At 72.6% G+C, this 56,227-nt stretch carries 52 protein-coding genes and 1 tRNA gene (2 of these 53 cut by a window edge); 20 read left to right on the plus strand and 33 right to left on the minus strand.

Translation table 11 applies throughout. The features are described from left to right. The 8 genes from ccmB to Z164_RS0111100 all read left to right on the plus strand — a co-directional run. A protein-coding gene (gene ccmB / locus Z164_RS0111065) for a heme exporter protein CcmB (protein WP_024890762.1) crosses the window boundary here: on the plus strand, positions 1–357 show its 3' portion. It extends 327 nt beyond the left edge of the window; 357 of the gene's 684 nt are visible here — the last part of the coding sequence; the start codon falls outside the window, past its left edge; it ends in the stop codon at positions 355–357. A 57-nt stretch (positions 358–414) separates the two neighbouring features. Beyond that, complete coding sequence (locus Z164_RS0111070) at positions 415–1,164, plus strand: heme ABC transporter permease (RefSeq protein WP_024890763.1); 750 nt, start codon at positions 415–417, stop codon at positions 1,162–1,164. After that, complete coding sequence (ccmD, locus tag Z164_RS0111075; RefSeq protein ID WP_024890764.1) at positions 1,161–1,331, plus strand: heme exporter protein CcmD; 171 nt, start codon at positions 1,161–1,163, stop codon at positions 1,329–1,331. Before Z164_RS0111070 ends, ccmD begins: the two co-directional genes overlap by 4 nt. After that, positions 1,328–1,816 (plus strand): cytochrome c maturation protein CcmE, encoded by a 489-nt coding sequence (gene ccmE, locus Z164_RS0111080; RefSeq protein ID WP_024890765.1) that lies wholly within the window; start codon positions 1,328–1,330, stop codon positions 1,814–1,816. Before ccmD ends, ccmE begins: the two co-directional genes overlap by 4 nt. A gap of 213 nt (positions 1,817–2,029) precedes the next feature. Further along, positions 2,030–3,976, plus strand: a complete 1,947-nt coding sequence (locus Z164_RS0111085) for a heme lyase CcmF/NrfE family subunit (RefSeq protein WP_024890766.1) — start codon at positions 2,030–2,032, stop codon at positions 3,974–3,976. Continuing rightward, positions 3,973–4,512: a DsbE family thiol:disulfide interchange protein gene (locus tag Z164_RS0111090; protein ID WP_024890767.1), complete on the plus strand. Its 540-nt coding sequence runs from the start codon at positions 3,973–3,975 to the stop codon at positions 4,510–4,512. Before Z164_RS0111085 ends, Z164_RS0111090 begins: the two co-directional genes overlap by 4 nt. Then, positions 4,509–4,946, plus strand: coding sequence for a cytochrome c-type biogenesis protein (locus Z164_RS0111095; protein WP_024890768.1), 438 nt, complete (start codon positions 4,509–4,511; stop codon positions 4,944–4,946). The genes Z164_RS0111090 and Z164_RS0111095 overlap by 4 nt, the downstream gene beginning before the upstream one ends. Then, entirely contained in the window at positions 4,946–5,947 is a 1,002-nt protein-coding gene (locus tag Z164_RS0111100; RefSeq protein ID WP_024890769.1) for a tetratricopeptide repeat protein, read from the plus strand. Before Z164_RS0111095 ends, Z164_RS0111100 begins: the two co-directional genes overlap by 1 nt. Positions 5,948–5,977: 30 nt before the next feature. Here the strand turns inward: Z164_RS0111100 and Z164_RS0111105 are convergent, their stop codons facing one another. The 8 genes from Z164_RS0111105 to Z164_RS0111140 form a co-directional block, all read right to left on the minus strand. Then, entirely contained in the window at positions 5,978–6,439 is a 462-nt protein-coding gene (locus Z164_RS0111105; protein ID WP_024890770.1) for a DMT family transporter, read from the minus strand. Between the two features lie 151 nt (positions 6,440–6,590). Beyond that, positions 6,591–7,565 carry a glutathione S-transferase family protein gene (locus Z164_RS0111110; RefSeq protein ID WP_024890771.1) on the minus strand — a complete coding sequence of 325 codons (975 nt, stop codon included), beginning with the start codon at positions 7,563–7,565 and terminating at the stop codon, positions 6,591–6,593. A gap of 86 nt (positions 7,566–7,651) precedes the next feature. Continuing rightward, positions 7,652–8,131, minus strand: coding sequence for a hypothetical protein (locus Z164_RS0111115; protein ID WP_024890772.1), 480 nt, complete (start codon positions 8,129–8,131; stop codon positions 7,652–7,654). A gap of 3 nt (positions 8,132–8,134) precedes the next feature. Further along, positions 8,135–8,332 carry a PspC domain-containing protein gene (locus tag Z164_RS0111120; protein WP_024890773.1) on the minus strand — a complete coding sequence of 66 codons (198 nt, stop codon included), beginning with the start codon at positions 8,330–8,332 and terminating at the stop codon, positions 8,135–8,137. A gap of 98 nt (positions 8,333–8,430) precedes the next feature. Next, complete coding sequence (locus Z164_RS0111125; RefSeq protein ID WP_024890774.1) at positions 8,431–9,501, minus strand: class III poly(R)-hydroxyalkanoic acid synthase subunit PhaC; 1,071 nt, start codon at positions 9,499–9,501, stop codon at positions 8,431–8,433. Position 9,502: 1 nt separating this feature from the next. Beyond that, the gene (locus tag Z164_RS0111130; RefSeq protein ID WP_024890775.1) at positions 9,503–10,681 is read right to left on the minus strand and encodes a poly(R)-hydroxyalkanoic acid synthase subunit PhaE; all 1,179 of its coding nucleotides are present in this window, start codon (positions 10,679–10,681) and stop codon (positions 9,503–9,505) included. 61 nt (positions 10,682–10,742) lie between these two features. Then, positions 10,743–11,363, minus strand: a complete 621-nt coding sequence (locus Z164_RS0111135; RefSeq protein WP_024890776.1) for a CDP-alcohol phosphatidyltransferase family protein — start codon at positions 11,361–11,363, stop codon at positions 10,743–10,745. Between the two features lie 131 nt (positions 11,364–11,494). Further along, positions 11,495–13,315 carry a 3-hydroxybutyrate oligomer hydrolase family protein gene (locus Z164_RS0111140; RefSeq protein ID WP_024890777.1) on the minus strand — a complete coding sequence of 607 codons (1,821 nt, stop codon included), beginning with the start codon at positions 13,313–13,315 and terminating at the stop codon, positions 11,495–11,497. A gap of 86 nt (positions 13,316–13,401) precedes the next feature. Between Z164_RS0111140 and Z164_RS0111145 the strand changes: the two genes are divergently transcribed. From Z164_RS0111145 to Z164_RS0111155, 3 genes are all read left to right on the plus strand, one after another. Next, positions 13,402–14,067 carry a response regulator transcription factor gene (locus tag Z164_RS0111145; protein WP_024890778.1) on the plus strand — a complete coding sequence of 222 codons (666 nt, stop codon included), beginning with the start codon at positions 13,402–13,404 and terminating at the stop codon, positions 14,065–14,067. Positions 14,068–14,181: 114 nt separating this feature from the next. Beyond that, a complete protein-coding gene (locus Z164_RS0111150) occupies positions 14,182–14,976 on the plus strand; it encodes a hypothetical protein (RefSeq protein ID WP_024890779.1) in 795 nt (264 codons plus the stop codon). After that, positions 14,973–16,367, plus strand: a complete 1,395-nt coding sequence (locus Z164_RS0111155; protein ID WP_152540925.1) for an alpha/beta hydrolase family protein — start codon at positions 14,973–14,975, stop codon at positions 16,365–16,367. Before Z164_RS0111150 ends, Z164_RS0111155 begins: the two co-directional genes overlap by 4 nt. A gap of 184 nt (positions 16,368–16,551) precedes the next feature. Here the strand turns inward: Z164_RS0111155 and Z164_RS0111160 are convergent, their stop codons facing one another. Beyond that, positions 16,552–17,040, minus strand: a complete 489-nt coding sequence (locus Z164_RS0111160) for an NUDIX hydrolase (RefSeq protein WP_024890781.1) — start codon at positions 17,038–17,040, stop codon at positions 16,552–16,554. Between the two features lie 71 nt (positions 17,041–17,111). Continuing rightward, a complete protein-coding gene (locus Z164_RS0111165) occupies positions 17,112–20,417 on the minus strand; it encodes a hybrid sensor histidine kinase/response regulator (RefSeq protein ID WP_024890782.1) in 3,306 nt (1,101 codons plus the stop codon). Positions 20,418–20,776: 359 nt separating this feature from the next. On the opposite strand from Z164_RS0111165, the gene Z164_RS0111170 reads away from it, so the two are divergent. Both Z164_RS0111170 and Z164_RS20425 read left to right on the plus strand, forming a co-directional pair. Continuing rightward, positions 20,777–21,067: a type II toxin-antitoxin system RelE/ParE family toxin gene (locus tag Z164_RS0111170; RefSeq protein ID WP_024890783.1), complete on the plus strand. Its 291-nt coding sequence runs from the start codon at positions 20,777–20,779 to the stop codon at positions 21,065–21,067. Between the two features lie 46 nt (positions 21,068–21,113). Then, entirely contained in the window at positions 21,114–21,509 is a 396-nt protein-coding gene (locus tag Z164_RS20425) for an addiction module antidote protein (RefSeq protein ID WP_024890784.1), read from the plus strand. Positions 21,510–21,779: 270 nt separating this feature from the next. On the opposite strand, the gene Z164_RS0111180 is transcribed toward Z164_RS20425, so the two are convergent. Beyond that, positions 21,780–24,020, minus strand: a complete 2,241-nt coding sequence (locus tag Z164_RS0111180) for a TonB-dependent receptor (RefSeq protein ID WP_024890785.1) — start codon at positions 24,018–24,020, stop codon at positions 21,780–21,782. Positions 24,021–24,244: 224 nt separating this feature from the next. On the opposite strand from Z164_RS0111180, the gene Z164_RS0111185 reads away from it, so the two are divergent. The 7 genes from Z164_RS0111185 (at position 24,245) to Z164_RS0111215 (ending at position 31,577) form a co-directional block, all read left to right on the plus strand. Next, positions 24,245–25,648 carry a GntP family permease gene (locus tag Z164_RS0111185; protein WP_024890786.1) on the plus strand — a complete coding sequence of 468 codons (1,404 nt, stop codon included), beginning with the start codon at positions 24,245–24,247 and terminating at the stop codon, positions 25,646–25,648. A gap of 116 nt (positions 25,649–25,764) precedes the next feature. Then, positions 25,765–26,787, plus strand: a complete 1,023-nt coding sequence (locus Z164_RS0111190; RefSeq protein ID WP_236621792.1) for a 3-oxoacyl-[acyl-carrier-protein] synthase III C-terminal domain-containing protein — start codon at positions 25,765–25,767, stop codon at positions 26,785–26,787. Between the two features lies 1 nt (position 26,788). Continuing rightward, positions 26,789–27,640, plus strand: coding sequence for an MBL fold metallo-hydrolase (locus Z164_RS0111195; protein ID WP_024890788.1), 852 nt, complete (start codon positions 26,789–26,791; stop codon positions 27,638–27,640). Beyond that, positions 27,637–28,596 (plus strand): NAD-dependent epimerase/dehydratase family protein, encoded by a 960-nt coding sequence (locus tag Z164_RS0111200; RefSeq protein WP_024890789.1) that lies wholly within the window; start codon positions 27,637–27,639, stop codon positions 28,594–28,596. The genes Z164_RS0111195 and Z164_RS0111200 overlap by 4 nt, the downstream gene beginning before the upstream one ends. Then, complete coding sequence (locus tag Z164_RS0111205) at positions 28,584–29,741, plus strand: glycosyltransferase (protein ID WP_024890790.1); 1,158 nt, start codon at positions 28,584–28,586, stop codon at positions 29,739–29,741. The genes Z164_RS0111200 and Z164_RS0111205 overlap by 13 nt, the downstream gene beginning before the upstream one ends. Then, positions 29,731–30,330, plus strand: coding sequence for a hypothetical protein (locus tag Z164_RS0111210; protein ID WP_024890791.1), 600 nt, complete (start codon positions 29,731–29,733; stop codon positions 30,328–30,330). The genes Z164_RS0111205 and Z164_RS0111210 overlap by 11 nt, the downstream gene beginning before the upstream one ends. Before the next feature lie 41 nt (positions 30,331–30,371). Beyond that, positions 30,372–31,577, plus strand: a complete 1,206-nt coding sequence (locus Z164_RS0111215; protein WP_201769596.1) for a glycosyltransferase — start codon at positions 30,372–30,374, stop codon at positions 31,575–31,577. A gap of 149 nt (positions 31,578–31,726) precedes the next feature. Here Z164_RS0111215 and pnp read toward each other — a convergent pair whose 3' ends face one another. The 22 genes from pnp to nuoG all read right to left on the minus strand — a co-directional run. After that, positions 31,727–33,835, minus strand: coding sequence for a polyribonucleotide nucleotidyltransferase (gene pnp, locus Z164_RS0111220; RefSeq protein ID WP_024890793.1), 2,109 nt, complete (start codon positions 33,833–33,835; stop codon positions 31,727–31,729). A gap of 220 nt (positions 33,836–34,055) precedes the next feature. Next, positions 34,056–34,316, minus strand: a complete 261-nt coding sequence (gene rpsO / locus Z164_RS0111225; RefSeq protein ID WP_024890794.1) for a 30S ribosomal protein S15 — start codon at positions 34,314–34,316, stop codon at positions 34,056–34,058. Positions 34,317–34,489: 173 nt separating this feature from the next. Continuing rightward, a complete protein-coding gene (gene truB, locus Z164_RS0111230; RefSeq protein WP_024890795.1) occupies positions 34,490–35,470 on the minus strand; it encodes a tRNA pseudouridine(55) synthase TruB in 981 nt (326 codons plus the stop codon). 56 nt (positions 35,471–35,526) lie between these two features. Then, entirely contained in the window at positions 35,527–35,916 is a 390-nt protein-coding gene (rbfA, locus tag Z164_RS0111235; protein ID WP_024890796.1) for a 30S ribosome-binding factor RbfA, read from the minus strand. A gap of 168 nt (positions 35,917–36,084) precedes the next feature. After that, positions 36,085–38,691: a translation initiation factor IF-2 gene (gene infB / locus Z164_RS0111240; protein ID WP_024890797.1), complete on the minus strand. Its 2,607-nt coding sequence runs from the start codon at positions 38,689–38,691 to the stop codon at positions 36,085–36,087. Positions 38,692–38,813: 122 nt separating this feature from the next. Next, entirely contained in the window at positions 38,814–40,325 is a 1,512-nt protein-coding gene (gene nusA, locus Z164_RS0111245; RefSeq protein ID WP_024890798.1) for a transcription termination factor NusA, read from the minus strand. 81 nt (positions 40,326–40,406) lie between these two features. Then, positions 40,407–41,000, minus strand: coding sequence for a ribosome maturation factor RimP (rimP, locus tag Z164_RS0111250; RefSeq protein WP_024890799.1), 594 nt, complete (start codon positions 40,998–41,000; stop codon positions 40,407–40,409). A 517-nt stretch (positions 41,001–41,517) separates the two neighbouring features. After that, positions 41,518–41,594 (minus strand) — tRNA-Met (locus Z164_RS0111255). A gap of 94 nt (positions 41,595–41,688) precedes the next feature. Next, entirely contained in the window at positions 41,689–42,909 is a 1,221-nt protein-coding gene (locus tag Z164_RS0111260; protein WP_024890800.1) for a JmjC domain-containing protein, read from the minus strand. After that, positions 42,906–45,371, minus strand: coding sequence for a DUF4135 domain-containing protein (locus Z164_RS0111265; protein ID WP_024890801.1), 2,466 nt, complete (start codon positions 45,369–45,371; stop codon positions 42,906–42,908). The genes Z164_RS0111260 and Z164_RS0111265 overlap by 4 nt, the downstream gene beginning before the upstream one ends. 7 nt (positions 45,372–45,378) lie before the next feature. Continuing rightward, positions 45,379–46,617, minus strand: a complete 1,239-nt coding sequence (locus Z164_RS0111270; RefSeq protein WP_152540926.1) for a hypothetical protein — start codon at positions 46,615–46,617, stop codon at positions 45,379–45,381. 73 nt (positions 46,618–46,690) lie between these two features. Further along, positions 46,691–46,873 (minus strand): hypothetical protein, encoded by a 183-nt coding sequence (locus Z164_RS0111275; RefSeq protein WP_024890803.1) that lies wholly within the window; start codon positions 46,871–46,873, stop codon positions 46,691–46,693. A gap of 69 nt (positions 46,874–46,942) precedes the next feature. Beyond that, positions 46,943–47,128 carry a hypothetical protein gene (locus Z164_RS0111280; RefSeq protein WP_024890804.1) on the minus strand — a complete coding sequence of 62 codons (186 nt, stop codon included), beginning with the start codon at positions 47,126–47,128 and terminating at the stop codon, positions 46,943–46,945. Positions 47,129–47,202: 74 nt separating this feature from the next. Next, on the minus strand, positions 47,203–47,382 hold the full coding sequence (locus Z164_RS0111285) for a hypothetical protein (RefSeq protein WP_024890805.1): 180 nt from the start codon (positions 47,380–47,382) through the stop codon (positions 47,203–47,205). Positions 47,383–47,723: 341 nt separating this feature from the next. Beyond that, positions 47,724–49,187, minus strand: a complete 1,464-nt coding sequence (gene nuoN, locus Z164_RS0111290) for an NADH-quinone oxidoreductase subunit NuoN (RefSeq protein ID WP_024890806.1) — start codon at positions 49,185–49,187, stop codon at positions 47,724–47,726. A 41-nt stretch (positions 49,188–49,228) separates the two neighbouring features. Next, entirely contained in the window at positions 49,229–50,737 is a 1,509-nt protein-coding gene (locus Z164_RS0111295) for an NADH-quinone oxidoreductase subunit M (RefSeq protein WP_024890807.1), read from the minus strand. Between the two features lie 22 nt (positions 50,738–50,759). After that, positions 50,760–52,868, minus strand: a complete 2,109-nt coding sequence (gene nuoL / locus Z164_RS0111300; protein ID WP_024890808.1) for an NADH-quinone oxidoreductase subunit L — start codon at positions 52,866–52,868, stop codon at positions 50,760–50,762. A 239-nt stretch (positions 52,869–53,107) separates the two neighbouring features. Beyond that, positions 53,108–53,425: an NADH-quinone oxidoreductase subunit NuoK gene (nuoK, locus tag Z164_RS0111305; RefSeq protein WP_043689916.1), complete on the minus strand. Its 318-nt coding sequence runs from the start codon at positions 53,423–53,425 to the stop codon at positions 53,108–53,110. A 2-nt stretch (positions 53,426–53,427) separates the two neighbouring features. Further along, a complete protein-coding gene (locus tag Z164_RS0111310) occupies positions 53,428–54,072 on the minus strand; it encodes an NADH-quinone oxidoreductase subunit J (protein WP_024890810.1) in 645 nt (214 codons plus the stop codon). A gap of 3 nt (positions 54,073–54,075) precedes the next feature. Continuing rightward, a complete protein-coding gene (gene nuoI / locus Z164_RS0111315; RefSeq protein WP_024890811.1) occupies positions 54,076–54,564 on the minus strand; it encodes an NADH-quinone oxidoreductase subunit NuoI in 489 nt (162 codons plus the stop codon). Then, positions 54,561–55,640 (minus strand): NADH-quinone oxidoreductase subunit NuoH, encoded by a 1,080-nt coding sequence (gene nuoH / locus Z164_RS0111320; RefSeq protein ID WP_024890812.1) that lies wholly within the window; start codon positions 55,638–55,640, stop codon positions 54,561–54,563. Before nuoH ends, nuoI begins: the two co-directional genes overlap by 4 nt. Continuing rightward, positions 55,637–56,227: the 3' end of an NADH-quinone oxidoreductase subunit NuoG gene (nuoG, locus tag Z164_RS0111325; protein ID WP_024890813.1), read on the minus strand. It continues 1,638 nt past the right edge of the window; the window shows 591 of its 2,229 coding nt (coding positions 1,639–2,229); the start codon falls outside the window, past its right edge; the stop codon is at positions 55,637–55,639. The genes nuoH and nuoG overlap by 4 nt, the downstream gene beginning before the upstream one ends.

The raw sequence follows: 56,227 nt of genomic DNA on the forward strand, positions 1-56,227 counted from the left end.
ACCACCGCGCTGCCGCTGATCGTCGCCGCGCCGCTTTTGGCCGAGCTGATGCAGTTGCCGCGCGCGCAACTGCCCACCCTGCTCGCCGGGCTCGCGCTCGGCACGCCGCTGCTGAGCCTGATCGGCGCGGTCGTGGCCGCCTTGACCGTCGGGATGCGCCGGTCCGGTATCCTACTGGCCCTGCTGGCGCTGCCGCTGTACGTGCCGGTGCTGGTGTTCGGCGCCGGCAGCGTCGCCCAGGCGGGACAGGGACAGGATCCGAGCGGCGGTCTGCTGCTGCTGGCCGCGGGACTCGTGCTGGCGATCGTGCTGGCGCCGGTCGCGGCGGCGGCCGCCATCCGGATCGCCCTGAATTGACCGCCGCGCCCTCACGCCAACGACCCCCGGCTCGCCGCCGGGGGGGGTAGCCAAGAAATGAATCCTGTCGTCCGCTGGTTCCACCAACTCGGCTCGCCGCCCTACTTCGACCGCTTCGCCGCGCGCTGGGCGCCGTGGGCGTACGCGCTCGGCCTGCTGACGATGGCCTGGGGCGCCTACGGCGCGCTGTTCCTGGTGCCGGCCGACTACCAGCAGGGCGACAGCTTCCGCATCCTCTACATCCACGTGCCCAGCGCCTGGATGAGCCTGGCGGTGTACGGGCTGATGGCGCTGTACGCGGCGATCGCGCTGGTCTGGCGGATCAAGCTGTGCGAGATCCTGGCCATGGCCTGCGCGCCGATCGGCGCCGCCTTCACCCTGATCACGCTGGTCACCGGCAGCATCTGGGGCCGGCCGATGTGGGGCACCTGGTGGGACTGGGACCCGCGGCTGACCACGGAACTGATCCTGCTGTTCATGTACCTCGGCGTGATCGGCCTGTACCAGGCGATCGAGGATCGCCGCGCCGCCGCGCGCGCGGCCTCGATGCTGGCCATCGTCGGCGTCGCCCTGCTGCCGGTGATCCGCTACTCGGTGGTGTGGTGGAACTCGCTCCACCAGGGACAGACGATCCGCATCTTCGGCGAGTCCTCGATGGACCCGAGCATGATGCCGCCGCTGGTGTGGATGCTGGTCGGCACCAAGCTGTGGTTCGTCGGCTCGCTGCTCAACCGCGCCCGCGGCGACAACCTCTACCGCGAAGGCGGCAAGGACTGGGTGCGCAAGCTCGCGGAGGAGCGCGCATGAGCTACGCCGGCTACGTGCTCGCCGCCTACCTGTGCTTCGCCGCGGTGCTGCTGTGGGACTTCGTGGCCCCGCGCATCCGCATCCGCCGCCTGCTGCGCGGTGTGCGCCTGCTGTCCGCGCGCCGCTCGGCCGGCGCCAGGCCGCAGACCGAGGAGTTGACCCGATGAACCCGATCCGACGCCGCCGCCTGTGGTTCGTGGTCGCGCTGGTGGCCGCCGCCGGCCTGGCGACCGCCCTGGTCGCGCTGGCCCTGCAGCGCAACATCGCCTACCTGTACACCCCCGCCGAGATCCTCGACGGCCGCGCCGGCGCGTCCGTCGCCTCCGGCCAGGCGCGCTTCCGGCTGGGCGGGATGGTCGCCGAGGGGTCCTTCCAGCGCGACTCGGGCTCGCTCGACTCGCGCTTCGTGGTCACCGACGGCGACGCGGTGCTGCCGGTGGTCTACACCGGCCTGCTGCCGGATCTGTTCCGCGAGAACCAGGCGGTGGTCGCCACCGGCCGCATGCGCGACGGCACCTTCGTCGCCGAGGAAGTGCTGGCCAAGCACGACGAGACCTACGTGCCCAAGGAGGTCGCCGACAAGATGGGCCTGGCGCACGAGAAGCACGGCGTGGACGCCCCGGCCGCATCGCCCGCGGAGCGGGCGCCGTGATCGGCGTGAAGGCGGGACTGGAACGCGCCGGGACCCGGGACCCGGGACTCCATGAAGCCGGGACCCGGGACCCGGGACTCGGGACTCGGAAAGGCAATGGCAGAGGCGGTGCCGACCGGGCGTGCCGCAGGAAAGCGAACGCACCCAGTTGGAGCGGGTGTGTCGTTTTTCCCGAGTCCCGAGTCCCGAGTCCCGAGTCCCGGCGTTGCCCCCATGCTGCCTGAGCTCGGACAAGTCGCGCTGCTGCTGGCGCTGATCGCCTCGGCGGTGCAGACCGCGCTGCCGCTGTTCGGCGCGCAGCGCGGCATCGCCGCCTGGATGGACACCGCGCGCCCGGCCGCCTACGTGCAGCTGGCGCTGGTCTTGCTGGCCTATGCGCTGTTGACCTGGGCCTTCGTCGCGCAGGATTTCTCGGTGCGCTACGTGGCCGAGAACTCCAACACGCTGCTGCCGATGGCCTACCGGATCACCGCGGTCTGGGGCAACCACGAGGGCTCGCTGCTGTTCTGGGTGCTGGTCATCGCGCTGTGGAACGGCGCGGTGGCGCGCTTCTCGCGCAGCCTGCCGCCGGAGGTGATCGCGCGGGTGCTGGCGACGATGGGCGCGGTGTCGCTGGGCTTTCTCGCCTTCCTGATCTTCACCAGCAACCCGTTCGAGCGCCTGCTGCCGGCGGCGATCGAGGGCCGCGACCTCAACCCGCTGCTGCAGGACCCGGGGATGATCGTGCACCCGCCGATGCTCTACATCGGCTACGCCGGCTTCGTGGTGCCGTTCGCCTTCGCCATCGCCGCCCTGCTCGACGGGCGCGTGGACGCGCGCTGGCTGCGCTGGACCCGGCCGTGGACCAACGTGGCCTGGGCGTTCCTGACCGTGGGCATCGCGCTGGGCAGCTGGTGGGCCTACTACGAGCTGGGCTGGGGCGGCTGGTGGTTCTGGGACCCGGTGGAGAACGCCAGCTTCATGCCCTGGCTGGCCGGCGCGGCGCTGATCCACTCGCAGGCGGTCACCGAGAAGCGCGGCAGCTTCCGCGGCTGGACCCTGCTGCTGGCCATCGCCACCTTCTCGCTGTCGCTGCTGGGCGCGTTCCTGGTCCGCTCGGGCGTGCTGACCAGCGTGCACAGCTTCGCCGCCGATCCCTCGCGCGGCCTGTTCATCCTGGTCTTCCTCGGCATCGTGGTCGGCGGCTCGCTGCTGCTGTACGCGCTGCGCGCGCCCGACGCCGAGGACGGCAAGCCGTTCGCCGGCGCCTCGCGCGAGACCCTGCTGCTGCTCAACAACCTGCTGCTGGTGGCCGCCTGCGCGATGGTGCTGCTGGGCACGCTGTACCCGCTGCTGGCCGACGCGCTGGACCTGGGCAAGATCTCGGTCGGCCCGCCCTACTTCGGCCTGCTGTTCCTGCTGCTGATGACGCCGCTGGTGCTGCTGCTGCCGTTCGGCCCGCTGGTGCGCTGGCAGCGCGACGAACCGCGCAGGGCGATGCGCGCGCTCGCGCCGTGGGCGGTGCTGGCCCTGCTGACCGGCGCGGTCGGCTTCTTCATCGCGCCGCAGGGCCCGTGGAAGGTCGCAATGGGCCTGACCGGCGCGGTCTGGGTGGCGGCCGGCACGGCCTACTTCGCCTGGACGCGGGTGCGCGGCCGCGGTCGCTTCACCCCGGAAATGACCGGCATGCTGCTGGCCCACCTGGGCGTGGCCGTGTTCGTGGTCGGCGCGCTGCTGGTGGAGGCGATGAACGTGCAGCGCGAGGTCGCGCTGCGGCCGGGCGAGACGCTGGAGGTCGGCGGCCACGCGTTCCGCTTCGAGGGCGTGGGCCGCGTGCAGGGGCCGAACTACCTCGCCGACCGCGGCAGCGTGACCCTGCTGCGCGACGGCCGCGAGGTCGCGGTACTGCACCCGGAGAAGCGCCACTACGCCAGCGGCGGCCAGGTCATGACCGAGGCCGCGATCCACGCCGGCGTGCTCGGCGACGTCTACGTCGCGCTCGGCGAGCCGCTGGGCGACGAGGCCTGGGCGGTGCGCGCCCACGCCAAGCCCTTCGTGCGCTGGATCTGGGCGGGCGCGGCGCTGATGGCGCTGGGCGGCCTGGTGACCGCCTTCGACCGCCGCTTCCGCCCGGCGCGCCGCACCGCGCCCGCGGCCCTGGAACCGGGAGACGCGCGATGAAACTGCAACGCTGGCTGCCGCTGGCCGTGTTCGCCGCCGTCGCCGTGCTGCTGGCCGCCGGCGTCTGGCTCAGCCGCGACCCCGCCCGCGACGCCCTGCCCTCGCCGCTGATCGGCAAGCCCGCGCCGGCGTTCCGGCTGCCGGTGCTGCACGAGGCCGGCCGCCTGGTGACCGACCAGGACCTGCGCGGCGCGCCGTACGTGCTCAACGTCTGGGGCAGCTGGTGCCCGGAGTGCCGCAACGAACACGGCGTGCTGACCCGCTTCGCCGAGACCCGGCGCGTGCGCGTGATCGGCTACAACTGGAAGGACGAGCGCGCCGACGCGCTGCGCTGGCTGGAGCGCTACGGCAACCCCTACTGGGTGGTGCTGGTGGACTACGACGGCCGCACCGCCATCGAATGGGGCATCTACGGCGCGCCGGAGACGTTCCTGGTCGATGCCGAGGGCGTGGTGCGCTGGAAGCACGTGGGCCCGATGACCGACGAGGACGTGCGCGATCGCCTGCTGCCCGCGCTGGAGGCGATCGGCGGATGAGGATCCTGCTGCTCGCCCTGCTGCTGGCCTGCTGGCCGCCGGCGATCCTGGCCCAGGCGGCGCAGGACCCGGCGCCGCTGGAGTTCGCCGACGGCGCCGAGGAGGCGCGCTTCCGCGCCCTGGTCGCCGAGCTGCGCTGCGTGATGTGCCAGAACCAGTCGCTGGCCGATTCCAACGCGCAGATCGCCCACGACCTGCGTCGCGAGGTGCTGACGCTGATGCGCGACGGCATGAGCGATGCGCAGGTGCGCCAGCACCTGGTCGAACGCTACGGCGAGTTCGTGCTGTACCGGCCGCGCCTGGGCGCGCAGACCTGGCTGCTGTGGTTCGGCCCGGCGCTGGTGCTGCTGGCCGGCGGCGTGGTGGTGGCGCGGATCGTGCGCCGCCGCGCCCAGGGCCGCCCGGTCCCCCCAGACGACAGCCAGGAGTGGTGATGGCGACCTATCTCGTCCTGGCCGCGCTGCTGGCCGTGGCCACCGGCGTGGCGCTGGCCTGGCCGCTGCGGCGCTCGCGCGCGGCCTTCGCCGCGATCGCGGTCTCGGTGCCGCTGCTGGCGCTGTGCCTGTACCAGTTCGTCGGCACGCCGGGCGCGCTCGACCCGGCGCAACGCAAGGCGCCGGAGACGCTGGAGGAGGCGATCGCGCAACTGCAGGCCGACCTGGAGCGCGACCCGCGCCAGATCGACGGCTGGCGCCTGCTGGGCCGCGCGCTGCAGCAGCAGGGCCGCGCCGCGCAAGCGCGCGACGCCTTCGCCCGCGCCGCGGCGCTGGCGCCCGACGACCTGCCCGCGCAGATCGAATACGCCGAATCGCGCTCGCGCGCCGATCCGCAGCGCCGCTTCGACGAGATCGCGCTGCAGACCCTGGAGCGCGTGCTGCGGCTCGACCCCGGGCAGGAACGCGCGCGCCTGTTCCTGGGCATCGCCTATCGCCAGCACGGCCGCGATGCCGAGGCGGCGCAGACCTGGGAGCCGCTGCTGGCCGCGCTCGGCGCCGAGGCCGCCGGCGGGCTGCGCGAGCAGATCGACGCGGCGCGCCGCGCCGCCGGCCTGGACCCGCTGCCGGAACCGGCCGCCGACGCCGCGCCCGGCCTGCGGGTGCGGGTGTCGCTCGATCCGGCGTTCGCCTCGCGCGTGCGCCTGGACCCGGAGGCCGTCGTCTTCGTCATCGCGCGCGCGCCCGGCGGCCCGCCGATGCCGGTCGCCGTGCAGCGCCGCCGCGTGGCCGAACTGCCGCTGGAGCTCACCCTGACCGACCGCGACAGCCCGATGCCGACGCAGCCGCTGTCGGCGCTGCGGGAGGTCGAGGTGCTGGCGCGGATATCCGCCTCCGGCGACGCCACGCCCGCCGAAGGCGACCCGGCCTCGTTCCCGGCGCGCGTGTCCCTGCCCGCCGACGGCGCGGTCGAGCTGGTGCTGGGCGCGCCTCCCGGCTGATCGCCCGCCAGCGCGCCGGCACCCGCCGCTTCACCCCGCTGCGGCGCCCCACGGCCGCACCACCAGCAGCGCCCCGGCGGCGACCAGCAGCGCGCCCAGGATCCGCATCCAGTCGGCCGGTCGCGGCGTGGACAGCACGCCGAAGTGGTCGAGCAGCAGCGAGCCGGCCAGCTGCCCCAGCACGATCAGGCAGATCAGCGAGGCCGCGCCGAGCCGCGTCACCAGCACCGTGGCGCTGAGGATGTAGGCCGCGCCGAGCAGGCCGCCCAGCCAGATCCAGGCCGGCAGCTGCACCAGTGCGGACATGGGCGGCAGCCGCGTGCGCGCGGCCAGCAGCGCCGCGCCCAGCGCCAGCGTGCCGACCAGGAAGGACATGAAGGCGGCGAACAGCGATCCGCTGGTCGTCTGCCCCAGCCGCGCGTTGATCAGCGCCTGCAACGGCAGCACCATGCCCACCGCGAGCGCGATGCCGCCGGCGATCCAAGGATTCATCCGCGATCTCCCGTCGAATGCGCCAGTCTAGAACGTCCCGCACGGCGGCTGCGCCACGCGTCGCGACGGGAACGCGGCGCCGATCGCCCTCCCCGCGCGGCAACGCGTCCGCTGCGGCCATGCGCGAGCCGCTCTCGCGCCGCCTGGCGCGCTACGCGGACCGTCGCGAGGGCGCGTCGAACTCCAGCAGCGGTCCCTGCGGCACGATGCCGCTCGGATTGATATGACGATGGCTCTGGTAGTAGTGGCGCTTGATGTGCGCGAAGTCCACCGTCGGCGCGACCGCCGGATGCGCGTACAGCGCGCGGGTGTAGTCCCACAGCGCCGGGTAGTCGGCCAGCCGCCGCAGGTTGCACTTGAAATGCCCGTGGTAGACCGGGTCGAAGCGCAGCAGCGTGGTGAACAGCCGCCAGTCGGCCTCGGTGAGCGCGGCGCCGCACAGGAAGCGGCTGCGCGACAGGCGCGCCTCCAGCCAGTCCAGGGTCTCGAACACGCCGGCCACGGCTTCATCGTAGGCCGCCTGGCTGCGCGCGAAGCCGGCCTTGTAGACGCCGTTGTTGAGCCCGTCGTAGACGCGCGCGTTGATCGCGTCGATCTCCTCGCGCAGGGCCTCGGGCCGGTAGTCGCCCGGCGCCGCGCCGACCGCGTCGAAGGCGTCGTTGAACATGCGCAGGATGTCGGCCGATTCGTTGCTGACGATGCGCGAGGTCGCCTTGTCCCACAGCACCGGCACGGTGACCCGCCCCGTGTAGCCGGGATCGGACCTGGCGTAGAGCTGCCACAGCGCATCGGCGCCGAGAACCGGGTCCGGGATCACCCCGGGCCCCGGCGCGAAGGTCCAGCCCTGATCGGCCATCAGCCAGTGCGTGACCGACAGGCCCACGATCTCCTGCAGCCCCTTCAGCTCGCGGAAGATCGCGGTGCGGTGCGCCCACGGGCAGGCGCGCGCGACGTACAGGTGATAGCGCCCCGGCTCGGCGGCGAAGCCGCCCTCGCCGCTGGGGCCGGGCCGGCCGTCGGCGGTGACCCAGTGGCGCAACGCGGAGGCCGGCCGCTGCAGGCGCCCGGCTTCGTCGACGGGGATCTCCGCATCGGGCGTCCAGCGCCCGTCCACCAGCATGCCCATCGTGCCGCTCCGCCTTCGCGCCGATCGCGCACGCGCCATGGTGCCCGCATCCGGGTCGACGCGGCGTGCCCGCGTGCGCGCTCCGTCTAGCGGCGACCGCCGCGCCGCAGCGTCGCCGCGTCGCTCCAGGGCCACCAGCCCGCGCCGGTCATCGCGTAGCGGTCGGCGGCGCGCTCGAAGCGGTTGCGCACGCCGATGCCGCCGCAGGCGAAGTACAGCGGCAGGAACAACGGACCGAGCGCCATGTACTGGTACACGTGCGCGCGTTCGTGGTCGCCCAGCCGGATCTGCGGATCGACGCAGTGGCCGGCGCGGTGGGCGTAGGTCGCGCAGGCGACGTCGAGGTCCGGGCCGGTGCTCAGGATGACGTTGCCCAGCGTCATCGCCCCGCCCGGCCCCCAGGGATAGCGCGAGAACACCAGCGCCTGCTCGGCCGCCGACCAGCGCACGCGCGCGCCGCGCGCGAGGCCCGCGGCGCCGGCGACCAGGCCCAGCAGAGTGTTGGGCGCCGTCCAGGCCATGCCGGCGAGGCGCAGCAGCGTTCGGCCCGTCGCCGGGCGCGGCATCGATCAGTCGCCCTCCGGCATCACCAGCCAGAGCACGAGGTAGACCAGCAGCCCGGGGAAGGCCGCCGACAGGACCGAGACCACGATGTAGCCCACGCGCACCCAGGTGGGGTTCCAGCCGAAGCGGCGCGCGATGCCGGCGAGCACGCCGGCGACGACGCGATCGTTGAGGGACCTGGTCAGGGGGCGGGGCTGGCTCATGGCGGCATGCGTTCGCGGGGCGACCCGCCGAGTCTAGCCCGGCGCGGCGGCAACGGCGCGTGAGCCCGCCCGGCGCGCGGCAGCGGTCCGCGCGCGCGTCAGCCCGAGCGCGCGCGCAGCCACTCGTGGATGGCGGTGGGCACTTCCTTCTGCGCGCGCCCGGAAACGTAGATGCCGATATGGCCGCCGCGGAAGGAAAGCTCCGAGTAGTCGCGGCTGCCGACCAGCTCGCGCAGCGGACGCGAGGCCGAGGGCGGCACCAGGTGATCCTGCTCGGCGTAGATGTTGAGCACCGGCATTTCCACCAGCCCCAGGTGCACCTCGCGATCGCCGATGACGATGCCGCCGCGCACGAAGCCGTTGCCCTGGTAGAACTGCTTGACGAACTGGCGGAAGGCTTCGCCGGCCTGGTCGGGCGAATCGAAGATCCACTTCTCCATGCGCAGGAAGTCCTCGACCGCCTTGCGGTCGTCGAGGATGTCCACCAGCCCGACGTACTTCTGCACGAACAGCCGCCATGGCTTCAGCGTGAGGTAGCACAGGTTCATCAGGTCGGCCGGCACGTTGCCCAGGGTGTCGACGAACAGGTCCACGTCGAGCTCGCGGGTCCAGTGCGAGAGCATGTTGTCTGGCGTGTGGAAATCGACCGGCGTCACCATGGTGATCAGGTTGCGCACCCGCTCGGGGTGGAGCGCCGCCTGGCACAGCGAGAACGTGCCGCCCTGGCACACGCCGAGCAGATCGATCGCGTCCACGCCGTGGGCGCGGCGCAGGTGGTCGATCGCGCCGCCGAGGAAGCGCTCGATGTAGTCCTCCAGGGTGAGGAAGCGATCGGAGCGGTCGGGATAGCCCCAGTCGATGATGTACACGTCCTCGCCCAGCGCGAGCAGGTTGCGCACCAGCGAGCGGTCGGCCTGCAGATCCACCATGTAGGGGCGGTTGACCAGCGCGTAGCAGATCAGCAGCGGCACGCTGGAGGTGGGCGCGCGCTCGCCGCGGAAGCGGTACAGCACCGTCTTGCCGTCGCGCCAGACCTCCTCGCGCGGCGTCGCGCCGAAGTCGGTGTCGCCCAGGTCGCGCAGCGTGCGCAGGCCGGCGGCGAGCTTCTGCTGGGTCTGCAGCGTCTCGGCGATCACCCGGTCGATGCCGAAGTTCAGCGGGCCGGTCATGTCAGCGCTTCCTCTTCTTCAGGGGCGCCGGCGCGGCCGGCATGGCCTCGGCGGCCGAGAACAGCGCGCGCTGCCCGCCGCGCGCCGGCGCCGCCGCGCGCGAGGCGGCGGGCGCTGCGGCGCGCTTGCCGCGCGCGGCGCCTCGCGGCGACGGGCGCGGCTCCACGGGCGCGGCGGTCGCGGCGCCGGCCGCTCGCGACGTCGCCTGCGCCGCATCGAGCAGGCGACGGACCTGGCGCTCCAGTTCCACGATCTTGCGGTGCGCGCCGTCGAGTTCGCTGCGCGTGGGCATGTCGAACAGCGCGCAGACCGCCTCCACCTCGCGCTGCACGCCCTGGCGCAGGCGCATCTGCGCGTCCACCAGTCCGGCGTAGACGCTGCGGAACTCCGGCGCGAGCGCGACCGCCGCGTAGGCGTCCTCGGCCGCGTCGATCCACAGGTCGAACAGCGCGCGCGGCGATTCGATCTGCAGGCCCGGCTGCTCGCGCTCGGCCAGCTTGCGCTCGAAGCGCACGAACGCATCCTGCAGCGCGCGCGCCATCAGCGCGTTGTACGCCTCCAGCTTCTCCTGCAGCTGCAGTTGCGCCACGCCCAGCGCCTGCCAGCGCGCCTGCTGCTCGCGCGCGGGGCCGAACGCCGGCACCTGCAGCCACGACCGGGCCTCGCCCCGCAACGCGGCCAGGTAGGGCGCGGCCTGCTGCCACCAGGCGTCCGGGCCGCGGCTGCCCGCGCCCTGCTGCATCTGCGACAGCAGCGAAGCGAAGGGGTTGGCGCCGTCGGCGGTCAGCAGCCGCTTCCAGGCCTCCACCACGTCGGCGGCGCTGCTCTCGCGACCGGCGAACTGGGCGGCGATCTGCTGCAGCTGCGCATACCACCGGCGGGCGTGGGCATCGAAGCGCGCGACGGCCTCGTCGGCCTGTCCGCCGCCGCCGCGGGCGAACGGCGCCCACCAGGCGAACGGGTCCGGCGCGCCGTCGCCGGGCCGGGCGAAGCCCGCGGCGGCCAGGCCGATGCCCGCCGGGCCGAACCCGGGAGCGCCGCCGCCGGACGCGGCGAATGGCGGGCCCGCCGGCGCGGCCTGCTGCAGCGCATCGCGCCAGGCGCCCCAGAACCGGCGCGCGAGCGCATCGAAATCCGCCGTCGCCGCGGCGAAGGCCTCCTGCGGTGGATCGTCAGCCATGGGACCTCCCGGGTATCGCCCGATCATAGCGCGGCGATGTCGCCGGTCGCGGACGCCCCGCTCAGGGCTTGGGGATGCGCAGGGTCTTGCTGATCATCAGCGTCCCGGAGACGGCGAACATCAGCACCAGCGGGTGCAGCTGCCAGGGCCCGAGCTGCCACTGGCCGAACCAGACCGCCTCGCCGATGCGGCCCTGCCAGGCCGCCGCCGCCAGCACCACCACCAGCAGCAGGCTGGTCGGGATCGGCGTGCCCTCGAAGTACTTCACCTTGCCCTCGTCGCCCGAGAGCTGCTCGGCGGTGACGTTGTAGCGCGCCAGGCGGCTGACGCCGCAGCCGACGAAGTAGCTCAGCACGATCCAGTCCCAGCCGCCCTGCAGGCCGCAGGCATAGGCGAGCGCCGCCGGGGCGACGCCGAAGGAGATCACGTCGGCGAGCGAATCCAGCTCGCGGCCGAGGGTGGAGGCCACCTTGCGCCAGCGCGCGATGCGCCCGTCCAGCGCGTCGAAGACGAACGCCAGCGGGATCAACGCCATGCCGATCATCAGGTCGCGCACCACCCCGTCCTGCAGGAAGCGCATCGCCGCGAAGATCGCCCCGGTGCCGCAGAACGCGTTGGCGAGGGTGAACCAGTCGGCGAGCTGGAACTCGCGCAGCATCGAGAAGTGGCGTGAGCGTGGCATCGCGTGGGGTCCTGATCGGGAGCCCGCAGCCTGCCAGAACGGACGTGAAGCGCGCCAGGGCGGCGGCGGCCGTGCGCGGATCGTTCGGTGGCTGGCGACGGCCGCCGCGGCGCCGCCGGATGCGGCCGCGGCTACGGCCGCGGCAGCGCCAGGGCGGCGGCGTCGAGCGCTGCGCCCGGCCGCGCCTGGATCACCGCGTCGGCGGGCAGCGCGCCCTCGCCGTCCAGGTGCGCGGCGACGCGATCGAGCGCCGCGTGCACGTAGGGCAGCAGCGGTACGTAGCGCGCGCCGTAGTCGGGCAGCGCGAGGAAGCCGTCGAAATGCTGCGCATGGCGCACCTGCCACAGGCGCACGTCGCGCCCGGCGGCGCGCGCGGCGGCCTGGTAGGGCGCGCTGGTGAAGGCCAGCGGGATCAGCCCGTCGTCCAGTCCGTGGACGATCACCACCGGCAGGCCCGCCCGCGGCGGCCCGACGACCAGCTCGGCGACGCCGGCGCGCACCCGGCGCGCGTCCTCGCCCTGCCCGGTCCACAGCGCCCGCAGGCACTGCAGGCCGGCCAGGGTCGGGTCCGGCGGCGCGAGGCCGGGATCGACCAGGCCGACGCCCGCGCCGGGCGGGATGCCGCCGGCATCGCTCCACCACGCCGCGCGCTCGGCCGGGGTCGCCGCGCGCGGCGAGAAATCGGGGTTCTGCGCCGAGAACGCGAACCCGCAGGGGTGGGCGCCGGCCGGGTAGCGGCCGTAGGCCGAGGCGTAGGTCGCGGCGACCGCACGGAACAGGTCGAAGTCTACCGACAGCGCGCCGGCGCGGATCGCCGCCTCGCTCCAGCCGCCCTCGCGCAGGCGCGCATGGGCCGAGCGCGCCTGCGCGGCGGGATCCTCGCCCTCGATCAGGCCGGCGGCGCGCAGCGCGGCGCAGCGCGGGCCGCGCTGGCCGTCGGCGAGCGCCGACAGCGGCGAGCGCGGCGGCGCGTCCACGTCGGCGATCGCGCAGGGCATCAGCAGCGCGGCCTCGGTGGTGTAGTCGTACAGCGCGCGCGCGCCGGGCGCGTCCACGTGGATGCTGGGCTCGCCGGCCACCACCGCGTCCAGCCAGTCGCCGTGCTCGGCCGCGCGCAGCACCGCGCCGCCGCCGTTGGAGATGCCCACCGCGATGACGCGGGTGTTGTCGAAGGTGAAGGGCGCGGCATCGGGCAGCGCCTCGTTCAAGGTCGCCAGCGCGAACTCGCCGGCCTGGCGCAGGTGGCGGCCCCAGTCGGCTTCCGGGTTGTCCTGCGAGTGCGCATGCTTGAACGCCACGCCGTGGTCCGGCGCTCCCGGGCCCGGATCGAACGCCAGCGTCTCGCCGCGCGCGGCCACGCGACCGTCGATGCCGATCCCGAGGCCGGCATCGAGGTCGAAGTAGTCGCTGCCGGCGCCCTTGTCGGTATAGGCCACCGCGCAGCCGCGCGGCAGGCCCCAGGCCCCGGCCACGGCGATCGCGCCGTAGATGCCGCGCGAGCCCGACGACGCCGCCACCACCACGCAGCGGCGCGCCGCGTCGAAGGCATCCGGCAGCTGCAGCATCACCCGGTGCGGCTGGCGCGCGCCCGGCAGCGTGGCGAGGGCATGGAACTCGCGCCCCGGCACCGCGGCCGGATCGCCGTAGAGGCGGCCGTAGGCGCCGTGCGGGCGCAGGTCGGCGATCCCGCGCCAACTACTCCACAGCGCGCGCCGCCGCAGCTCGGCGGCGGTCGGCGCGGCCGGGTCGGCGAAGGCGGGCGCCGCGGCGGCGCGCAGGCCGTCCAGCCCCAGCCCGCCGGTGAGCAGGTCGTCGCCGTCGCGGTGCGTGCTGCTGTAGGGGGCCTGGAACACGGCGGGCTCCGCGGTGGACGACGACGATGCGCTGGCGCAGGCCGACAGCAGCAGCGCGCCGGCGCAGCCCAGGGCCAGGAAGGCGGGATTCGGGTTCATGCCCGCAACTTAGCAGCGCCCCGCCCCGCGGGCATCGTACTTTGGTACCAGAAGCGGGGCCCCGCCCGCGGCCTACAATCGCCCGCATGCCGACGCTGCTGATCGCCGACGACCACCCGCTGTTCCGCGCCGCGCTGCGCGGCGCCGCCGACGAGGCCGCCGACGACATCCGCACCTGCGAGGCCGGCACGCTCGACGATGCCCTCGCCATGCTGGAGGCGCGCCCCGAGATCGACCTGGTGCTGCTGGACCTGCACATGCCCGGCAACCACGGCCTGGCCGGGCTGGCGGCGATCCGCGCGCAGTTCCCGGCGGTGGCGGTGGCGCTGGTCTCGGCCAACGAGGACCCGCAGATCGTGCGCCGCGCGCTGGACCACGGCGCGGCCGCCTACATCCCCAAGAGCGCCGGGCTGGACGAGATGCGCGACGCCATCCGCGCGGTGCTCGACTGCGAGCAGTGGCTGCCGCCGGCGCTGCGCGGGGCGGTGGCGCGCGCCGAGTCCGCGCCCGGCGACGCCGACCTGGCCGCGCGCCTGGCGAGCCTGACCCCGCAGCAGTTCCGGGTGCTGGCCCTGGTGGCCGAGGGCCTGCTCAACAAGCAGATCGCCGACCGCCTGGAGGTGCAGGAACGCACGGTGAAGGCGCACCTGTCGGCGATCTTCGAGAAACTGGGCGCGCGCAACCGCACCCAGGCCGGGGTGATCCTGCGCGGGCTGGAGATCAGCGACCCGGCGCGCCGGGTGGAGGCTTGACGACAGGTTCCGCAGGTCGGCGACCGCGGCCATGCTAGGTTGCCCCTGGTAGACCCGCGCCGGGCCGGGCTGGCCGTGCCGGCCGCGACGTCGCCCACCTCAGGAGGACACAGGATGCGCGCCCCCTACCCGACCAACTCGCTGCGCTGGCTCGCCGCCGCCTGTCTGGCCGCGCTGCCGGCGCTGGCCGCCTGCCAGAGCGCGCCCGCCGGACGGCTGCAACTGCCTCCGCCCCAATCCTCCGACCCGCCGCTGAACCCGAATCCGACCGATGTGATCCGGGTCTACGGGCGGGCGCCGGAGTCGCTGGAGTTCTGGCTGCAGATCGCTTTCCAGGCCAGGAGTTCCGACAGCGACTGCATCATCGAAAAGCCGTTCTGGGAAGGCGGCGGGCAGAAAGGCTGGGGCTACGACATCCATCCGGTGCGCGAAGGCGAGCGCTGGCACGCGGACATCGTGGCGGACCGCTACCTCCCGGGGCATTGCCAGTGGGACATCGACGCGGGCGCGACCATGATCGTGCGGCCCACCGGCAGCGAGCGCGTCGTTTTAGTGGCGCCGCTGGGCGACTTGCGCGCTTACGAAACGCCTCCCGACGACGCCTGGCGCTGCACCGAGCGTCACCGCCACTTCGACTGCAATGAGGAGGCCCGACGACAGCAGTTCGAGGCGTCGATGGATCCGGCGATTCCCGTGCAGATCCTGTGCAAGCGTAACCCCCCGGAGGGGCGTCGTTTCGGCGAGCTGCCCTTTGTCTGCAACGAGCCACGCCTTCGGAATGGCGCCAAGGTCGTCCACAGGCTGCGTCCTGGCCAGCGCGAGGTGCGCATCGACCTCTACGACCTCGATCGCGAGACGCCGCCCGCGCCCGCGAAAATGGATTCCAATCCGCAAGGAGCGCCACGATGAGCGAATCCAGGATTCCTCCACCGCCTGCGGAGTTTTCGCGCGGCATCGATTACCGGCAGGAATTGCTGCTGGCGCGTTTGAGCCGGGCGAGTTATCTGGATGAGGCGGCGGTCACCAGGGACAGAACCCATCCCGACCACGCGTTGTTCGACCAGCAGGCACAGGCATCCTGGACCGTCGGTCTGCACGAAAACCACAACGCCACCACCGGCTTCGTCGCCTACGCCTTCGTCAACGAAGCCGAACAGCGGGTGGTGATCGCCGTCCGCGGCAGCGACAATGCCGCCGACTGGCGCGGCCCCAACGCGGCGCTGGCGCGCGACGGCGAGCTGCTGGAGCTGGCCAACCTGCCGGCGCCGGCCACCGCGCGCACCCGCGCGCAGATGGCCGCGGTGCAGGAGGCGCTGCTGCCGGGCGAGGCCTGGGACCCGCAGTTTAAGCAGGCGCTGGAGTTCGCCCGCACCGTGCGCGACCACTACGGCGCGCAGGGCTATCGCATCGAGACCGCCGGCCATTCGCTGGGCGGGGCGCACGCGCAACTGATCAGCCACACCTTCGGCTGGCCGGGGCGCTCGTTCGATGCGCCCGGCGCGGCCAACATCGTCGAATCCGACGGCTATCGGCAATGGCTGGCCGAGCATGGACACGAACCGATGCGCACGCCGGCCTTCCGCAACCAGGTCGGGCTCGACTCCGGATTCCTGAACTACGCGGTCAACAACAGCGCGGTATCGCGGAAGACGGGGCCGCACCTGGGCGACGTGCAGTCGATCTCCAGCCTGGAAGGGCGGGAGGGCTTCGCCTCGCACGGCCGCTACGCGCTCGGGATCGCCAGCGGTGGGCTGCAGAACACGCCGCTGCTGGGGCAGGTGCTGAAGGCCAGCGGCGCGGGACGGCTGGCGACGACGATGGAACACGGTGCCCACGTGGGCCATCACGGCGTGGACGCGGCGGACCGGCACGCGATGGACCGCATCGTGAAGGTGTTCGAGGAAGCGGTGCGGCGGCAGGACCGCGGCGACCGGCAGCCGCTGCCGATCTTCGGCGAACAACGCGAGCGCGCCGACCTGCCGCTGGCCCGCACCGAGGCGGCGCTGGGCATGCCGGGCGCGGAGGATGCGCTGCGGCGCCAGCGACAGGCCACCCGCGCCCTGCTGGACGGCGCCGGCGGCGACGCGCTGGGCCGGTTCCTGGATACGGTGAAGCGCGACGACAGCGTGGCCTGTCGCGACGCCGCGCGGGCGCTGGCCGAGACCCCGGAAGCGCAGGCGTGGCTGCAGGCCGGCTACGACCGCCTGCAGGCGATCGAGCGCGCCCGCGATGCGCTGGCGCCGGAACAGGCGCCGCAGCAGCACGCCCGCGCCCCGGAGGAACAGGGCTTGGTCAGATGAGCGCACGTACGACCGGCCGGCGCCTTGGTGAACGGGCCAGGTGCGCGGACACGGAGCGCGTCGCCGCTCGGGCGGAAAACCACCGCCGGCACCGCGACCTTTGCGACGAAGAGCGCGAGCGGGCCCGCGCGGGCGGGACGGGACGGCCGCCCCGCGCGATCGGGCCGCGCCGCGATCGGCCGCGTCAGCAGCGCGTGCAGGACCAGGACTGCATGCGGCCGTCGCGATACGGCATGACCATGTGGAAGGCGCGCGGGTCGGCGTCGAACACCAGTGGCACGAAGTGGCGGTCGCCCTCCCACATCGGCAGCTCGAGCACGCGGTCCACGTCCACCCATTCCAGCGCGCCCTCGGCGTTGGCCGTCAGCGGGGTGCCGCGGTAGCGGGTCACCAGGAACACGAAGCCGAACCAGTCCTCGCCCTGCTTGCCGAAGCCGGGCCAGCTGATGGTGCCGCGCAGCTTGAGTTCCTCGCAGTCGATGCCGGCCTCCTCGCGGATCTCGCGGCGCATGCCGGCGACGATGTCCTCGTCGGGCTCCAGCTTGCCGCCCAGGCCGTTGTACTTGCCCAGGTGCTGGTCGTCGGCGCGCGCGTTGCGGTGGATGAGCAGCACGCGCCGGCGGTCGGGCGAGAGCACGTAGCCGAGCGTGGCGAGGATCGGGGCGTAGGGCATCGGACGGGTCTGCAGGCGCGAAGCCGCGCATCTTAGCCGGCCGCCGCGCCGGAGGGGCCGCCGCCGGCGGCTCAGCGCGCGCGCATCGCGCGCAGGCGGTCGAGGGTGGACTTCAGCGCCAGCGGCCGCACCGGCTTCTGCAGCAGGCCCAGGCCGTGCTCGGCGGCGTCGCGGCGCACCGCGTCGGTGGCGTCGGCGCTGAGGATCAGGGTCGGCCGCGCGGGGTGGCGCTCGGCGAGCCGGCGCGCCAGCGCCACGCCGTTGTCGCCATCGTCGAGGTGGTAGTCGAACAGCCACAGATCCGCGGGCCGTGCCGCCAGCGCGGCCTGCGCCGCGTCGCCGCCGGCGACCGCATCGACGCTGCAGCCCCAGCCTTCGAGCAGCCGCCGCAGCGCGTCCAGCGCCTCCGGCTCGTTGTCCACCAGCAGCACGTGGGCGCCGGCGAGCCCCGCGCGCGCCGCGACGGGCCCGTCGCCGGCGCGCCCGGCCGTGCGCGCGAGTTCCAGCGCGAACACGGTGCCGCGGCCGGGGCGGCTGCGCAGGGTCAGCGGCGCGTCCAGCAGGCGCGCGATGCGATCGGCGATGGCCAGGCCCAGGCCGAGCCCCTGCCCCGGGCTGCCCTCGCCGCGGCGGAATTCCTCGAAGATCGCCGCGCGCTGTTCGGGCGGGATGCCCGGACCGGTGTCGTGCACCTCCACGCGCAGGCCTCGGCCGGTGCGGCGCACGCCGAGCAGGATGCGGCCGCTGGCGGTATAGCGCACCGCGTTGGCGAGGAAGTTCTGCAGCACCCGGCGCAGCAGCTGCGGATCGCTGCGCACCCAGGCGCGGGTCGGCACCGCGTCGAGCCGCAGCCCGCGCGCGGCGGCCAGCGCGCGGAACTCGGCCGCCAGCGGCTCGAGCACGTCGGCCAGCGGGAACTCGCGCGGCTGCGGCGCCAGTCCGCCCGCCTCCAGCCGCGCCAGGTCGAACAGGCCGTTGAGCAGGTCGGTGGTGGCGTCCAGCGCGCCGCGCAGCTGGCCCAGCAGCGGCGCCGCGGCCTCCGGCAGTTGCGGGCGCAGGGCGTCGGTAAACAGCTGCGCGGCATGCAGCGGCTGCAGCAGGTCGTGGCCGACGGCGGCGAGGAAGCGGCTCTTGGCCTCGTTGGCGCGCTCGGCCTCGCGCCGCGCCTGGTCGAGGCTGCGCGTGCGCTCCTCCACGCGCTGCTCCAGGGTCTCGTTGGACAGCCGCAGCGCGCGCTCGGTGCTGCGGAACGCGGTGACGTCGGTGAAGGTGGCGACGAAGCCGCCGCCGGGCATGGGGTTGCCGCGGATCTCGATGATCGCCCCGCCCGGGAACCGCCGCTCGGCCACGTAGGGGGTGCCGGCGCGCATGTGGCCGATGCGCTTGTCCACCTCCGCCGCCACCGCGACCGCGCCGATCAGGCCGCGATCGAGGTTGTGGCGGACCAGCTCGGCCACCGGCACGCCGACCTTCAGCAGCGCCGGGGGGTAGCCGAACAGCTCGGCGTAGCGCGCGTTCCAGGCCACCAGCCGCAGTTCGGCATCGACCACGCTGATGCCCTGGCTCATGTTCTCCAGCGCCGCCTCCAGCACGCGCTGGTTGAAGCGCAGATCCTGCGAGGCCTCGCCGACGATCGCCGCGACCGTGTCGAGATCGGGGCCGGCGTCGCGCCGCGCGGCGTCGAGCAGCAGCCGCGCCGAGGCGCTGCCCAGCACCGCGGCCAGTTCGCGTTCCAGCCGCGCCTCGATGTCCGCCGGCACCGGCCCGCTGCGCGGGGCGTCGCGCAGCACCGCCTCGACCAGCCCCGCCGGCAGGAAGCGACGGCCCGCGCTGCGCAGAGCCTGCAGGCCGGCCGCGCGCGCGGGCCCGCTGCGCTCGCCGCGGTCGAACGCCGCCGCCAGCAGGGTGACGGCGGTACCGACGAACAGCGTCGCCCCGAACGCGCGGCCCAGCGGGCTCCAGCCGGTCAGCCCGAACAGCCCGTCCGGCGTCGCCCAGGCCGGCAGCGCATCGAACGCGGTGTTCGCCAGCACCGCCGGGGCCAGCATCGTCCACGCCCAGGCCGCGAACGCGGCGACCACGCCGGCGGTGGCCGCGCGCGGCGGCGTCTGCGGGCGCCAGATCGCGAAGCCCAGCGCCGGCGCCAGCGTGGCCAAGGCGGAGAACGAGATCGCGCCGATGTCGGCCAGCGCGCTGCTGTCGCCGACCACGCGCCCGTACAGCCAGGCCAGCAGCATGATCGCGACGATGCCGGCCCGGCGCAGCATCAGCACGTCGCGGCGGCGGTCGCCGCCCTCCGCGCGCGACCACGCACCGCGCAGCAGGCCCGGCGCGAACCAGTGGTTGCCGATCATCAGGCTGAGCGTGAGCGTGCTGACCACCACCATGCCGGTCGAGGCGCTGAGGCCGCCGAGGAAGGCGAACAGCGCCACGCCCTCGCGCCCCTGCGACAGCGGCAGCGCCAGCGCGTACATGTCCGAAGGCACGCGCTCGCCGAGCAGGGCCATGCCGGCGTGCGCCAGCGGCAGGCCCGGCACCGCGATCAGCAGCAGGTACAGCGGGAACTGCCAGCGCGCCGCGCGCACGTCGCGCTCGTCGCGGCATTCCACCACCGCCACGTGGAACTGGTGCGGCAGGATGAACATCGCCAGCGCACCCAGGAACACCAGCGGCAGGAAGCCGCCCAGATCCTGCGCCGGCGGGGTCGGCACGCTCGCCGGCATCTTCGCGGCGAGCTGCCAGACGAACAGGCCCAGCACCAGCATCGCCGCCAGCTTGAACAGCGATTCGAAGGCCATCGCCAGCACCAGGCCACGGTTGTGCTCGGCGGCGCTGGCGCGGCGGGTGCCGAACAGCATGGTGAACAGCGCCATCGCCAGCGCCACGTAGAGGCCGATGTCGCGCCAGGGCGGAATGTCGGCCAGGTCCAGGTAGGCGGCGCCGGTGAACGTGGAATAGCTCATCGCCACCGCCTTGAGCTGCAGCGCGATGTAGGGGATCAGCCCGAGCGCGGCCACCAGGGTGACGGTGGCGGCCAGCCACGGGTCCTTGCCGAGCCGGGTGGCGACGAGGTCGGCCAGCGAGGTGGCGTTGCTCTCGCGCGCCAGCCGCACCAGCCGCACCATGAAGCCGTAGGCCAGCACGTAGAACACGATCGCGCCGAGGAAGGTCGGCGGCAGCGGCCAGCCGTAGCGCGCGGCCTGGGTGACGGTGCCGTAGAAGGTCCACGAGGTGCAGTGGACCGCCAGCGACAGCGCGTACACGTGCCGCCAGCGCCGCGCGAACAGCTGCGGGCGGCGCTCGCCGTAGACCCCGGCGGCGAACATCAGCCCCAGCCACAGGGCCGCGGCCAGCAGCACGGCGCCGACGCTCAGCACGGGGCCGGCCCGGACCCGGGGTCGAGTGGAACGGATCGGGCCGGGCGCTCGCGCATCGCGCGCGAGCATAGCGCAGCGCCGGGCGCCGCCGGCCCGGCCGACGGCGCGGGGGTGGAACAGGCCCCGAGCGACGCGGGGATTCGCCGACCGCCGCAAGGCGGGTGAGCCATACGCCGGGACCGCCACCACGATGGCGGCGGAAGCGCGAAAAGCGCTGGCATGGGGCGCTTGGAGACCTGAAGTATCGGGCGACGAACCCGGCTGCGGACGCTTGCGGCAAGAGCCGCTGCGCCCGGGGGCGGCGCGCCGCTGTTCGGACGAACTTGCACGGCACTCGATGTGTCCATTAAAGTGGACACATGGCGACGATCCGCACCACCGAGATCTTCGACAGATGGTTCGACGGATTGCGCGATCGTGCAGCGAGGATGCGCATCGCTGCCCGGATTCGTCGGCTGTCGGAAGGCAACCCGGGTCAGCACCGCAACCTGACCACTGGGGTGACGGAGATGAAGATCGACTATGGGCCGGGCTATCGCGTGTACTTCGTCACCCGGGCCGGCGTGACCTACCTGCTGCTGTGCGGGGGCGACAAGAGTACGCAACAACACGACATCGAGACGGCATTGGAGCTGGCCGGCCGGCTGTGACCCCAGCGGACCGTCCTCCCAGCACGGCAAATCCTGGAGAAGGCGCATGAGTGCCAAGATCAAGACCCGCGAGTGGGATTCGGTTGAGTACCTCCGCAACGAAGAGGATATCCGCCTCTATCTCGAGGCTGCGATGGAGGAAGCGCCCGACGATGCCGCCTACATGGCCGCTGTGCTGGGCGATGTCGCGCGCGCCCGCAACATCGCCGAGCTGGCCCGCACGACAGGCATTGCCCGCGAGACGCTTTACAAGACACTGCGCGGCGAAGGCAATCCCACCTTGGCGACCATCAGCAAGCTGGCCAACGCACTCGGATTCCGGCTGGGATTGATTCCCATGCCCTCCAAGGCCCCGACGCCCAAGCGGCCCCGCACCCGTGCCCAAGCTGCCAAGGCTCCGGCGAAATCCGCGAAACCGACGAAACCCCGGAAGGTGGCGTAGTTCCGAAAGCCTGCCCATCACGCGCGCCCCCGACGCGCCTGGATGCGCGCGGATGCGCGCGGATGCGCGCGAGTCTGCTTGCGCCGACAGGCTCCGCGTGCACTCCTTGAATCTTGCCGCCACGGCCTCGAGGACGAGGCGCTCGGAGTACGTCGCTGCAATCTCGGAATGGCTTGCCTGCCCGCCGTCCATTGCCGACAGACGGTCCGCGGCCGGGCCGGGGCCGGATCGCCGCCGGCGCGATCCCGTGAGCCGGCGGCGGACGCGTCCTCAGAAGAAGTTGTAGCGCGCCGAGACGTACCAGTTGCGCGGCCAGCCGTAGTAGGCGGTCTGGATGTTGCCGACGCTGGCGAATTCCTGGCCCTCGACCATGTAGGTCTTGTCGGTCAGGTTGCGCACGCCGGCGCGCAGCTGCCAGCGCAGTTGCGGCGAATCCCACACGCCGAACAGGCCGACCAGGGCGTAGGCGTCCTGCGAGAGATTGTCGCGGTTGTCGACCGAGAGCCAGGTGCGGCTGCGGTACGAGACGTCGCCGCCCAGCGACAGCGTGGCGCCGTTGGGCAGCGCGAAGGCGTGCTGCAGGGCCAGGCGCGCGGTCCATTCCGGCGAGAACGGCACGTGGTCGTGGTTCACGCTGGGGTCGTAGCCGGGATAGGCCGGATCGAGGCGGAAGTCGTCGAAGCGCTTGTACTGGGCGTCCAGCCAGCCCAGCTGGCCGCTGAGGGTGGTGGCCTCGCCCAGCAGCGCCACGCCCTCCAGCTCGATGCCCTTGATCTCCAGCTCGGCGGCGTTGAGCACCGGGAAGGTGCCCACGTCCTGCGAGACCCGGGCCTGGAAGTCGCTGTATTCGCTCCAGAACGCCGCCGCGCTGCCGCGCAGGCGGTTGTCGGCGCTGCTGCCCTTCAGGCCCGCCTCGTAGGTCCACACGAACTCCGGATCGAAGTCCGGGGCGGCCGCTTCCGCGGCGCTGTTGGCGCGGCCGTTGAAGCCACCCGACTTGAAGCCGCGGTTGGCCGAGACGTAGCCCATGAGATTGTCGGAGAACGCCTTCTGCAGGCTCACCGAGGGCGTCCACGCGGTCCAGCTCTTGCGGGCGCTGAAGCCGACGGTCTCGTTGGTGGCCTCGAACGGCGCGCCCCAGAAGGTGCTGGTGCTGCGGTCGTAGTCCTTGCTGTCGCGGGTCCAGCGCAGGCCGGCGGCCAGGGTCCAGCTGGGCGCGAATTGCCAGTTGGCGTGCGCGAACGCGGCCACGCTCTCGGTGGAGAGGTCGTCGCCGATGGTGCGCAGGAACGCGATCGGCACCCCGCCCAGCGCGAACAGGTCGTCGGCGTAGGCTTCCTGGTAGGAGGGCACGTTCTCCTTCATGTAGTAGGCGCCGAAGGTCGCCTGCAGGTTGGAACCGTTGTCGTAGAGCAGCTGCAGCTCCTGGCTCACCTGGTCCTGGTCGAGCGCGACCAGCACGTCGCCCAGCTCGTACTCCGAGGCGTCGATGTCGACGAAGGACCGCGTTTCCAGCTCGCGGTAGCCGGTGATGCTGCGCAGCACCCAGGCCGGGTCGAGGTCCCACTCCATCGACAGCGACACGCCGGAGTGCTTCAGTTCCTGCCCCTGGTCCGGCCGGAACGAGGTGCGCGCGGTGAAGTCGAACTCGCCGGTGGGCGCGGGCAGCAGCACTACCGGGCCGAGCAGCAGGTCGGTCCGGCGCAGCGGCGCGGTCGGGCGGCCCATCGACAGCGCGGCGTCCTGCCGGGTGTGGTCGAGCGAGAGCGTGGCGCGGAACGCGTCGCTGGGCCGGAACGCCAGCTTGGCGCGCACCGCGCGGGTGTCGTCGTCGTTGTAGTGGCGGCCGCTGTCGCGGTCGCGGACGAAGCCGTCGTGGTTGAGCCAAGCGCCGGCGATGCTGGCGGCGACGGTGTCGCTGAGCTGGCCGGAGGCGTAGAAGCGCGCCTCGGCGCGGCCGTGGTCGCCGCCGGTCAGCTCGACCGCGCCGCCGGTGTCGTCGAACGGGTTCTTGGTGGCGACCTTGATCGCGCCGCCGGTGGAGTTCTTGCCGTACAGCGTGCCCTGCGGCCCGCGCAGCACTTCCACCTGCTGCACGTCGAACAGCGAGAACAGCGCGCCGTTGATGCGCGAGTAGTAGATGTCGTCGACGTACATGCCCACGCCGGGGTCGAAGGTCTGCAGCGCGTCCGGCTGGCCGATGCCGCGGATGAACACGTTGACGCTGTTGGCCGAGCCGCGGCCCTGGACGATGTTCATGTTCGGCACCGCGCCCTGCAGGCCGTCGATGTTGCTGGCCTGCAGGTCCTTGAGCTGTTCCTCGCCGAAGGCGCTGACCGCCACCGGCACGTCCTGCAGCGACTCGGTCCTGCGGCGCGCGGTCACGGTGATGCTGTCGAGCGTGGTCGCGTCCGTGCGCTGGCCGGCGGCCGGCGCGGCCGGCTCCTGGGCATTGGCGGCGAGCGTCGAAAGGCCGAACGCGATCGCCAGGCCGAGCGTGCTGTATTTCATGGTCCCCTCCCGAGGGCTTGCGCGAAGGGCGCGCCGGCGCGGCGCGTCCCGGCCCGGAGCCCCGGCGGAGGCCGTCGTCGCGACGCGCCTGCCGCCCTGACGCCCCGGGCCACGACGGCAAGCCTAGGTTCGGGCCTGCGGGCGCGGCACTGTACCTTCGGACAATGGGGCCGGCGCGCGCGCGTGCCGACACTGGCGGCCGCCGCTTCCGTCCGGACCCGCCCATGTCCCTGCTGATCGTGCTCGCCGCGCTGAGCTTCCTGATGCTGGTCGCCTACCGCGGCTACAGCGTCATCCTGTTCGCGCCGATCGCCGCGCTGGGCGCCGTGCTGCTGACCGATCCGTCGCTGGTCGCGCCGATGTTCACCGGACTGTTCATGGACAAGATGGTCGGCTTCCTCAAGCTGTACTTCCCGGTCTTCGTGCTGGGCGCGGTGTTCGGCAAGCTGATCGAGATCTCGGGCTTCTCCAAGGCGATCGTGGCCGCCGCCATCCGCGTGGTCGGCCCGCAGCGGGCGATGCTGGCGATCGTGCTGGTGTGCGCGCTGCTGACCTACGGCGGGGTGTCGCTGTTCGTGGTGGTGTTCGCGGTGTACCCGTTCGGCGCGGAACTGTTCCGCCAGGGCGGCATCCCCAAGCGCCTGCTGCCGGGCACCATCGCGCTGGGCGCGTTCACCTTCACCATGGACGCGCTGCCGGGCACGCCGCAGATCCAGAACATCATCCCCACCGCGTTCTTCGGCACCAACGGCTGGGCGGCGCCGGTGCTGGGCACGCTGGGCGGGGTGTTCATCCTGTGCGTGGGCCTGCTCTACCTCAACTGGCGCCGACGCGCCGCCGAGCGCGCGGGCGAGGGCTATGGCGACCCCGAATCGCTGCGCAACGAGCCCGCGCCGTTCGAGGGCAGCCGCCTGGCGCATCCGCTGGTGGCGGTACTGCCGCTGCTGCTGGTCGGCGTGTCCAACATCGCCTTCACCCTGATGATCCCGCAGTTCTACGGGCCCACCCACAGCTTCGTGCCCTCGGTGGTCGGCGACCCGGCGCCGGTGGTGCAGCAGGTGCCGCAGCTCACCGCGATCTGGGCCGTGCAGGGCGCGCTGCTGGTCGGCATCCTCAGCGTGATCGCCTTCGCCTGGAAGCCGGTGCTGGCGAGCTTCGCCGAAGGCTCCAGGACCGCGATCTCCGGCGCCCTGCTGGCCTCGATGAACACCGCGTCCGAGTACGGCTTCGGCGCGGTGATCGCCGCCCTGCCCGGCTTCCTGGTGGTGGCCAACGCGCTCGGCGCGATCCCCGATCCGCTGATCAACGAGGCGATCACGGTCACCGCCCTGGCGGGCATCACCGGCTCGGCCTCCGGCGGCATGAGCATCGCGCTGGGCGCGATGGCCGAGACCTTCATCGCCAACGCCGAGGCCGCCGGCATCCCGATGGAGGTGCTGCACCGGGTCGCCTCGATGGCCTCCGGCGGCATGGACACCCTGCCCCACAACGGCGCGGTCATCACCCTGCTCGCGGTCACCGGCCTGACCCATCGCCAGGCCTACAAGGACATCTTCGCCATCACCCTGATCAAGACCGCGGCGGTGTTCTTCATCATCGGCCTGTTCTACGCCACTGGGCTGGTCTGAACGGCGGCAAGCGCGGCGGGACGCCCGGTCGCCGCCGCCCCGGACCGCCCCGGTCCGGTTGCCGGTAAGATGCGCTACCGCGACCGCCCGGCGGCCAAGGACCGCAGTCCGCGCACGTGAGCCCACGGATCTCCCCCGCCCCGCCGCTGCCGCTGCGCATCCTCGGCACCGGCTGCCATCATCCGGCCGCGCGCATTCCCTCGACCACGTTCGACGCCCGCTGGCAGCGCGCCGCCGGCGCCACCTTCGCCGCGACCGGGGTGCGCGAGCGCGGCGTCGCCGCCGCGGACGAGACGGCGTCGTGGATGGCGGCCGAGGCGGCCCGCGCCGCGCTGGGCGCGGCCGGACTCGCGGCGACCGACCTGGACGCGATCGTCTCGGCGTGCAGCGTCATGGAACAGCCGATTCCCTGCCAGGCGGCGCTGGTGCAGCGCGCGCTGGGGCTGGAACGCTCCGGCATCCCCGCGTTCGACGTCAACGCCACCTGCCTGAGCTTCCTGGTCGCGCTGGAGCTGGCGGCGACGTCGATCGCCTGCGGCCGCCACCGCCGGGTCCTGGTGGTCGCCAGCGAAGTGCCGTCGCGCGGCCTGCGCCCGGACGACGCGGACACCGCGGCGCTGTTCGGCGACGGCGCGGCGGCGGCGGTGCTCGGCGCCGACGAGGGCGGCGGCGCATCGGCGCTGCTGTCCTCGCGCATGGCCACCTACGCGGCCGGCGCCGACCTGTGCCGCCTCCGCGGCGGCGGCACCCGCCTGCCGCCGGCCGCCATCGGCGACGACGACCGCCACGCGACCTGCTTCGAGATGGACGGCCCGGCGATCTACCGGGCGGCGGCGCGCCACCTCCCGCGGTTCTTCGCCTCCCTGCTGGCCGATGCCGGCGCCGACGTCGCGGACCTCGCCTGCATCGTGCCCCACCAGGCCTCCGGCGGCGGGCTGGACCACATGGCCCGGACCCTGCGACTGCCGCCCGGGCGGGTGATGCGGATCCTCGACGGGCACGGCAACCAGGTGGCCGCCTCGATCCCGCACGCGCTGCACCACGCCATCGCGCAAGGCCGGCTGCGGCGCGGCGAGCTGTGCCTGCTGCTCGGCACCGGCGCCGGCCTGTCGCTGGGCGGCGCGGTGCTCAGGTACTGACGTGCGGGTCCGGCTGGAACTGCTCAGGGTCGGCCACTGCCGCCACTGCGAACGGATCGCGCACCGCGGCGGCCGCTGGCGCAGCGTCGAGTTCCCGGCCTTCTGCGCGTTGATCCTGCACCCGCGCGAGGGCGCGATCCTCTACGACACCGGCTACGCGCCGCGCTTCCTCGACGCCACCACACCGTGGCCCGAACGCCTGTACCGCTGGGCCACGCCGCCGCATCTCGACGCCGACGAGCGGCTCGAGGCGCAGCTGGCCGCGCGTGGCCTGCGCCCGTCCGACATCCGCTGGTGCCTGATCTCGCACTTCCATGCCGACCACATCGCCGGCCTGCGCGACCTGCCCGCCGCGCGCTTCGTCTGCATGCGCGAGGACCATGCCGCGCTGCGCGCCGCCTCGCGCCTGCGCGCCGTGCGCAACGGCTGGCTGCAGGCGCTGCTGCCCGACGACTTCGAGGCGCGGCTGCGGTTCGCCGACGACCTGCGCCGGGTCGCACCGCCGCCGGCGTGGCGGGCGCTCGGCGACGACGGCCACGACCTGTTCGGCGACGGCAGCCTGGTCGCCGTGCCGCTGCCGGGGCACGCGCCGCGGCAGATGGGCCTGCGCCTCACCGACCAGCACGACCGCGAGGTGCTGTTGTGCGCGGACGCCTGCTGGTCGCGGCGGGCCTGGCGCGACCGCGCGCTGCCGGCCTGGCCCGCGCGGCTGGCAATGCACGACTGGCCGACCTACGTCGCCACCATCGACCGGCTGCGCGCGCTGGCGAAGGCCACGCCGGAGCTGGCCATCGTGCCCTCGCACTGCACCGAAAGCGTGGCCGCCTACCGCGCCGCCGCGGAGGCGACGTGAGGATCCTCGTCACCGGCGCCTCGGGATTCGTCGGCGGCGCCTTCCTGCGCCGCCATGCCGGCGATCCCGCGCTGTCGCTGTTCGGCACCGGTCGCCGCGCCACCGACCTCCCGAACTACGCGCGGCACGACCTCGCCGCCGGCCCGCCGCGGCTGCCGTTCGCCCCCGACGTGGTGATCCACTGCGCGGCGCGTTCCTCGCCCTGGGGCTCGCGCGCCGAATACGAGGCGCAGAACGTGCTCGCCACCCGCAACGTGATCGAGTTCTGTCGCCGCAACGGCCATCCCCGGCTGGTCTACCTGTCGTCGAGCTCGGTGTTCTACCGCGAGGCGCACCAGTACGGCCTGCGCGAGGACAGCCCCATCGGCCCGCGCTTCGTGAACACCTATGCCGAGACCAAGTACGCCGGCGAACTGCTGCTGCGCGACTACCCCGGCGAAACCGTGGTCGTGCGGCCGCGGGCGGTGTTCGGCGCCGGCGACACGGTGCTGTTCCCGCGCATCCTGGAAGCGGCGCGCAAGCGCGCGCTGCCGCGGTTCGTCGGCCAGGACCGCCCCGTGATCGGCGACCTGATCCAGATCGACACCCTGGCGGACTACCTCTTGCGGGTCGCGACGATGCCGCGTCCGGCGCCCGCCTACAACCTCACCAATGCGCAGCCGGTGGACCTGCAGCGGATGCTGCGGGAGGTGCTGCAGGCGCTGGACCTGCCCCTGCCCACGCGGCGGGTGCGCATCGGCACGGCGCTCGCCGCGGCCAGCGCGACCGAATGGGCCTGGCGCCTCCTGCGGCTGCGCGGAGAACCGCCGCTGACCCGCTTCGGCGTCGGCGTGTTCGCCTATTCCAAGACCTTCGATCCGGCCCTGATGCTGCGCGACCTGGGGCCGCCGAGCGTGTCGCTGGACGAAGGCATCGCCGGTTTCGTCGCCTGGCAGAAGGCGCAATGGGCACGCTGAGCGCGATCGCGGCGCTCGCCGCGGCCTATGTGGCGCTGCTGGGCGCGCGCGTGCGGCTGGCGGGGCGCGTGCTGCGGCGCCAGCGCCGCGATGCCGGCAAGGCGCGGTTCGCGATCGCCGAGGTCGCCGTACTCCAGCCCATCCTGTCCGGGGACCCGCGGCTGGCCGGGGTGCTGGAGGACGCCCTGCGCGCCCTGCCCGACGCGCGCTTCCACTGGCTGGTGGATGCCGACGACGCCGAGGCCCGGCGCATCGTCGAAGAGCTGCGGCGGCGCCATCCGGGGGCCCGGGCGTGCGAGCACGTGAATCCGCCGCCGCCCGATGGCGCCAACCCAAAGACCTTCAAGCTCGACCGCGCGCTGGCGCGGCTGCAGGAACCCGTCTGCCTGGTGCTGGACGACGACGCGCGGCTGTCCGCCCCGGCGCTGTCGGTCCTGCTCGCGGCGCTGGATTCGTCCGACCTCGCGACCGCGCTGCCGCAGCACCGCGACGCGGAGCGGCTGCCCGGGCGCCTGCTCGCGCAGTTCGTCAACGACAACGCGGCGCTGACCTACCTGGCGCCGCTGGCGTTCGCGCCGCCGCTGTCGATCAACGGCATGTGCTATGCGATGCGCACCGCCAGGCTGCGCGAGATCGGCGGCTTCGCGCCGCTGCTTGCCGCGCTCGCCGACGACCTCGCCCTCGCCGACCGCCTGCGCCGCCACGGCGGCACCATCGCTCAGACCGCCGCCGCGGTGGAGGTGCAGACCAGCATCGTCGGCCTCGCCCACTACGTCCGCCAGATGCACCGCTGGATGCTGTTCGCCACGCTGCTGCTGCGCCGCCAGCCGCCGCGCTGGAAGTTCGCGATCCTGGTGCTGCAGGGCTTGCCGCCGGCGCTGCTGTGGGCGCTGCTGCTGGCCGTCGCCCTGCATCCTTCCGGCGCCGCCTTCGGCCTCCTCGCGCTCACGCTGGCGGCCCGCGCCGGACTGCTGGCGGCGGCGCGGCGCGGCGCGTGCGTCGCGGCGCGGCCGCATCCGCTGCTGTCGGTGCTCTCGGAGCTGCTGCAGCCGCTGCACCTGCTGCACGCGACCATCGTGCGCACGGTCCGCTGGCGCAGCCGCCGCTATCGCGTGCACGACGACGGACGCTTCGATGCGGCCTGACGACGCCGGGACCGCGCTGCAGATCGCCTTCATGACCGGGCGGAGCGATCCCGCGCGCTGCGGGCTGAGCCCCCAGCAGTCGGCGTTCCTGGCCGCGCTGGGCGGACCGGGGCGGCGCCTGCATCGGCTGAACTTCCCCTACCTCGCCGCGCTGGACGGCCATCGTCCGGTCGCCCTGCCGCTGGCGGCCTGGCGCAACGCATGGCAGTACCTGTCCTCGCGGCGGCCGGCGTTCGCGCGCCGGCACCGCGACGCGGTCCTGCGGATGCTCGACGAAGCGCCGCACACCGTCCTGCTCGCCGGCAGCTGCGGCCTGGAGCTGCTCGCCAACCTGCGCCTGCCGCCGGCGTATTCGCGGCGGCTGAGCGTGTTCGCCTATGGCCCGGTGGCGCGCGGGGCCCCGGACTGCCGCCGCCTGCTGTGCGTGCGCGGGCGGCGCGACGGCATTTCCCTGCGCGGGTTCCGCGGCCGGGCCGAAACGGTGGAGGGCGGCCACATGGATTACCTGCGATCGGACGAAGTGCGGGCGCTGTGCGAGCGTTTCGTCCAGCGGGTCGCCGACGCGGAGGCGACGTGCGCATCGACCTGATCGCGCCGCCCTACAGCGGCCACCTGCACCCGATCCTGGCCATGGCGCTGGAGCTGGCGCCGACGCACCGGGTCCGCGTGCTCAGCACCCCCGCGGGCGCGGCGGAAGCCGCGGCCTGCGGCCTGCCGGCGCGGGCGCTGCTGGACGCCGACGCCGACCGCGAGCTGCGCCGGATCTCCGATCCGCGGCACGCCGTCGGCAGCCATCCTGTGCACATGCTGAGGCAGCTGCGCGCCGCGCTGGCGGTGATGGCGCGCTTGCGCGACGCGCTGGAGGCGACCTATGCGCACGCGCGCCCCGGGCTGGTGATCGCCGATTTCACGGTGCCCGTCGCCGGCGCGGTCGCCTCCCGGCTGGGCGTGCCGTGGTGGACCAGCCTGCCTTCGCCCTGCGTGATCGAGACGCCCGACGGGCCGCCCGCCTACCTGGGCGGCCTGCGTCCCGCCGACGGCCCGCTGTCGCACGCGCGCGACGCCGCCGCCCGCGCGCTGGTGCGCGCGTTCAAGCGCACGCTGCACCGCAGCCATCGCGCGCGCATGCGCGCCCTGGGCTTCCCCGCCCTCTACCGCGCCGACGGCAGCGAGGCGGCGTATTCGCCGCAACGCATCCTCGCGCTCGGCCTGCCGTCGCTGGAGTTTCCGCGGCGCTGGCCGGACGCGGTCCGCTTCGTCGGCCCGCGGCTGCCGCCCGCCGGGCGGCGCACCCCATGGCTGCCGGAACGCCCCGCGCCGCGCTTCCGCGCCGGCCGGCGACACGTGCTGGTGACGCTGGGCACCCACCTGGGCTGGGCCAAGGACGCGCTCGACCGGCGGCTGCGCGACCTCGCGACGGCGATGCCGGACGTCGAGATCCATTTCAGCGACGGCGACGCGCAGGCGCAGCACCACGGGCAAGCCGGCAACTACCAGCGCCTGGCCTACGTGGACTACGCGCAGTGGCTCGGGCGCTACGACCTGGTCGTCCATCACGGCGGCGCGGGGATCATGTACCAGTGCATCGCCACCGCCCGGCCGGCGATCGTGATGCCGCAGGACTACGACCAGTTCGACCATGCCGCGCGGCTGGACGCCGCCGGCGCGGCGATCCGGCTGCGCCGCGCCGATGGACTCGGCGAGGCGATCCGCGACGCCCTCGACGCACCGGACCGGTTCCGGGCCCTGCCGGCGCTCCAGGCCGAACTGCAGCGGCTCCTCGCCGCGAATCCGCTGGCCGGCATGGTCGATGCCGCGTTCGCGCGCGGGGAGTGATCTCGCCCGGTGCCGAGCCGTGGCATCGGCGCGCGGCTTTCGGGCACGACGCCGCCGGTGCCCGCTTCCAGGCGCGGGACGCCGGAACGAAAAACGGGCCGCGCAGGGCGGCCCGTTCCGGTCGTGGAGGCAGATACGCCGGACGGCGGTCAGTCCTCCAGGACGCCCTCGCCCTCGGCCACGGCCTTGATCGACAGGCGGATGCGGCCCTGCTTGTCGACCTCCAGCACCTTGACCTTGACCAGGTCGCCTTCCTTCAGCTTGTCGCCGACCTTCTCCACGCGCTCGCTGGAGATCTGCGAGACGTGCACCAGGCCGTCCTTGCCGGGCAGGATGGTGACGAAGGCGCCGAAGTCCATGATCTTGACGACCTTGCCCTCGTAGATGCGGCCCGGCTCGACGTCGGAGGTGATCTGCTCGATGCGCGCCTTCGCCGCCTGGGCGGCCGCGGCGTTGACCGAGGCGATGACGATGGTGCCGTCGTCCTGGATGTCGATCTGGGTGCCGGTCTCCTTGGTGATCGCCTGGATGGTCGAGCCGCCCTTGCCGATCACTTCGCGGATCTTGTCGGGGTGGATCTTCATCGTCAGCAGGCGCGGCGCGTACTCCGACAGCTCGGCGCGCGGCGCGGTCAGCGCCTTGGCCATCTCGCGCAGGATGTGCAGGCGGCCTTCTTTCGCCTGCGCCAGCGCCACCTTCATGATCTCCTCGGTGATGCCCTGGATCTTGATGTCCATCTGCAGGGCGGAGATGCCCTTCTCGGTGCCGGCGACCTTGAAGTCCATGTCGCCCAGGTGGTCCTCGTCGCCGAGGATGTCCGACAGCACCACGTACTCGTCGCCTTCCTTGATCAGGCCCATCGCGATGCCCGCGACCGGCGCCTTCAGCGGCACGCCGGCGTCCATCAGCGCCAGCGAGGAGCCGCAGACCGAGGCCATCGACGAGGAGCCGTTGGACTCGGTGATCTCGGAGACCACGCGGATCGTGTACGGGAATTCCTCCATGCTCGGCATCACCGCCAGCACGCCGCGCTTGGCCAGGCGACCGTGGCCGATCTCGCGGCGCTTCGGGCCCATCATGCGGCCGGCCTCGCCCACCGAGTAGGGCGGGAAGTTGTAGTGGAACAGGAAGTGTTCCTTGTACTCGCCCGAGACCGCGTCGATGACCTGGCCGTCGCGGGCGGTGCCCAGCGTGGTGACCACGATGGCCTGGGTCTCGCCGCGGGTGAACAGCGCCGAGCCGTGCACGCGGGGCAGCACGCCGACCTTGGCGGTGATCGGGCGGATGTCGGCCAGGCCGCGGCCGTCGATGCGCTTCTTGGTCTTGAGGACCGAGCTGCGCATCGTCTGGTATTCCTGCTCGCCGAACTCCTTGGTCATCTCGGCCGGGTGCCAGCCGTGGGTCTCGGTCTTGGGCGCCAGCGCCTCGAGGACTTCCTTGCGCAGCTTGGAGATGGCGTCGCGGCGGTCGAGCTTGTCGAGGATCTGGAACGACTGCGACAGGCGGTCGCCGATGCTGCTGACCAGCTCGCCGATCAGCGACTCGTTCTTCGCCGGCGGCTCCCAGCTCCACTTCGGCTTGCCGGCCTCGGCGACCAGCTCGTTGATGGCGTCGATCGCGACCTGCATCTGCTTGTGGCCGAACATCACCGCGCCGAGCATCACGTCCTCGGACAGCTCGTTGGCCTCGGACTCCACCATCAGCACCGCCTGCGCGGTGCCGGCCACGACCAGCTCGAGGTCGGAATCCTGCAGCTCGGAGGTGGTCGGGTTCAGCAGGTACTGGCCGTTCTTGTAGCCGACCTTGGCGGCGCCGATCGGGCCCTGGAAGGGCGCGCCGGTGAGCGCGACCGCGGCGGAGGCGCCGATCAGCGCCGGGATGTCGCCGTCGACCTCGGGGTTGAGGGACATCACCGTGGCGATGATCTGCACCTCGTTCTTGAACTCTTCCGGAAACAGCGGCCGGATCGGCCGGTCGATCAGGCGCGAGGTCAGCGTTTCCTTCTCGGTGGCGCGGCCTTCGCGCTTGAAGAAGCCGCCCGGGATGCGGCCGCCGGCGTAGAACTTCTCCTGGTAGTCGACGGTCAGCGGGAAGAAGTCCTGCCCTTCGCGCTGGGTCTTCGCCGCCACGGCGGTGACCAGCACCACGGTCCCGTCCACCGAGACCATGACCGCGCCGCCGGCCTGGCGGGCGATTTCGCCGGTCTCGAGGGTGAAGGTGCGATCGCCGTACTGGAAGCTCTTGGTAACTTTTGCCACGTTGGATGTCCTTGATGACTCTTGACTTCGATGAACCGGCCGGTGCCCTTGCCCCGGCCGGGCGACCGCCACGCGGCGGCCCTGGAGGATGACGCCGGGGTGCGCCTCGTGCGCGCCACGGCGGTTACTGCTGGCTTCGGCCCGTCGCATCCTGCAGCCGGCGCTGGCCGGAAGGCAAAAACAAACCGCGGCGCATCGCTGCGCCGCGGTGGGAGTCGGGTTACCGACGCAGACCGAGTTTCTCGATCAGGGCCTTGTAGCGTTCCGCATCCTTGCGATGCAGGTAGTCCAGCAGGCTGCGGCGGCGGTTGACCATCTTCAGCAGGCCGCGCCGGCTGTGGTGGTCCTTCTTGTGGGTCTTGAAGTGCTCGGTCAGGTGCACGATGCGCGCGGTCAGCAGCGCGACCTGGACCTCGGGGGAGCCGGTGTCGCCCTCGCCCCGCTTGTGTTCGTTGATGATGGTGCCGGTATCGATGGACATGGATGCCTCGTCAGTCGCGAAGCCCGCAGAAGACGCGCCGCCCTCCGGCCGGAAGGAACGGTCGACGCACCGCCAGGGCCCGCCATGGATGGAACGATGGGAAGAAACGCGGATGCTTGAAAAAAGCGGGCGAAATTGTAACGCCGCAGCCATGTCACCACAAGCCGCACGGGTCAGCCCGGGCCGGCGGCGCCCGGCTGGCTGGCGGCCCAGCTGAACAGGCGCTGCGGGCGCAGCCGCCCCGCCGCGTCCACCGCGCCCAGGCCGAGCGCGCGGCCGCGGACGTCGAACAGCCCGACCTCGCCCGGCGGATGGAAGGGCCCGGCCACGGTCTGCCCGAACGACAGCGCCCGCGCCTGCGCCGGATCCAGCCGGACCTCCGGCCAGGCGGTCATGCCGGCCTCGATCGGCAGCAGGCACGCGTCCAGCGCGTCGCGGCCGCGATCGGCCAGCGCCCGCAGCGCCTCCAGCGTCCACAGCCGGGGATCGCGGAACGGGTCCACCCACAACCGCCGCAGCTCCGCCACGTGGGCGCCGCAGCCCAGCGCCTCGCCGAGATCGCGGACCAGGCTGCGGACGTAGGTGCCCGAGCCGCATTCCACCCGCAGCCGCAGCAGCGGCGGCGCGCCGTTGTCGAGCGGCGCGTCGAGCAGGTCGCCGGCCGAGCGCAGCTCGAAGGCGTGCACGTCGACGCTGCGCGGCTCGACCTCGATGGCCTCGCCCCGGCGCGCCTTGGCGTACAGCGGCTCGCCGCCGCGCTTGAGCGCGGAATAGATCGGCGGGCGCTGCAGGATGCGCCCGGTCAGCGCGGCCAGCGCCGCATCGAGCGCGGGAATGTCCAGCGGCGGCACCGGCCGGGTGCGCAGGGGCTGGCCGTCGGCGTCGTCGGTATCGGTGACCACCCCCAGCCGGGCCACGGTGTCGTAGGCCTTGCGCGCGCCCAGCAGGCCGCCGGCGATCTTGGTCGCCTCGCCGAAGCACACCGGCAGCAGGCCGGTGGCGAGCGGATCGAGGCTGCCGGTGTGGCCGGCCTTCTCCGCCTCGAACAGGTGGCGCACGCGCTGCAGCGCCTGGTTGGAGCTGAGCCCGCGCGGCTTGTCCAGCAGCAGGATGCCGTCGAGTTTCCTGAAGCGCTTGCGCGGCCTGCCTTGCATGGGAAGCCCTCCGTCGGCGCGCCCGCGTCTGCGGGCGGCGCCGGGCCTGCGGCCGCTCAGTCGCGCGCCGGCTCGTCCGCCGCCTCGTCGGCGGCGTCGGCGGCCGGCAGCTCGCGCAGCAGCGTATCGATGCGCTCGCCGCGATCGACCGAATCGTCGTAGTGGAAATGCAGTTCCGGCACGTGGCGCAGCTTCACCGCGCGGGCCAGCCGGAAACGGATCTCCCCGGCGACCGCGCGCAGCCCCTTCAGGGCCTCCTGCGAGCGCTCGGCCTGCAGCGCGGTCACGAACACCTTGGCGTGCGCCAGATCGCGGGTGACCTCGACATCGGACACGCTGACCGAAGGCAACCCGTGCTCGGCCACTGCCTCGCGCACCAGCGCGCCCAGCTCGCGGCGCAGCTGTGCGGAAACCCGGTCGGTGCGGTGGAAGGACTTGGTGGGCATGTCAGGGGTCAGGGGTCAGGGGTCAGGGGTCAGGGGTCAGGGGTCGGAGGTCAGGGGTCGGAGGTCAGGGGTCAGGGGTCGGAGGCCAGGGAGAAGCGGGGAGTGCCTCTCCCTGGCCTCTGGCCTCTGGCCTCTGGCCTCTGGCCCCCGGCCCCTGCCCCCCGGCCCTCAAAGCGTCCGCTGCACCTCGATCCGCTCGAAGCACTCGATCTGGTCGCCGACCTTGACGTCGTTGTAGGCCTTCACGCCGATGCCGCACTCGGTGTTGACGCGGACCTCGTCGACGTTCTCCTTGAAGCGGCGCAGCGATTCCAGCTCGCCCTCGAACACCACGGTGTTGTCGCGCAGCACGCGGATCGGCTTGTTCCGCTTGACCACGCCCTCGACCACCATGCAGCCCGCCACGGCGCCGAACTTGGAGCTGCGGAACACGTCGCGCACCTCGGCGGTGCCGATGATCTCCTCGCGGATCTCGGTGCCCAGGATGCCCGAGGCCACCTGCTTCACCTGGTCGATCACGTCGTAGATGATCGAGAAGTAGCGCAGATCCAGGCCGTTGGCCTCGATCACCTTGCGCGCGGAAGCGTCGGCGCGGACGTTGAAGCCGATGATCGTCGCCTTCGCCGCGGCGGCGGAGTTGGCGTCGGACTCGGTGATGCCGCCGACGCCGGAGACGATGATGTTGATGCGGATCTGGTCGTTGGACAGCGCGGTCAGCGCCTGGCGCAGCGCCTCCACCGAGCCCTGCACGTCGGCCTTGACCACCAGGTTGAGCGAGAGCTGCTGCTCGGCCTGGCCCATCTGCGCCATGATGTCTTCCATGCGGTTGCCCGCGGCCTGCACCAGGCGCGTCTCGCGGCGCTTGGTCTCGCGCTGCTGGGCCACCTCCTTGGCCAGGCGCTCGTCGTCGACGACCACGAAGTCGTCGCCGGCGTCGGGCACGCCGGACAGGCCGAGCACCTGCACCGGAATCGACGGGCCGGCCTTGTCCACCGGCTTGCCGTTCTCGTCGAACAGCGCGCGCACGCGGCCGTACTGCACGCCGCAGACCAGGTAGTCGCCGCGGTTGAGCGCGCCCTGCTGGACCAGCACGGTCGCGACCGGGCCGCGGCCCTTGTCGAGCGAGGATTCGATGACGGTGCCGGTGGCGCGGCCGTCGGCGACCGCGCGCAGCTCCAGCACCTCGGCCTGCAGCGAGATCGCGTCGAGCAGGTCGTCCACGCCGTCGCCGGTCTTGGCCGACAGCTCGACCATCTGGGTGTCGCCGCCGAAGTCCTCGGCGACCACTTCGTGCTCGAGCAGCTCGTTCTTGATCCGGTTCGGGTCGGCGTCGGACTTGTCGATCTTGTTGATCGCCACGATCAGCGGCACCTTGGCGGCGCGCGCGTGCTGGATCGCCTCGACCGTCTGCGGCATGACGCCGTCGTCGGCCGCGACCACCAGGACCACGATGTCGGTCAGCTTGGCGCCGCGCGCGCGCATCGAGGTGAACGCGGCGTGGCCCGGAGTGTCGAGGAAGCTGATCACGCCCTTCGGCGTCTCGACGTGGTAGGCGCCGATGTGCTGGGTGATGCCGCCGGCCTCGCCGCCGGCCACCTTGGTGCGGCGGATGTAGTCCAGCAGCGAGGTCTTGCCGTGATCGACGTGGCCCATGATGGTCACCACCGGCGGCCGCGCGACCTGCTCGCCCTGCACGTCGGCGACGTGGGCGATCAGCTCGCTCTCGGCGTCGTCGGCATCGGCGCGCACGGCCTTGTGGCCCAGTTCCTCGACCACCAGCACCGCGGTGTCGTGGTCGATGGTCTGGGTGATCGTGGCCATGACGCCCATCTTGAACAGCGCCTTCACCACGTCGCCGCCCTTCATCGCCAGCTTCTGGGCGAGGTCGGCCACGGTGATCGCCTCGCCGATCGCCACTTCGCGCACCACCGGCGCGGTCGGGCGCTCGAAACCGTGCGGGCCGCCGGAACCGCCGCGCGACTGTTCGAGGTTGCGGCGCGGCTTCGGCCTGCCGCGCGCGGTGCTGCGCCGCGCGCGGTCGGCCGCCGACAGGTGCAGCTGGCCGGCGAAGCGCGCGGTGCTGTCGTCGTCCTCGACGCCGGAGACCATCGCGTGCGAACCGCGATGCGGCTTGCCCTTCTGGCGGTCGTCGCGCGCCGGCGCGGCTGGCTTCGGATGGGCGTGCGCATGCGCGGGGCGGCGCGCGGCCGCGTCCTCGCCACTGGCGGCCGTGGCGGCGGCGGCCGCCGCCTCCCGGCGCAGCCGCTCGGCCTCTTCCTCTTCCTTGCGCTTGCGCTCGGCGGCCTCCTCGGCGCGCTTGCGGTCCTCCTCCGCCAGACGCTGCTGCTCGGAGAGGTTGCGCTGCCGGGATTCCTCCAGCTTGCGCAGGATCTCGGCGCGCTCGGCATCCTCGTCGCCGGCCTGCACGGCCGCCGCGGGCACCGGATCGGCCTTGTCGGACGGCTTCACCAGGGTGACCTTCTTGCGCACGACCACGTCCACCGTCTGGCGGTTCTTGCCGCCTCCGACGGTGATCTCCTGCTTGCGGCTGCGGTTGAGGGTGATCTTCTTCGGGCTGGCCGCGTCCTCGACCGGCTTGTCGGCCTTGCCGTGGGTGCGGCGCAGGAAGCCGAGAAGCTTCACTTTCTCAGTGCTGGTGACGACCTGGTCGGGATTGCTGAAGGGCATGCCGGCCTCGGCCAGCTGTTCCAGCAGTTTCTCGACCGGCGTGTTCACCAGTGCGGCCAGCTTGCGGATGGTGGTTTGCTGCGACATTCGGTTTCCGGTTCCTTGGGCGCGCCCGCAGGCTGCGCCATCGATGAAGCCATTCTACTGCGATGCGGCTCGCCCCCGCCTTGCGGCGGCCGGCGACGCCGGGCCGTGCCCCGTGCGGACGCTCAGCCTTCGCGCTCCAGGCGCGCGATCTCCTCGGCGCGGGCGGCCAGGATCAGCTCGGCCGCGCGCGCGTCGTCCACGCCCTCGATGCCGAACTCGACCACTTCGTCGGCGGCCAGGTCGGACAGATCCTCGGCGGTGCGCACGCCATGGGCGGCCAGCGCGTAGGCGGTCGCCTCGTCCATGCCCGGCAGCTGCAGCAGATCCTCCGCCGGCGCGTTCTCGTCGAGTTCCTCCTCGACCGCGAGCGCGTCGTTGAGCAGGGCGTCGCGGGCGCGGGCGCGCAGTTCCTCGACGATGTCCTCGTCGAAGCCCTCCACCGCCAGCAGCTCGCCGACCGGCACGTAGGCGATCTCCTCGACCGTGCTGAAGCCCTCGGCCACCAGGATGCCGGCGATCTCCTCGTCCACCTCCAGCTTGTCCATGAACAGCTGGCGCGCGGCGGCCTGCTCGGCCTCGCTCTTGGCCTGCACCTGGTCGGCGGTCATCACGTTGAGCTGCCAGCCGGTCAGGCGGCTGGCCAGGCGCACGTTCTGCCCGCCCTTGCCGATCGCCTTGGCCAGCAGCTCCTCGGCCACCGCCAGGTCCATCGAGTGCTTGTCCTCGTCGACCACGATCGACTGCACCTCGGCCGGCGCCATCGCGTTGATGACGAACTGCGCCGGGTTGTCGCTCCACAGCACGATGTCCACGCGCTCGCCGTTGAGCTCGTTGGACACCGCCTGCACGCGCGAGCCGCGCATGCCGATGCAGGCGCCGATCGGATCGGTGCGGTTGTCGTAGGCGACCACGGCGATCTTGGCGCGGTCGCCCGGGTCGCGGGCGCAGGCCTTGATCTCGACCAGGCCCTGGCCGACCTCCGGCACCTCGAGCTTGAACAGCTCCATCATGAATTCCGGCGCGGCGCGGCTGATGAACAGCTGCGGGCCGCGCGGCTCGTTGCGCACGTCGTACAGGTAGCCGCGGATGCGGTCGCCGGCGCGCACCACGTCGCGCGGGATCGCCTTGTCCTTGGGGATGAAGGCTTCGGCGTTGCCGCCCAGGTCCACGTACACGTTGCCGCGCTCCACGCGCTTGACCACGCCGGTGACCAGCTCGCCGACGCGGTCCTTCCAGGCGTCGACCACCTGCTGGCGCTCGGCCTCGCGCACGCGCTGCACGATCACCTGCTTGGCGGCCTGCGCGGCGATGCGCCCGAACTCGGCGTTCTCGATCTGTTCCTCGATGTAGTCGCCGACCTCCACGCCCTCGGCCTCCTCGATCGCGTCCATCAGGCGGATCTGCCGGTCCGGCGACTCCATCACCACGTCGTCGGCGACCACCTCCCAGCGGCGGAAGGTCTCGTAGGTGCCGTCCTTCGGATCGATCTGCACGCGCGTCAGCACGTCCTGGTCTTGGTAGCGCTTCTTGGCCGCGGTGGCCAGCGCGGCCTCGATCGCCTCGAGGATCACCGATTCCGGCACGCCCTTCTCGTTGGCGACCGCATCGACGACCATCAACAGTTCCTTGCTCATTCTGTTACGCCTCTGAAGATCTGAATTCAGCACTTACAAAGCGGCCGGCGATGCGCGCCGCCGCCACCGTCCTCGACGGACCTAATCCTGCGCGCCCTGCGGCGCCTTGGGGCCGCCCGCCTCGCGGCCGCGCTTGCCCGGGCGCGCGTCGCGCCCGCCGCGGTCGCGCGCCGGGGCCAGCCCCAGCGCGGCCCAGTCGGGGACCAGGCGCGCCTTGTCGATGTTGTCGAACGCCACCTGCAGCGGCTGGCCGTCGACCTCGAAGGCGATCGTCGTCTCCTCGACGCCGACGATCCGCCCGGTCAGCCGCCGGCGCCCGTCCTGCGGCAGCTTCAGCCCGACCTTGGCGGTCTCGCCGACGAAGCGCGCGAACTGGGCCGGCGCGAACAACGGCCGGTCGATGCCCGGCGAGGACACTTCCAGCGTGTAGTGCCCGCTGATCGGATCCTCCACGTCGAGCAGCGCCGAGACCTCGCGGCTGACCGCCTCGCAATCCTCGATGGTCACGCCCTGTCCCTCGGCCTCGGCCGAGGCCGCGGCGCCGGGCCGGTCGATGTACAGGCGCAGCACCGCGCTGCCCGGGGTGGGCAGGTATTCCGCGCCGAGCAGTTCGAGCCCCAGCGCGTCCACGGTGGGCGTCAACAGTTCGGTGATTCGGGTCGCCTTGTCGGCCACGTCGTACTCCGGGCTCTGATGCTGATCTCGAAAAACGGGCCATCCAAAAAGCCAAGGGGCCCGGCGGGCCCCTTGTCCGATGACGCTGGATGTCGGCGTCGGGACACGAACGGCGTGCCTCGACTCAGCCCGATCGCGACCTGTACCGCCGCGAGGCGCCTTCTGGAAGGCGCTCGCTGGTCGCGAAAAGCTTGTAGCGGGGCTGGCTCCGGCGCTTGTCCGAAGACACGGGCCAGGATCGTCCCCGCAGCAGGACGCGCATGATACCGGCAAAGCCCGCATCGTCCAACCCCCTCCCCGCCCGCCTGACGGCGGGCGGCGGCCGGCGCCGGGCGGGCGCCTCGAACCCGCAGGCGGGCGCCTCCGGCAGCCCGGCGCCCAGGGGCGAAGACCGCGCGCAAGACCCCGAGCGCCCCCCGTGCGCAAGCGACGCGAGCGCACGGGCGCGGATACGAAAACGGCGACCTCGTCGCCGAGATCGCCGTTTCGTCTACTGCATCTGCATCGCAGATATATGTGGTAGCGGGGGCAGGATTTGAACCTGCGACCTTCGGGTTATGAGCCCGACGAGCTGCCAGACTGCTCCACCCCGCAGCAGGTGCGCAATTATGACGAAGCCGGTGTTCGATTGCAAGCAAGCGGTCATGCGCGCGCACGAGGCCGGCGCCTCGATACCGCGCGCGGCCGCCTACGGGGCGAGCGCCAGCGCACGCGCCGACAGCAGCCACTGCAGCAGCGTTCGCGCCTGCGGCCACGCGGCCTGCGCCTCGCCCACGACGATGGCCTCGCCCGCATGGAGCCGCCGCAGCAGGCCGGCCAGCGCGTCGGGCGCCCCGTCGATCCGGCGCAGATGGCCGCAGGCCGCGCACAGCGCGCCATCGGCGTCGCGCGCCCAGGCGACCGGGAAGCGCGCATCGCGCAGGCGCAGGCGGTCGCCGTCGGCGAGCGCGACGGCCGGCGCGAGCGGCGGCGGCGGCGCGAAGCCCGCGCCGGTCAGCAGCTGCAGATGCAGCGCCTGCATGCCCGCGCGCAGGCGCTCGGCGCGCAATTGCGAGCGCACCTCGGCCAGGGCGGCCGCCATCGCCGGCGGCAGGCCGTCGCCGGCGCCCGCGTACATCGGCAGCGCGGGCGCCGGATCGCGCGCAGGGCGCGGCGACGGCGCCGCCTGCTGCATGCCCTCCAGGTCGTAGGCCAGCCGGTGCTCGTGGCGCGGGATGCCGACGTTGATGCTGGTGGCATGGCCGCCGCCGGCGGTCTCGCCGACGTGGTAGTAGTCGGCCGGCCAGTAGAGGACGTCTCCCGGCGCCACGTCGATGGCGAACGAGGCGTCGAGGTACTGCGCGTACTCGACCCGCGTCGCGACCGCTTCGGTCCACGGCCGCCGCGCCCAGAACCGCATCCGCTTGCGCCCCTGCAGCGCGAACAGGAAGGTCGCGAAGCGGTCCTTGTGCACGCCCACCGGCGTGCGTTCGTAGTTGCCGTGGAACAAGGTGCTGATGGCGCCGCTGCCGGGCACGCCGACGCGCTCCCACAGCCCGTGGAAGAAGCGGCGCCCGGCGTCCCAGACGCCGTAGCCGTGGCGATGCACGGTATTGACGATCAGCGCGTAGTCGCACGGAGCGCCCGCCTGCCGCCGCACGCGGCGCGCATAGGCGTCCAGGTCGGCATCCTGCGGCCCGGGCAGCCACGGCTCGAGCCGGGCCAGCTGGCGGCCGTCGAGCACGAAGCGCACCCGCGGCTCGCGTTCGCCCGGCGAAGGTCTGGCGCGCGAGATCGCGCGCATCGCCGCCCCGGGCGGATACGCCGGCTCGCCCAGGCCGCGGAACACCACCGGGCGGCGATCCCAGTGGACGCGGACGAAGCGCTCCCAGTCCAGCGCCGTTTCCTCGGCATAGCGCGGATCGCTCATCGGTCGCCCCCGTAGATTCGCTCCAGCGTGCGCCGGTACTCGGCCAGGGGCGGCAGCCCCATCCGGAGCCGGCGCGCGTCCACAGCCGCCGGCGCCTCGAGCGGATACGGCTCGAAACGTCCGCGGCGTTTCCTGAACTTGGTCCCGTAGCGTTGCCGGCGGCCCGCGTTGATCCGCACCGCGTCGTCCAGGTAGGCGACCTCGGCCAGCGGCACCTCGCCCAGCGCCGCCGCGGCGCGCATCTCGCGCAGGCAGCGCCGCTGCAAGGCCAGCGCCTCCGGCCCGGCGTGCTGCGCCAGCCGCGAGGCGGCGCGACTGGCCTCGCGCCCGACCTGCGTCTGGCCCGGCCAGCCGTGCGCGTCGAGGACCGCCTCGAGCCAGGCCAGCGCGGCGGCGGTCAGCGCCCGCAGTCGCCGCCCGGCATCGCGGTCGCGGAAGCCGCCGGCGGCCCAGGCCGCGCGCAGCGGCGCATCCGCGCGCTGGATGCGCAGCAGCCGTGCGGCCACCGCGCGCTGCCGCGGCGGCGCCGGCGGCAGCGCGGCGGTCTCCACCCGGATCCGGCGCCGGCTCCAGGCGAACACGACCCGGCGCCCCGCCGCCGGCCAGTCGAAGCTCGCGCTGCCGGTGTGCGCGTCGCGGATCCGCAGATCGACGCCGAGCGCGGGATCGCGCAGGCGCAGGCCATCGGGGCCGCGCAAGTCCCGCGGCCACTGCGCCAGTTGCGGGTAGACGTGGGCGATGGCGTCCTGGAGCGGGATCGCCAGCGCGACGAAATCGAGGTTGCGCCCCTCCAGCAGCATCGCCGGATCGGGCAGCAGCGCGGGTTCCTCCACGTGCTGCGCGCCGGCCGCGCGGACCTGGAGGCGACCGGGCCCGTCCAGCCATTGGAGCGCACCGCCGGCCGCCGGCGCGAAGAAGTACGGCACGTCGCCGCGCGCCAGCTGCGCGCGTTCTTCCGCGCTGAAGCGCGCATGCGCCCGCCGCCGCGCGCGGTCGTCGGCCATCGTCAGCCGCCGCGCCAGCTCGCGCGCGTAGGTCGCGCTGTACTTGACCAGCACCCGGACCCGGCCGCCACGCGCCCGCGCGCGCAGCCGCGCGAGCAGCGCTTGGCGGTTCAGGCCGATGCGCGTCCACAGGTCGAACATGCCGCGCAGCATCGGCGGCAGATAGGCCGCGTAGCCGACGTGGCCCAGGGTGTCGGCGACCAGAGCGCGGCTCTCGTGCCGGGCCCACGGCGCGCCGACCTGGCGCAGGCGCAGGACGCCGCCGGGCGCAGCGAAGAAGGCCACGGCGGGCCCTTCCGCCGCGTCCGCGCGCGCGACCGCGGCGAATCCCGGATGCGCACGGCCGCGACGCGCCGCGGGCTCGACCAGCCCGGTGCCGCTCAGCCGCTGCAGCGGGCAGGCGAAGATTTCCAGGTCGATCGCGTAGGGCTGCGTGCCGGCGGTGCCGCGCCGGCGCCCGGCCATCAGGTTGCCCTCGCCCAGGTCGGTGACCCCGAACGCGTAGCAGGCGGCGGCCAGCGCGCCGCCCGATCGCCAGTAGGCGGCCGCCTCGCGCGGGCTCAGGCACGGCGCCTCGACGCGCCGCGCCCCGGCCTGCAGCACCGTCCGCCGCGGCGGCGGCTCGATCCACTCCTGCCAGCTGTAGGCCCGGTGATCGCGGCCGCGTCCGCGCCACACCCGCAGCGTGGGCAGCCGCACCGGTCCCGAGGCGTCCGGCAGGCGGTTGATCCACTCGAAGATCGAGGCCGCGTCGCCGGCGGCCAGGAAGAAGCGCTCGCCGTCGACCGGCCTGGGCTTGTAGGCGATGCGCCGCCCGCCGCGCAGGCGCAGGCACAACACGCGCTGGCCGCCGTTGTGGGTCTCCGACGGCGCCGCCCACAGCGCGGAGACCGGCCCCTCGACCTCGCCCGCGAAGACCCCGCCGGCGAGATCGCGACGCAGCCGCGCGGCGAAGCGCTCGAAGAACGCGCGGAAATCCGCCCAGGCCCGGCGCACCTCGTCGGCGCAGCCATCGCCGCCCAGTGCGCAGCGCACGAACGCGCCGCCGAGCAGCGGCGCGAACAGTTCGGCATTGCGCGGGCGCAGCAGCCCGCGGCGGAACAGGTCGCCGTGCGCATCCTCCTGCCGACGGCACCAGGCCCCCAGCGCCTCGACCGTCTCGACCCAGGGCCGGAACGACGGTCGCGACAGCACCGCGGCGATCGCCTGCGCCTCCCGCGCGCCGCCGAGGGTACGCACGGTCTCGGCGAGGCCATCGAGCCCGATGCGCGCCACCCGCGGGAACAGCGCCCCGGCGCGGCCGCGCCGCAGCTCGCTGACGAGCGCGGCCGCCTCGGGCGGCAACGCGGGCGCGCGGCCGGCCCGACCGGCGGCCGGCAGGCGCAGCAGCTCCGCGCCGGCGCCGGCGCCGGCGCCGGCGCCAGCGCGGGCGCGGGCGCGGGCGCGGGCGCCCGCCATCGTGCGCTCAGCCTCGCGCATCGGCCTCGACCCGCGCCGCCGGCGCTGCGTACGTGCGCTCCAGCGCCACGCCGCGCGCGGCGTGCAGCCGGTCCAGCGCCAGGCGCAGCGCCGGATCGTGACCGGGCGCGCCGCACAGGTCGGCGACCCGGTGCCTCCCGCCGGCCTCGAGGCGACGCCGCAGGGCGTCGCCGGCGGCCGATGCGGGCACGCCGACGGCATGGCCGTTGACCGCCCACACCTCCATGCCCGCCCCCACCGGCATCGCGACGATGCGCACGCCCGGCGCCAGGCCGACGCGGTCCTCGTCCCGCAGCGGCGGCGGCTGGCCGCGCGGCGGCACCGGCTCCAGCGCGCAGGCGCTGCACCGGCCTGCCCATTTCACCCGCAACGCCGTCTCCAGGTCCGGGCTCTGCGCGAACGCCGGCAGTTCGCGCACCAGCCGCTGCAGCGGCTCGGGCAGCGCGGCGCCGCCGCCGGGCTCGCGCGCGGGCTCGGCGGGGAACATCGGCGTCGCGCCGTCGGGATACAGCGCCGGCTGCAGCATGCCGATGGCCAGGTCGCGCACTTCCTCCACCAGCGCGGCGGGCGCCTGCGGCACGCGCAGCTGCAGCGCCAGCGCCCGCTCGCTGCGTTCGCGCGCGCGCCAGCCGGCGGGCCAGTAGACGAGATGGCCGGGGCCGGCGGACCAGTCGCGCACCGCGCCGCCGTCGGCGCCGGGCGGCGCGATCCGCACCCGCACCTCGCCGTGCAGCGGCAGCAACAGCACCGACGCATCCGGTGCCCATTCGCGGACGTAGCGCCCCAGCGTCAGCGATGCGGCGATCGGCTGCAGCGGGCAACCGACACGGTCCCAGAGGCCCTGCAGGACGCTGCGGACGGCGGCCCAGGCGGCCGGATCGGCGACCAGCGGCTGCTCGATCTCGAGCCAGGGCGCATCCGGGCTCAGCCGCGCGTCCAGCCGCCGCAGGTAGTCGCCGGCGGTGGCGTCGCCGTCGTCGGGCAGCAGGTCGCCCGGTGCGCGGATGTCGACGTCGCCGACGCGGAAGCGCAGCGCGGGCAGCATGAAGAAGCGCATGCCGGCCCGGAACGGCCGGGCGATCTCCCGGACCAGGTCGAAGGCGTCGACGGTGCCCAGGGGCGCTGCGTCGAGCGCCGTCAGGGACGGCGAGCGCGCCCAGTGCCGGGCGACGAAGCGGTCCCAGTCGTGCGCCGGGATCTGCCCCGGCTCGCGGTCCATCGCCACGGATTCGTGTTCCTCCGGCGGTCGGGAACGGCGGCGCCCGCCCGCAATGCCGCGGACGGGCGCCGGCGTCGGCTCAGGGGACGCAGTACAGCCAGCGGGTGCAGGTCGCCTGCGGGGCCTCGCCCTGGCGGTCCAGCGCGCTGCCCTGCGGGGCGGCCCGCTCCATCTGCCCGATCAGCCGCTCGAGCTCGGCGCCGCGGTCGGCGCGGGCCTCGGCGTTGCCGGCGCCCCTGTTGCGGATTCCAACCTTCTCCATGGTGTTCTCCTCGAACGAAGCGGCGGCCCGGAATGCCCGATGCGGGCATCCGGGCGCCGGTGGCGCGGATCAGACGCAGTAGAGGAAGCGCGAGCAGGTGGCCTGCGGCGCCTGGCCGCGGGCGTCCAGCGCGGTCCCGGCGGGCGACGAGGCGCGCTGCTCCACCTGTCCGATGAGCCGGTCGAGCTTCGCGCCGGCGTCTGCATTGCGGTCGCGACCGCGGATGTTGTCCTGGCTGGTCCGGACCTTGTCCATATGCCTTCTCCTTCGATTGGGTCGGGTGCCCGGCCGCGGCGGCGCCGCAGGACCGGGCGTGCGCGAAGCGCGGTTCAGAAGCAGTAGAGGCGCCCGATGCAGGTGCTCTGCGGTGCGGCGCCCTGGGTGTCCAGCGCGGTGCCTTGCGGTGCGTGCCGTTCCATCTGCCCGATCAGCTGCTCGAGCCTGTCGCTCCGATCGGTCCCGCCCGCGTGGCGCGGGGGACATTCCTTGCTCTTCTTGGCCTGTTCCATGATCGCCTCCTTGTTGGGATGACTCCCGGGGCGGCCCGGCCAGGGCCGGACGATCCGGGCGGTACCGGCCGCCCCGCCCCGCCGTGTTCCGACGGGCACGTCCGGATTAGCACGGCCCGTTCCGCGGGCGCAAATGAACGCGCCCGCCAATGTGGCGAGCCATGATGCGGGTCACAGGGAATGTGCGATGCAGCCGCCGCCGCATCGAGGACGCGCCGACGGGACGAACGCGGTCGCGGGACCGCGTTGCGGCGCAGCGAAGCCTGGGGAACAGCGCCAGGAAGGAGACGTCGCGGCCGCCGCGTCGACGCGGCGGCGTACCCGGCGCTACGCGGCCGATCTCAGCCCGCGAACGCCTGCTGGCACCAGGCCATCACCGGGCTCCAGAACAGGCCCAGGCCGAGCAGCGCCAGCGCGTTGAACGCGAACACCGCGCGCAGCGGCCCCCCGCGCGGGCGCACCGGCTCGCCGACCGGCTCGTCGAAGTACATGACCTTGATGACGCGCAGGTAGTAGTAGGCGCCGATCACCGCGCAGACGATGCCCACGATCGCCAGCCACATCAGGTCGCCTTCGACCGCGGCGCGCAGCACCGCGACCTTGGCCCAGAAGCCCAGGAACGGCGGCACGCCGGCCAGCGAGGCCATCGTCACCATCACCAGGAACGCCATCCACGGGTGGCGGGCGTTCAGGCCCTTGAAGTCCTCGATGCGGTCGGCCTCGAAGCCGCGCCGCGACAGCATCACGATCGCGCCGAAGGACGCGGCCGACATCAGCGCGTAGCTGATCGCGTAGAACATCGCCGCCGCGAAGCCGTCGGCGCCGCCGCCGCTGATGCCCAGGAACAGGAAGCCGACGTGCGAGACCGTCGAGTAGGCCAGCATGCGCTTGAGGTTGGTCTGCGCCAGCGCCACCACGTTGCCGATCACCAGCGACAGCGCCGCGAGCACCGCGATCAACAGCTGCCAGTACTCCTGCAGCGGCGCCAGCCCGCCGTCGAAGAGCCGGAACGCCATGCCGAACGCGGCCAGCTTGGGCGCGGAGCCGATGAAGATGGTGATCGGGGTCGGCGCGCCGTGGTAGGTGTCCGGCAGCCACATGTGGAACGGCGCCGCGCCGAACTTGAAGGCCACGCCGACCACCACGAACACCAGCCCGGTCAGCAGCAGCGTGCGGTCCTCGCCGGCGACCGCGCCGGCGGCGGCGCGAATGCCGTCCAGGTCCAGCGTGCCGGTGGCGCCATAGACCAGCGACATGCCGTACAGCAGCAGGCCGGAAGCCAGCGAGCCGAGCACGAAGTACTTCATGCCGGCCTCGGAGGCCAGCGGGCTGTCGCGGTCGATCGCCACCAGCGCATAGGAGCACAGCGCCAGCAGCTCGAGGCCGAGGTAGACCATGGCCAGGTTGCCGGCCGAGACCAGCAGCATCATGCCCACCGACGCGAACAGCATCAGCACCGGGATCTCGCCGCGGTACAGATCGCGCTCGCGCAGGTAGGACCAGGCGTAGGCCATGGAGATCGCCGACACCGCCAGCACCGAGAACTTCAGCACGTCGGAGACCGTGTCGCGCTGGAACAGGCCCTCCATGACCACGCCGTGGCCGCCGACGCCGCCGGCCACGAGCGCCGCGGCCGCCAGCAGCGTCGCGATCGCGAGCGCCTGGGTGACGATGCGGCGCCGATCGTCGAGGAACAGGTCCAGCATCAGCAGCGCGAACGCGCCGAAGACCACCGCGAGCTCGGGCACGAGCGGCGCGAACTCCGCGAAGGTGCGGACAGGGGGCGTCATGGCAGGGGTGATCACGTCACGTATTCCTCAGGATTCGCACAGGGCGCTCGCCGCGCTCAGAGCTTCGTGGCCGACAGCAGATCCGCCAGCTGCGCGATGGACGGTTCCATCAGGTCGGTGAGGGGCTTGGGATAGACGCCGATCGCCAGCACGCCGATCGCGAACACGCCCAGCACCAGGGCCTCGCGCCGGTCGATGTCCTTCAACGCGGCGACGTGGGCGTTGGCGACCTCGCCGTAGAGCACGCGGCGCACCAGCCACAAGGTGTAGGCGGCGCCGATGATGAGGGTGAGCGCGGCGGTGAAGGCGATCAGCGGGTGGCTCTGGAACGCCGCCAGGATCACCATGAACTCGCCGACGAAGCCCGAGGTGCCCGGCAGGCCGGAATTGGCCATCGAGAAGAACACCATGAAGGCCGCGAACCAGGGCATCACGTTGGCCACGCCGCCGTAGTCGCGGATCTGGCGGGTGTGCATGCGGTCGTAGAGCACGCCGACGCAGGAGAACATCGCGCCGGAGATGAAGCCGTGCGAGATCATCTGCACCATCGCGCCCTGCAGGCCCAGCCGCGCGGCGTCCTCGTGGCCCGTGCGCATCAGCGCGAAGGCGATGAAGGTGCCGAGGGTGACGAAGCCCATGTGCGAGATCGACGAATACGCGATCAGCTTCTTCATGTCCGACTGCACCAGCGCGACCAGGCCGACGTAGACCACCGCGATCAGGCTCAGCGCGATCACCAGCCACGCCCATTCCTGGCCGGCGTCGGGGGTGATGGGCAGGCTGAAGCGCAGGAAGCCGTAGCCGCCGATCTTGAGCATGATCGCCGCCAGCACCACCGAGCCGGCGGTCGGCGCCTCGACGTGGGCGTCCGGCAGCCAGGTGTGCACCGGGAACATCGGCACCTTCACCGCGAACGCGATCAGGAAGGCGAAGAACAGCCAGGTCTGCTCGGTGGCCGTGAGCGGCAGCGCGTAGAGATCGGGCAGCTGCCAGCTGCCGGCCTGCAGGTACAGGTACACCAGCCCGACCAGCATGAACACCGAGCCGAGGAAGGTGTAGAGGAAGAACTTCATCGCCGCGTAGACGCGCCGCGGGCCGCCCCACACGCCGATGATGATGAACATCGGGATCAGCATGCCCTCGAAGAACACGTAGAACAGCACCGCGTCCACCGCGGCGAACACGCCCACCATCAGGCCTTCCAGGATCATGAAGGCGGCGTAGTACTGGCTGACGCGCTTGTCGATCGAGCCCCAGGCGCCGATCAGCACCAGCACCGTGGTGATCGTGGTCAGCACGATCAGCGCGACCGAGATGCCGTCCGCGCCCAGGTGGTACTGGATGTCGTAGGCCGGAATCCACTCCCGGCGCTCGACGAACTGCAGGCCGGCCTGCGCGAAGTCGAAGCCGGTCAGCAGCGGCAGGCTGATCAGCAGCGCAAGCAGCGCGAAGCCGAGCGCGACCCACCTCGCGCCGTTCGGGCGCGCGTTGCCGCACAGCAGGGTGAGGACGCCGCCGAGGATCGGCAGCCAGATCAGGAGGCTGAGGAGAGGCCAGTTCGCCACGAGTCGTTTTCCGTGAGTTCCGTCAGCGCCAATGGAAGATCAGCACGGCCAGCAGAGCGATCAGGCCGAGGATCATCGCGAAGGCGTAGTGGTAGAGATAGCCGGACTGCAGCCTGCGCGAGACGCTGGCGACGAGGTCGACCACGCGCGCGGCGCCGTTGACGAACAGGCCGTCGATGACCTTCTCGTCGTTGCGCCGCGAGATGCGGCCCAGCAGCAGGCCGCCGCCGGCGAAGCCTTCGATCCACAGGTCGTCGGCCCAGTACTTCTTCTCCAGCACGCGGATCGGCAGCGCGAAGACGCGCGCGGCCTTGGCCGGCAGGTCGGTCCGCCACAGGTACATCAGCGTGGCCAGCAGGAAGCCGGCGAAGGTCAGCCAGAACGCGGGCACCTTGAAGCCGTGCAGCGCATAGGCGACCGGGCCGTGCCACAGCTCGCCCTTGAGCGCGAGCACGGTGTCGCGCGCGGCGGCGAGGTCGATCGCGCCGAAGAAGAACGGCATGCGCTCGTGGTGGCCGCTCCAGTCGGTGCCGAACAGCATCGGGCCGGCGGTCAGGAAGCCGATGGCGATCGACGGAATCGCCAGCAGGATCAGCGGCAGGGTCACCACCCAAGGCGATTCGTGCGGTTCGTGGGCATGGTGGCCATGGCCGTGATCGCCGTGGTGGGCGTCGCCGTCCAGCGGCTCGGCATGGGTCTCCTGGCCGTGCGCGTCGTGGGCGGCGTGCGCGTGCGACGGCGCGGCGTGGCGGAAGCGCTCCTCGCCGAAGAAGGTCAGGTACAGCAGCCGGAAGCTGTAGAAACTGGTCACGAAGGCGCCCAGCAGCACCGCCCAGTAGCCGTACTGGCCGATCCAGCCCATGCGCTCGGCGGCGTGGCCGGCGGCCTCGATGATGGTGTCCTTGGAATAGAAGCCGGACAGGAACGGCGTGCCGATCAGCGCCAGGGTGCCGATCACGCTGGTCCAAAAGGTCACCGGCATGTACTTGCGCAGGCCGCCCATCTTGCGCATGTCCTGCTCGTGGTGCATGCCGATGATCACCGAGCCCGCGGCCAGGAACAGCAGCGCCTTGAAGAAGGCGTGGGTCATCAGGTGGAACACCGCGGCCGAGTACGCCGACACGCCCAGCGCCACGGTCATGTAGCCCAGCTGCGACAGCGTGGAGTACGCCACCACGCGCTTGATGTCGTTCTGCACGATGCCGATCAGGCCGGTGAAGAACGCGGTGGTGGCGCCGATGAACAGGATGAAGGCCAGCGCGGTGTCGCTGAGTTCGAACAGCGGCGACATGCGCGCCACCATGAAGATGCCCGCGGTGACCATCGTCGCGGCGTGGATCAGCGCCGAGATCGGAGTCGGGCCTTCCATCGAGTCCGGCAGCCAGACGTGCAGCGGCACCTGCGCGGACTTGCCCATCGCGCCGATGAACAGGCAGATGCAGATCAGCGTGGCCACCGACCACGGATGGCCGGCGAAGATCTCGACCACCTGGCCGCCGCCGATGCGGTCGGTCGCGTTGGCGAACACGGTGGCGTAGTCGAGCGTGCCGAACCAGTACATCACGCCGGCGATGCCCAGCAGGAAGCCGAAGTCGCCGACGCGGTTGACCAGGAACGCCTTCATGTTGGCGAACACCGCGGTCGGCTTCTTGAACCAGAAGCCGATCAGCAGGTAGGACACCAGGCCCACCGCCTCCCAGCCGAAGAACAGCTGCAGGAAGTTGTTGCCCATGACCAGCATGAGCATGGAGAAGGTGAACAGCGAGATGTAGCTGAAGAAGCGCTGGTAGCCGGGGTCCTCGGCCATGTAGCCGATGGTGTAGACGTGCACCAGCAGCGAGACGAAGGTGACGACCACCATCATCATCGCGGTCAGGCGATCGATCATGAAGCCCACGTGCGCCGAATAGCCGCCCACCTCGAAGAAGGTGTAGACGTTCTCGTTGTACGGCGCGGCACCCTGCAGCAGTTGCCAGAGCACATAGCACGACAGCGCGCAGCTCGCCGCCACGCCCAGGATCGTCACGCTGTGCGCGCCGGCGCGGCCGACCTGACGGCCGAACAGGCCGGCCACGATCGAGCCCAGCAGCGGCGCCAGCACGATGATCAGCAGGTGGGAAGTGGAGATCATGGAGTGGGACCTGAAGAATTGGAGCCGGGACTCGGGACTCGGGACTCGGGACTCGGAAAAGCCCGGTTCCTGTCGCGGCGAAGGAGCTGCAGCTGTGCGATGGGCGCGAAAGCGGATTCCCTGTCAGGCTCCCACCGAAGTCGCTGGCGCCTGCCCTTGCGAGTCCCGAGTCCCGAGTCCCGAGTCCCGCCACTCTGCTGCCGAGCCTCGGATTCTCTAAACACCAGCCTCATCGTCCGTCAGCCCTTGAGCGTGTCGATGTCGGCGACGTTGATCGTGCGCCGGTTGCGGAACAGCGTGACCAGGATCGCCAGGCCGATCGCCGCCTCGGCCGCGGCCACGGTCAGGATGAAGAACACGAACACCTGACCGGTCGCGTCGCCGAAATGGCGGGAGAAGGCGATGAAGTTGACGTTCACCGCCAGCAGCATCAGCTCGATCGACATCAGCAGCACGATCACGTTCTTCCGGTTCAGGAAGATGCCGGCCACGCTGATGCAGAACAGCACCGCCCCCAGCGCCAGGTAGTGCCCGAGCGCCAGCCCCTCTCCGAACATGCTCATGCCTTGCCCTCCTCGGCCGGCGGCTCCGCGGCGTCGCGCCGCGCCGGCTGCTCGGCCGGCATGGCCACGATGCGGACGCGGTCGCGCGCCTTCACCGCCGCCTGCCGGCCCGGATTCTGGTGCTTGGCCCCCACGCGCACGCGCAGGGTCAGCATCACCGCCGCGACCACCGCCACGGTCAGGATCAGCGCCGCGATCTCGAACGGCAACAGGTAGTCGCGGAACAGCGTATGCGCCACCCAGGCGGTGTTGCTCAGGCCCGCCGCCTCGGCCGGATCGGCGCCGAACGGCGTGCCGCGCGCGCCGATGCCGATCAGCGTCAGCATCTCGGCCAGCATCACCACGGCCACCAGCAGGCCCACGGGCAGGTAGCGCACGTAGCCTTCGCGCATCGCGGCGACATCGACGTCGAGCATCATCACCACGAACAGGAACAGCACCATCACCGCGCCCACGTAGACCAGGATCAGGGCCACGCCGAGGAATTCGGCGCCGGCCAGGATCCAGGTGCAGGCGACGGTGAAGAAGGTGAGCACCAGGAACAGGGCGGCGTGCACCGGGTTGCGCACGCTGATCACCGCCACCGCGGACATCACGGTGATCGCGGCGAAGACCAGGAAGGCGGGCAGAATGAAATCCATGGCTTACCTGTAGGCGGCGTCGGCGGCACGACGTTCGGCGATCTCCGCCTCGAGGCGGTCGCCCAGCGCGAGCAACTGGGGCTTGGTCACGATGTTCTCGCCGCGGTTCTCGAAGTGGTACTCGTGGATGTGCGTCTCGACGATCGAGTCGACCGGGCAGGATTCCTCGCAGAACCCGCAGTAGATGCACTTGAACAGATCGATGTCGTAACGCGTGGTGCGGCGGGTGCCGTCCTCGCGCTGGGTGGAGTCGATGGTGATCGCCAGCGCCGGGCAGACCGCCTCGCACAGCTTGCAGGCGATGCAGCGCTCCTCGCCGTTGGGATAGCGGCGCAGCGCGTGCAGGCCGCGGAAGCGCGGCGACTGCGGCAGCTTCTCCATCGGGTACATCAGCGTGTACTTGTCGCGCCACAGGTACCTGAAGGTCAGGGCCAGGCCGCCCAGGAGCTCCCACAGCAGCAGGCTGCGGAACCAGTTGACGATGCGGTTCATCGCTGCACGCCCTCCAGCACGCCGAAATAGGCCATCAGCGCGGTGACCACGATCCAGCCGATGCTGATCGGAATGAAGACCTTCCAGCCCAGGCGCATGATCTGGTCGTAGCGGTAGCGCGGGAACGAGGCGCGGAACCAGACGAAGCAGCTGGCGAAGAAGAACACCTTGGCGAACAGCCACCACCAGCCGTCCACCGACAGGAACGGGATGCCCCAGCCGTGGAACGGCGACAGCCAGCCGCCGAGGAAGAACAGCGAGGTGAGGAAGCTCACCAGGATCATGTTGGCGTACTCGGCCAGGAAGAACAGCGCGAACGCCGAACCCGAGTACTCCACCATGTGGCCGGCCACGATCTCCGACTCGCCCTCGACCACGTCGAACGGCGCGCGGTTGGTCTCGGCCACGCCGGAGACGAAGTAGATCACGAACAGCGGCAGCAGCGGCAGCCAGAACCAGCTCAGGAAACCGCCGTCGCCGGCCTGCGCCATCACGATGTCGGTCAGGTTCAGGCTGCCGGCGGCGATCAGCACGCCGACCAGCGAGAAGCCCATCGCGATCTCGTAGCTGACCACCTGCGCGGCCGAACGCATCGCGCCGAGGAAGGCGTACTTCGAGTTCGAGGCCCAGCCGGCGAGGATGATGCCGTAGACGCCCAGCGAGGTCATCGCCAGCAGGTACAGCAGGCCGGCGTTGGCGTTGGACAGCACCAGCCGCGCGTCGAACGGCACCACCGCCCAGGCCGCGAACGCCGGGGCCAGGGTGATCAGCGGCGCCAGCACGTACAGCGCGCGCTGCGCGTTGGCCGGCTGGATGACCTCCTTGAACAGCAGCTTGAAGACGTCGGCGAAGGCCTGGAACACGCCCAGGCCGACGTACATCGGCCCGTGGCGCACGTGCATCCAGCCGATCAGCTTGCGCTCCCACACCACGTAGAAGGCGACCGCGATGATCACCGGCATGGCGATGGCGAGGATCTTGAGCACGATCCACAGCACCACGCCGACGGCGCCGAACGAGAACAACGCGTCCCGCAGCGGCCCGACCACCTGTTCGAGCAATTCGGCCGTCGTCATGCCGGCACCACCTGTACGTTCCCGGCCGCCAGCGCCGCGGTGGCGCCGTAGCCGCTTTCGACGAAGGCCGCGCCGCGCGCGACCTGAGCGCTCGCCGTCACCTGCAGCGTGGCGGTGCCGGCATGGTTGGAGACCTTGGCCATGGCCCCGTCGGCCAGGCCCAGGGCGGCCGCGTCGTCCGGATGCAGCGCGATGCGCGGCCCCAGGGTCAGCGGATGCGCCTGCAGCGCCGGCGCGCGCCGCACCACCGCATCGCTGCGGTAGATCGCCGGCGCGACCGCGAGCTCGATGCCCTCGCCCGCCTGCGGCGCCTGGCCGCCGCGCACGGCGACCTCGCGCGGCGCGAGCCCGGCGCGCAGCTGCGCCAGCTCGGTGAAGCCGAAGCCCTCCAGGCCCAGCTGCGCGCCCAGCGCGCGCAGCACGCGCCAGCCGGCGCGCGCCTCGCCCGGCAGGCGGCCGGCGGCCACGGCGCGCTGCTCGCGGCCCTCCAGATTGGTCAGGGTCGCGTCGATCTCCGGCAGCGCGCCGATCGGCAGGATCACGTCGGCCACCGCGCGCGTGGAGGCGCAGGCGAACTGGCTGAAGGC

Origin of the sequence: Luteimonas huabeiensis HB2 (assembly GCF_000559025.1) — a bacterium.
Taxonomy (GTDB): domain Bacteria; phylum Pseudomonadota; class Gammaproteobacteria; order Xanthomonadales; family Xanthomonadaceae; genus Luteimonas; species Luteimonas huabeiensis.

What these genes read in the sequence shown, in the direction of transcription:
- nuoK (WP_043689916.1), bottom strand. Translation starts at nt 53,425, where the DNA reads ATGTTCGGAGAGGGGCTGGCGCTCGGGCACTACCTGGCGCTGGGGGCG.
- Z164_RS0111205 (WP_024890790.1), top strand. Translation starts at nt 28,584, where the DNA reads ATGGGCACGCTGAGCGCGATCGCGGCGCTCGCCGCGGCCTATGTGGCG.
- ccmE (WP_024890765.1), top strand. Translation starts at nt 1,328, where the DNA reads ATGAACCCGATCCGACGCCGCCGCCTGTGGTTCGTGGTCGCGCTGGTG.
- Z164_RS0111155 (WP_152540925.1), top strand. Translation starts at nt 14,973, where the DNA reads ATGAGCGAATCCAGGATTCCTCCACCGCCTGCGGAGTTTTCGCGCGGC.
- Z164_RS0111105 (WP_024890770.1), bottom strand. Translation starts at nt 6,439, where the DNA reads ATGAATCCTTGGATCGCCGGCGGCATCGCGCTCGCGGTGGGCATGGTG.
- Z164_RS0111070 (WP_024890763.1), top strand. Translation starts at nt 415, where the DNA reads ATGAATCCTGTCGTCCGCTGGTTCCACCAACTCGGCTCGCCGCCCTAC.
- Z164_RS20425 (WP_024890784.1), top strand. Translation starts at nt 21,114, where the DNA reads ATGAGTGCCAAGATCAAGACCCGCGAGTGGGATTCGGTTGAGTACCTC.
- infB (WP_024890797.1), bottom strand. Translation starts at nt 38,691, where the DNA reads ATGTCGCAGCAAACCACCATCCGCAAGCTGGCCGCACTGGTGAACACG.
- Z164_RS0111140 (WP_024890777.1), bottom strand. Translation starts at nt 13,315, where the DNA reads ATGAACCCGAATCCCGCCTTCCTGGCCCTGGGCTGCGCCGGCGCGCTG.
- Z164_RS0111130 (WP_024890775.1), bottom strand. Translation starts at nt 10,681, where the DNA reads ATGGCTGACGATCCACCGCAGGAGGCCTTCGCCGCGGCGACGGCGGAT.
- Z164_RS0111260 (WP_024890800.1), bottom strand. Translation starts at nt 42,909, where the DNA reads ATGAGCGATCCGCGCTATGCCGAGGAAACGGCGCTGGACTGGGAGCGC.
- Z164_RS0111310 (WP_024890810.1), bottom strand. Translation starts at nt 54,072, where the DNA reads ATGGATTTCATTCTGCCCGCCTTCCTGGTCTTCGCCGCGATCACCGTG.
- truB (WP_024890795.1), bottom strand. Translation starts at nt 35,470, where the DNA reads ATGCAAGGCAGGCCGCGCAAGCGCTTCAGGAAACTCGACGGCATCCTG.
- Z164_RS0111135 (WP_024890776.1), bottom strand. Translation starts at nt 11,363, where the DNA reads ATGCCACGCTCACGCCACTTCTCGATGCTGCGCGAGTTCCAGCTCGCC.
- rbfA (WP_024890796.1), bottom strand. Translation starts at nt 35,916, where the DNA reads ATGCCCACCAAGTCCTTCCACCGCACCGACCGGGTTTCCGCACAGCTG.
- Z164_RS0111210 (WP_024890791.1), top strand. Translation starts at nt 29,731, where the DNA reads ATGCGGCCTGACGACGCCGGGACCGCGCTGCAGATCGCCTTCATGACC.
- Z164_RS0111145 (WP_024890778.1), top strand. Translation starts at nt 13,402, where the DNA reads ATGCCGACGCTGCTGATCGCCGACGACCACCCGCTGTTCCGCGCCGCG.
- nuoI (WP_024890811.1), bottom strand. Translation starts at nt 54,564, where the DNA reads ATGAACCGCATCGTCAACTGGTTCCGCAGCCTGCTGCTGTGGGAGCTC.
- Z164_RS0111115 (WP_024890772.1), bottom strand. Translation starts at nt 8,131, where the DNA reads ATGCCGCGCCCGGCGACGGGCCGAACGCTGCTGCGCCTCGCCGGCATG.
- Z164_RS0111170 (WP_024890783.1), top strand. Translation starts at nt 20,777, where the DNA reads ATGGCGACGATCCGCACCACCGAGATCTTCGACAGATGGTTCGACGGA.
- nusA (WP_024890798.1), bottom strand. Translation starts at nt 40,325, where the DNA reads ATGAGCAAGGAACTGTTGATGGTCGTCGATGCGGTCGCCAACGAGAAG.
- Z164_RS0111085 (WP_024890766.1), top strand. Translation starts at nt 2,030, where the DNA reads ATGCTGCCTGAGCTCGGACAAGTCGCGCTGCTGCTGGCGCTGATCGCC.
- Z164_RS0111180 (WP_024890785.1), bottom strand. Translation starts at nt 24,020, where the DNA reads ATGAAATACAGCACGCTCGGCCTGGCGATCGCGTTCGGCCTTTCGACG.
- Z164_RS0111090 (WP_024890767.1), top strand. Translation starts at nt 3,973, where the DNA reads ATGAAACTGCAACGCTGGCTGCCGCTGGCCGTGTTCGCCGCCGTCGCC.
- Z164_RS0111150 (WP_024890779.1), top strand. Translation starts at nt 14,182, where the DNA reads ATGCGCGCCCCCTACCCGACCAACTCGCTGCGCTGGCTCGCCGCCGCC.
- Z164_RS0111275 (WP_024890803.1), bottom strand. Translation starts at nt 46,873, where the DNA reads ATGGAGAAGGTTGGAATCCGCAACAGGGGCGCCGGCAACGCCGAGGCC.
- nuoH (WP_024890812.1), bottom strand. Translation starts at nt 55,640, where the DNA reads ATGACGACGGCCGAATTGCTCGAACAGGTGGTCGGGCCGCTGCGGGAC.
- Z164_RS0111125 (WP_024890774.1), bottom strand. Translation starts at nt 9,501, where the DNA reads ATGACCGGCCCGCTGAACTTCGGCATCGACCGGGTGATCGCCGAGACG.
- Z164_RS0111110 (WP_024890771.1), bottom strand. Translation starts at nt 7,565, where the DNA reads ATGGGCATGCTGGTGGACGGGCGCTGGACGCCCGATGCGGAGATCCCC.
- rpsO (WP_024890794.1), bottom strand. Translation starts at nt 34,316, where the DNA reads ATGTCCATCGATACCGGCACCATCATCAACGAACACAAGCGGGGCGAG.
- Z164_RS0111100 (WP_024890769.1), top strand. Translation starts at nt 4,946, where the DNA reads ATGGCGACCTATCTCGTCCTGGCCGCGCTGCTGGCCGTGGCCACCGGC.
- Z164_RS0111280 (WP_024890804.1), bottom strand. Translation starts at nt 47,128, where the DNA reads ATGGACAAGGTCCGGACCAGCCAGGACAACATCCGCGGTCGCGACCGC.
- Z164_RS0111265 (WP_024890801.1), bottom strand. Translation starts at nt 45,371, where the DNA reads ATGGCGGGCGCCCGCGCCCGCGCCCGCGCCCGCGCTGGCGCCGGCGCC.
- ccmD (WP_024890764.1), top strand. Translation starts at nt 1,161, where the DNA reads ATGAGCTACGCCGGCTACGTGCTCGCCGCCTACCTGTGCTTCGCCGCG.
- Z164_RS0111120 (WP_024890773.1), bottom strand. Translation starts at nt 8,332, where the DNA reads ATGAGCCAGCCCCGCCCCCTGACCAGGTCCCTCAACGATCGCGTCGTC.
- Z164_RS0111215 (WP_201769596.1), top strand. Translation starts at nt 30,372, where the DNA reads ATGGCGCTGGAGCTGGCGCCGACGCACCGGGTCCGCGTGCTCAGCACC.
- Z164_RS0111285 (WP_024890805.1), bottom strand. Translation starts at nt 47,382, where the DNA reads ATGGAACAGGCCAAGAAGAGCAAGGAATGTCCCCCGCGCCACGCGGGC.
- Z164_RS0111095 (WP_024890768.1), top strand. Translation starts at nt 4,509, where the DNA reads ATGAGGATCCTGCTGCTCGCCCTGCTGCTGGCCTGCTGGCCGCCGGCG.
- nuoL (WP_024890808.1), bottom strand. Translation starts at nt 52,868, where the DNA reads ATGATCTCCACTTCCCACCTGCTGATCATCGTGCTGGCGCCGCTGCTG.
- Z164_RS0111160 (WP_024890781.1), bottom strand. Translation starts at nt 17,040, where the DNA reads ATGCCCTACGCCCCGATCCTCGCCACGCTCGGCTACGTGCTCTCGCCC.
- Z164_RS0111185 (WP_024890786.1), top strand. Translation starts at nt 24,245, where the DNA reads ATGTCCCTGCTGATCGTGCTCGCCGCGCTGAGCTTCCTGATGCTGGTC.